This window comes from Microbacterium sp. (genome assembly GCF_047602155.1).
Classification (GTDB): Bacteria; Actinomycetota; Actinomycetes; order Actinomycetales; family Microbacteriaceae; genus Microbacterium.
In genome coordinates this window covers 2112058-2168584 of record NZ_JASGHZ010000001.1, presented here as the reverse complement: position 1 = coordinate 2168584, position 56527 = coordinate 2112058, and the positions used below count along the sequence as shown (strand labels likewise).

General features: G+C 71.4%; 52 protein-coding genes and 1 pseudogene (2 of these 53 running past the window's edge). 14 read left to right on the top strand and 39 right to left on the bottom strand.

The features are described from left to right. A protein-coding gene (locus QM720_RS09785) for a methylenetetrahydrofolate reductase (protein ID WP_415126030.1) crosses the window boundary here: on the bottom strand, positions 1-774 show its 5' portion. It extends 165 nt beyond the left edge of the window; the window shows 774 of its 939 coding nt (coding positions 1-774); its start codon is at positions 772-774; its stop codon lies beyond the left edge, outside the window. A gap of 213 nt (positions 775-987) precedes the next feature. Here QM720_RS09785 and QM720_RS09780 point away from each other — a divergent pair, with 213 nt between their 5' ends. Next, entirely contained in the window at positions 988-2898 is a 1911-nt protein-coding gene (locus tag QM720_RS09780; protein WP_415126028.1) for a prolyl oligopeptidase family serine peptidase, read from the top strand. Positions 2899-3081: 183 nt separating this feature from the next. On the opposite strand, the gene hflX is transcribed toward QM720_RS09780, so the two are convergent. Further along, the gene (hflX, locus tag QM720_RS09775) at positions 3082-4605 is read right to left on the bottom strand and encodes a GTPase HflX (protein ID WP_415126026.1); all 1524 of its coding nucleotides are present in this window, start codon (positions 4603-4605) and stop codon (positions 3082-3084) included. A 70-nt stretch (positions 4606-4675) separates the two neighbouring features. Here hflX and QM720_RS09770 point away from each other — a divergent pair, with 70 nt between their 5' ends. Beyond that, positions 4676-5323 (top strand): class I SAM-dependent methyltransferase, encoded by a 648-nt coding sequence (locus QM720_RS09770; protein WP_415126024.1) that lies wholly within the window; start codon positions 4676-4678, stop codon positions 5321-5323. 122 nt (positions 5324-5445) lie between these two features. On the opposite strand, the gene dapF is transcribed toward QM720_RS09770, so the two are convergent. The 15 genes from dapF to QM720_RS09695 form a co-directional block, all read right to left on the bottom strand. After that, positions 5446-6303 carry a diaminopimelate epimerase gene (gene dapF / locus QM720_RS09765; RefSeq protein ID WP_415126022.1) on the bottom strand — a complete coding sequence of 286 codons (858 nt, stop codon included), beginning with the start codon at positions 6301-6303 and terminating at the stop codon, positions 5446-5448. Between the two features lie 109 nt (positions 6304-6412). Continuing rightward, positions 6413-7354 carry a tRNA (adenosine(37)-N6)-dimethylallyltransferase MiaA gene (miaA, locus tag QM720_RS09760; RefSeq protein WP_415126020.1) on the bottom strand — a complete coding sequence of 314 codons (942 nt, stop codon included), beginning with the start codon at positions 7352-7354 and terminating at the stop codon, positions 6413-6415. Between the two features lie 80 nt (positions 7355-7434). Further along, entirely contained in the window at positions 7435-8991 is a 1557-nt protein-coding gene (gene miaB, locus QM720_RS09755; protein WP_415126018.1) for a tRNA (N6-isopentenyl adenosine(37)-C2)-methylthiotransferase MiaB, read from the bottom strand. Between the two features lie 187 nt (positions 8992-9178). Then, positions 9179-10066 (bottom strand): regulatory protein RecX, encoded by an 888-nt coding sequence (locus tag QM720_RS09750; protein WP_415126016.1) that lies wholly within the window; start codon positions 10064-10066, stop codon positions 9179-9181. A gap of 29 nt (positions 10067-10095) precedes the next feature. After that, a complete protein-coding gene (gene recA / locus QM720_RS09745; RefSeq protein WP_415126014.1) occupies positions 10096-11154 on the bottom strand; it encodes a recombinase RecA in 1059 nt (352 codons plus the stop codon). Between the two features lie 637 nt (positions 11155-11791). Next, entirely contained in the window at positions 11792-12016 is a 225-nt protein-coding gene (locus tag QM720_RS09740) for a DUF3046 domain-containing protein (protein ID WP_415126012.1), read from the bottom strand. A gap of 1 nt (position 12017) precedes the next feature. Continuing rightward, positions 12018-12356 (bottom strand): helix-turn-helix domain-containing protein, encoded by a 339-nt coding sequence (locus QM720_RS09735; protein WP_415126010.1) that lies wholly within the window; start codon positions 12354-12356, stop codon positions 12018-12020. A gap of 146 nt (positions 12357-12502) precedes the next feature. Continuing rightward, positions 12503-13045, bottom strand: a complete 543-nt coding sequence (locus QM720_RS09730; protein WP_415126008.1) for a CinA family protein — start codon at positions 13043-13045, stop codon at positions 12503-12505. Continuing rightward, entirely contained in the window at positions 13042-13620 is a 579-nt protein-coding gene (gene pgsA / locus QM720_RS09725) for a CDP-diacylglycerol--glycerol-3-phosphate 3-phosphatidyltransferase (protein WP_415126006.1), read from the bottom strand. Before pgsA ends, QM720_RS09730 begins: the two co-directional genes overlap by 4 nt. Before the next feature lie 126 nt (positions 13621-13746). After that, positions 13747-16425 (bottom strand): DNA translocase FtsK, encoded by a 2679-nt coding sequence (locus QM720_RS09720; RefSeq protein WP_415126004.1) that lies wholly within the window; start codon positions 16423-16425, stop codon positions 13747-13749. A gap of 228 nt (positions 16426-16653) precedes the next feature. Then, positions 16654-17088 (bottom strand): GNAT family N-acetyltransferase, encoded by a 435-nt coding sequence (locus QM720_RS09715; RefSeq protein ID WP_415127884.1) that lies wholly within the window; start codon positions 17086-17088, stop codon positions 16654-16656. 83 nt (positions 17089-17171) lie between these two features. Further along, the gene (locus QM720_RS09710) at positions 17172-18848 is read right to left on the bottom strand and encodes a ribonuclease J (protein ID WP_415126002.1); all 1677 of its coding nucleotides are present in this window, start codon (positions 18846-18848) and stop codon (positions 17172-17174) included. After that, positions 18848-19825: a 4-hydroxy-tetrahydrodipicolinate synthase gene (dapA, locus tag QM720_RS09705; protein ID WP_415126000.1), complete on the bottom strand. Its 978-nt coding sequence runs from the start codon at positions 19823-19825 to the stop codon at positions 18848-18850. Before dapA ends, QM720_RS09710 begins: the two co-directional genes overlap by 1 nt. A gap of 37 nt (positions 19826-19862) precedes the next feature. Further along, positions 19863-20399, bottom strand: coding sequence for a dihydrofolate reductase (locus tag QM720_RS09700; RefSeq protein ID WP_415125998.1), 537 nt, complete (start codon positions 20397-20399; stop codon positions 19863-19865). Between the two features lie 8 nt (positions 20400-20407). Next, positions 20408-21256, bottom strand: coding sequence for a thymidylate synthase (locus QM720_RS09695; protein WP_415125996.1), 849 nt, complete (start codon positions 21254-21256; stop codon positions 20408-20410). Positions 21257-21307: 51 nt separating this feature from the next. On the opposite strand from QM720_RS09695, the gene QM720_RS09690 reads away from it, so the two are divergent. The 4 genes from QM720_RS09690 to QM720_RS09675 all read left to right on the top strand — a co-directional run bounded on the left by QM720_RS09690 (position 21308) and on the right by QM720_RS09675 (position 23771). After that, the gene (locus tag QM720_RS09690) at positions 21308-21745 is read left to right on the top strand and encodes a TlpA family protein disulfide reductase (protein WP_415125994.1); all 438 of its coding nucleotides are present in this window, start codon (positions 21308-21310) and stop codon (positions 21743-21745) included. Next, positions 21732-22343 (top strand): DUF4395 domain-containing protein, encoded by a 612-nt coding sequence (locus QM720_RS09685; RefSeq protein ID WP_415125992.1) that lies wholly within the window; start codon positions 21732-21734, stop codon positions 22341-22343. Before QM720_RS09690 ends, QM720_RS09685 begins: the two co-directional genes overlap by 14 nt. An 80-nt stretch (positions 22344-22423) precedes the next feature. After that, the gene (locus QM720_RS09680) at positions 22424-22849 is read left to right on the top strand and encodes an OsmC family peroxiredoxin (protein WP_415125990.1); all 426 of its coding nucleotides are present in this window, start codon (positions 22424-22426) and stop codon (positions 22847-22849) included. Continuing rightward, positions 22842-23771: a TIGR01777 family oxidoreductase gene (locus tag QM720_RS09675; protein ID WP_415125988.1), complete on the top strand. Its 930-nt coding sequence runs from the start codon at positions 22842-22844 to the stop codon at positions 23769-23771. Before QM720_RS09680 ends, QM720_RS09675 begins: the two co-directional genes overlap by 8 nt. Here QM720_RS09675 and QM720_RS09670 read toward each other — a convergent pair. Both QM720_RS09670 and QM720_RS09665 read right to left on the bottom strand, forming a co-directional pair. Continuing rightward, complete coding sequence (locus QM720_RS09670) at positions 23760-24209, bottom strand: hypothetical protein (protein WP_415125986.1); 450 nt, start codon at positions 24207-24209, stop codon at positions 23760-23762. The genes QM720_RS09675 and QM720_RS09670 overlap by 12 nt on opposite strands. Then, complete coding sequence (locus tag QM720_RS09665) at positions 24206-25033, bottom strand: 4-hydroxy-tetrahydrodipicolinate reductase (RefSeq protein WP_415125984.1); 828 nt, start codon at positions 25031-25033, stop codon at positions 24206-24208. Before QM720_RS09665 ends, QM720_RS09670 begins: the two co-directional genes overlap by 4 nt. Positions 25034-25235: 202 nt before the next feature. Here QM720_RS09665 and QM720_RS09660 point away from each other — a divergent pair, with 202 nt between their 5' ends. Continuing rightward, positions 25236-25718 carry a GNAT family N-acetyltransferase gene (locus QM720_RS09660; RefSeq protein WP_415125982.1) on the top strand — a complete coding sequence of 161 codons (483 nt, stop codon included), beginning with the start codon at positions 25236-25238 and terminating at the stop codon, positions 25716-25718. Here the strand turns inward: QM720_RS09660 and QM720_RS09655 are convergent. The 8 genes and pseudogenes from QM720_RS09655 to QM720_RS09620 form a co-directional block, all read right to left on the bottom strand. Continuing rightward, the gene (locus QM720_RS09655; RefSeq protein WP_415125980.1) at positions 25715-26947 is read right to left on the bottom strand and encodes an ABC transporter permease; all 1233 of its coding nucleotides are present in this window, start codon (positions 26945-26947) and stop codon (positions 25715-25717) included. The two genes, QM720_RS09660 and QM720_RS09655, sit on opposite strands and share 4 nt — an antisense overlap. A gap of 71 nt (positions 26948-27018) precedes the next feature. Then, on the bottom strand, positions 27019-27690 hold the full coding sequence (locus QM720_RS09650; protein ID WP_415125978.1) for an ABC transporter ATP-binding protein: 672 nt from the start codon (positions 27688-27690) through the stop codon (positions 27019-27021). Continuing rightward, positions 27687-29309, bottom strand: a complete 1623-nt coding sequence (locus tag QM720_RS09645; protein WP_415125976.1) for a hypothetical protein — start codon at positions 29307-29309, stop codon at positions 27687-27689. Before QM720_RS09645 ends, QM720_RS09650 begins: the two co-directional genes overlap by 4 nt. Beyond that, positions 29310-30284, bottom strand: a complete 975-nt coding sequence (locus QM720_RS09640; protein ID WP_415125974.1) for a hypothetical protein — start codon at positions 30282-30284, stop codon at positions 29310-29312. 164 nt (positions 30285-30448) lie between these two features. Beyond that, the gene (locus QM720_RS09635; RefSeq protein WP_415125972.1) at positions 30449-31048 is read right to left on the bottom strand and encodes a histidine phosphatase family protein; all 600 of its coding nucleotides are present in this window, start codon (positions 31046-31048) and stop codon (positions 30449-30451) included. Positions 31049-31100: 52 nt separating this feature from the next. Further along, a complete protein-coding gene (locus tag QM720_RS09630; protein WP_415125970.1) occupies positions 31101-32126 on the bottom strand; it encodes an aldo/keto reductase in 1026 nt (341 codons plus the stop codon). 219 nt (positions 32127-32345) lie between these two features. Beyond that, positions 32346-34627, bottom strand: a pseudogene (locus QM720_RS09625) (polyribonucleotide nucleotidyltransferase). 463 nt (positions 34628-35090) lie between these two features. Beyond that, on the bottom strand, positions 35091-36260 hold the full coding sequence (locus QM720_RS09620) for an LLM class flavin-dependent oxidoreductase (protein WP_415127882.1): 1170 nt from the start codon (positions 36258-36260) through the stop codon (positions 35091-35093). A 141-nt stretch (positions 36261-36401) separates the two neighbouring features. Here QM720_RS09620 and QM720_RS09615 point away from each other — a divergent pair, with 141 nt between their 5' ends. Then, positions 36402-37529 carry an acyltransferase family protein gene (locus QM720_RS09615; RefSeq protein ID WP_415125968.1) on the top strand — a complete coding sequence of 376 codons (1128 nt, stop codon included), beginning with the start codon at positions 36402-36404 and terminating at the stop codon, positions 37527-37529. 54 nt (positions 37530-37583) lie between these two features. On the opposite strand, the gene QM720_RS09610 is transcribed toward QM720_RS09615, so the two are convergent. Beyond that, a complete protein-coding gene (locus QM720_RS09610) occupies positions 37584-39749 on the bottom strand; it encodes an alpha-galactosidase (protein WP_415125966.1) in 2166 nt (721 codons plus the stop codon). A 121-nt stretch (positions 39750-39870) separates the two neighbouring features. Between QM720_RS09610 and QM720_RS09605 the strand changes: the two genes are divergently transcribed. Together QM720_RS09605 and QM720_RS09600 are read left to right on the top strand one after the other, a co-directional pair. After that, positions 39871-40908 carry a LacI family DNA-binding transcriptional regulator gene (locus QM720_RS09605; protein ID WP_415125964.1) on the top strand — a complete coding sequence of 346 codons (1038 nt, stop codon included), beginning with the start codon at positions 39871-39873 and terminating at the stop codon, positions 40906-40908. Positions 40909-40959: 51 nt separating this feature from the next. Beyond that, positions 40960-41982 (top strand): isopenicillin N synthase family dioxygenase, encoded by a 1023-nt coding sequence (locus tag QM720_RS09600; protein ID WP_415125962.1) that lies wholly within the window; start codon positions 40960-40962, stop codon positions 41980-41982. A 234-nt stretch (positions 41983-42216) separates the two neighbouring features. On the opposite strand, the gene rpsO is transcribed toward QM720_RS09600, so the two are convergent. Continuing rightward, positions 42217-42486 carry a 30S ribosomal protein S15 gene (gene rpsO, locus QM720_RS09595; protein ID WP_415125960.1) on the bottom strand — a complete coding sequence of 90 codons (270 nt, stop codon included), beginning with the start codon at positions 42484-42486 and terminating at the stop codon, positions 42217-42219. Positions 42487-42632: 146 nt separating this feature from the next. On the opposite strand from rpsO, the gene QM720_RS09590 reads away from it, so the two are divergent. Continuing rightward, positions 42633-42854, top strand: coding sequence for a DUF167 domain-containing protein (locus QM720_RS09590; RefSeq protein WP_415125958.1), 222 nt, complete (start codon positions 42633-42635; stop codon positions 42852-42854). Beyond that, entirely contained in the window at positions 42854-44161 is a 1308-nt protein-coding gene (locus QM720_RS09585) for an MFS transporter (protein ID WP_415125956.1), read from the top strand. Before QM720_RS09590 ends, QM720_RS09585 begins: the two co-directional genes overlap by 1 nt. Before the next feature lie 27 nt (positions 44162-44188). Here the strand turns inward: QM720_RS09585 and QM720_RS09580 are convergent, their stop codons facing one another. Together QM720_RS09580 and QM720_RS09575 are read right to left on the bottom strand one after the other, a co-directional pair. Next, the gene (locus QM720_RS09580) at positions 44189-44749 is read right to left on the bottom strand and encodes a YceI family protein (protein WP_415125954.1); all 561 of its coding nucleotides are present in this window, start codon (positions 44747-44749) and stop codon (positions 44189-44191) included. A gap of 146 nt (positions 44750-44895) precedes the next feature. Further along, positions 44896-45264 (bottom strand): FKBP-type peptidyl-prolyl cis-trans isomerase, encoded by a 369-nt coding sequence (locus QM720_RS09575; RefSeq protein ID WP_415125952.1) that lies wholly within the window; start codon positions 45262-45264, stop codon positions 44896-44898. A 174-nt stretch (positions 45265-45438) separates the two neighbouring features. On the opposite strand from QM720_RS09575, the gene QM720_RS09570 reads away from it, so the two are divergent. Continuing rightward, on the top strand, positions 45439-46302 hold the full coding sequence (locus QM720_RS09570; RefSeq protein WP_415125950.1) for a fumarylacetoacetate hydrolase family protein: 864 nt from the start codon (positions 45439-45441) through the stop codon (positions 46300-46302). A gap of 74 nt (positions 46303-46376) precedes the next feature. On the opposite strand, the gene QM720_RS09565 is transcribed toward QM720_RS09570, so the two are convergent. The 5 genes from QM720_RS09565 to QM720_RS09545 form a co-directional block, all read right to left on the bottom strand. Beyond that, a complete protein-coding gene (locus tag QM720_RS09565) occupies positions 46377-46850 on the bottom strand; it encodes a DUF4190 domain-containing protein (protein WP_415125948.1) in 474 nt (157 codons plus the stop codon). Positions 46851-46978: 128 nt separating this feature from the next. Further along, a complete protein-coding gene (locus QM720_RS09560) occupies positions 46979-48421 on the bottom strand; it encodes an aspartate ammonia-lyase (protein WP_415125946.1) in 1443 nt (480 codons plus the stop codon). 123 nt (positions 48422-48544) lie between these two features. Further along, positions 48545-49441, bottom strand: a complete 897-nt coding sequence (locus QM720_RS09555) for a phosphodiesterase (RefSeq protein ID WP_415125944.1) — start codon at positions 49439-49441, stop codon at positions 48545-48547. Positions 49442-49488: 47 nt separating this feature from the next. Continuing rightward, positions 49489-49824 (bottom strand): peptidase, encoded by a 336-nt coding sequence (locus QM720_RS09550; protein WP_415127880.1) that lies wholly within the window; start codon positions 49822-49824, stop codon positions 49489-49491. Continuing rightward, positions 49824-51149 carry an inorganic phosphate transporter gene (locus QM720_RS09545; RefSeq protein WP_415125942.1) on the bottom strand — a complete coding sequence of 442 codons (1326 nt, stop codon included), beginning with the start codon at positions 51147-51149 and terminating at the stop codon, positions 49824-49826. Before QM720_RS09545 ends, QM720_RS09550 begins: the two co-directional genes overlap by 1 nt. A 216-nt stretch (positions 51150-51365) precedes the next feature. On the opposite strand from QM720_RS09545, the gene QM720_RS09540 reads away from it, so the two are divergent. Further along, positions 51366-53462: a S9 family peptidase gene (locus QM720_RS09540; RefSeq protein ID WP_415125940.1), complete on the top strand. Its 2097-nt coding sequence runs from the start codon at positions 51366-51368 to the stop codon at positions 53460-53462. A 216-nt stretch (positions 53463-53678) separates the two neighbouring features. Here the strand turns inward: QM720_RS09540 and QM720_RS09535 are convergent, their stop codons facing one another. From QM720_RS09535 to QM720_RS09525, 3 genes are all read right to left on the bottom strand, one after another. Next, positions 53679-54521 (bottom strand): DUF559 domain-containing protein, encoded by an 843-nt coding sequence (locus QM720_RS09535; protein ID WP_415125938.1) that lies wholly within the window; start codon positions 54519-54521, stop codon positions 53679-53681. Between the two features lie 313 nt (positions 54522-54834). Next, the gene (locus tag QM720_RS09530) at positions 54835-55863 is read right to left on the bottom strand and encodes a 6-phosphofructokinase (protein ID WP_415125936.1); all 1029 of its coding nucleotides are present in this window, start codon (positions 55861-55863) and stop codon (positions 54835-54837) included. 27 nt (positions 55864-55890) lie between these two features. Then, positions 55891-56527, bottom strand: partial view of a DEAD/DEAH box helicase gene (locus tag QM720_RS09525; protein ID WP_415125934.1) — the 3' portion only. 1526 nt of this gene lie beyond the right edge of the window; 637 of the gene's 2163 nt are visible here — the last part of the coding sequence; its start codon lies off the right edge, out of view; it ends in the stop codon at positions 55891-55893.

The following is a 56527-nucleotide window of genomic DNA, read 5'->3' as shown; positions in this document are numbered from 1 at the left end:
GGTGGCGGCATCCGCCGCCGCGTCGAGGGCGGCCCCCAGTGCGGCCGGGCGCGCATCGCAGGTCAGTTCCAGGACGCGCCGCAACCGCGCGGGCGAGGTGATCGGCATGATGCCGGGGAGGATCGGGATGCGCACGCCCTCGGCGCGGGCGCGCGCGACGAAGCCGAGGTACTCGTCGGCGTCGAAGAACAGCTGCGTGATCGCCGACGTGGCACCGGCGGCCTGCTTGGCCAGCAGCGCGTCGATGTCTTCGAAGCGGTGCCGCGACCGCGGATGCCCGTTCGGGAATGCGGCGACCGAGATCTCCACGCGCTCGCCCGCGGTCACGCTCGCGGCGCCGGGAACCCCGGGGATCTCGCGCTCGCGGTAGGGCGAGCGCTCGGCCTGCACCCGCCCGATCAGCTGCACGAGCTGCGCCGCCGACTCCAGGTCGCCGAGGAACACGTCGTCCTCGGCGACACCGGCCGGAGGGTCGCCCCGCAGCGCCAGGAAACGCCGGATGCCGGCGTCGAGGAACTCGCGGATGACGGCGGTCGCGTCGGCGTAGGTGCTGCCGACGCACGTGAGGTGGGCCACCGGCGGCACCGACGTCTCACGCAGGATGTGCGTCAGCACCGCGAGCGACCGGTCGGTCGTCGAGCCGCCGGCCCCGAAGGTCACCGAGATGAACCGCGGGCCGGCATCCGCCAGCACGCGGATCGTCTCGTACAGCGCGGGCAGACCCTCGGCAGTGCGCGGCGGATAGATCTCGAACGAGAACGGGATGGCAGACATCGGGGCTTTCGGGTCAGGACGATCAGGGCCGGTTCGGCCGCGAACGCGCACGAGGCGTGGCTTCGTGCGCATCGCGGGCGGGTGCCGGGCTCGGCTGTCGCTCCTGCCCGGGAGCACCCCGGGCGTCGATGTGTCCAGTGTAGGCCGCGGCGCCGGCGGCCGCGCACCGTGTGACAATCTGTGACGCAGCCTCACGCGGCTAGCGTGGAGGGTATGGTCGACGTTCTGCCGTACGGTTCCTGGCCGTCCCCGCTGTCCGCTTCGTGGGCCTCGGCGGCCGCGCCCCGCTTCGAGGGGGCCGCGTTCGTCGGCGACGAGATCTGGTGGGGCGAGTCGGTGCCCACCGAGGGCGGGCGCACGGCGGTGCGTCGGCTCGTCGAGGACGGCATCGACACCGTCCTGCCCGCACCGTGGAATGCCCGCTCACGCGTCCACGAGTACGGCGGCGGCTCCTGGGCCGCGGACGGGGACGGGCGCCTGTTCTTCGTGGAGAAGACCGACCAGCGCGTGTGGCTGCGGGCACCGGGCGCCGCGCCGCGGCCCCTGACGCCCGCCGATCCGAACACGGCGTTCGGCGGGCTGCGCTGGCAGCACGGCGTGCTTCTGGCGGTGCGCGAGCGGCAGGTGCCCGCTCACGCGGCCCGACGCGACCTCGTGCGGATCGACGTCGACGGCGACGGCTCGGATGCGTCGGTGACGCCCCTCGTCGGCGGCAGCGACTTCGTCGCGCAGCCCGCGCTGTCGCCGTCCGGAGCCCGGCTCGCCTGGGTCGCGTGGAATCACCCCGACATGCCGTGGGATCGCACCGAGCTCCGCATCGGCGAGCTCGTGGACGGCCGCGTCGCGTCGTGGCGCACGGTGTCCTCCGGGCAGACCGCGGCGCTGCAGCCGGAGTGGGTGGGCGACGACCTGTTGTACGTCGACGACCCGACCGGACGGTGGAACCTGTGGCGAGCGGGCGCCGACACGCCGGCCGTGCTGGTCCGCCCCGCCGATGCCGACACCGGCGGACCGCTGTGGGTGCTCGGCCCCCGCTGGTATGCGCCGCTGCCGGGCGGCCGCGTCGCCGCGGTGCGCACGAACGGCTGCGACGAGCTGGTCGTGATGGATGCCGGCGGCACGGCGACGCGGCTCGACGTGCCGCCCACGGCCCGCATGCTCGTCGAAGACGCCGACGGCGACCGCCTGCTGATCAGCGGCGCGGCGCGCGGCGCGAACGGCGTCTGGCTCGTCGAGGTCGACTCGGGCGCGGTGAGGCAGGTCGCGGGAGGCACAGGCACCACCGCCGACACCACCACCGACTGGTTCCCGGTCGGCCGCCCGGTGACGTTCACCGGCATCCACGGCGAGGTGCACGCCTTCGACTTCCCGCCCACGAACCCCGAGGTCGCCGGACCCGGCGACGAACTGCCGCCGTACGTCGTCTTCGTGCACGGCGGGCCGACCGCTCACGTCGGCGGCGTCGCCGACGCCAAGACGGCGTTCTTCACGAGTCGCGGCATCGGCGTGCTCGACGTCAACTACGGCGGCTCGACCGGCTACGGACGCGCCTACCGCGAGCGGCTGCGGGGGCAATGGGGCGTCGTGGACGTCGACGATGTGGCCACAGCGGCATCCGGGCTCGCCGCGGAAGGCCGCGCGGATGCCGGCCGCCTCGCGATCGAGGGCGGCTCGGCCGGCGGCTGGACGGTGCTCGCGGCGCTCGCCACGACCGACGTCTTCGCGGCCGGCATCTCACGCTACGGCGTCGCCGACGCCCGGGCGCTCGCCGCCGACACGCACGACTTCGAGTCGCGGTATCTCGACGGGCTCATCGGGCCGCTGCCCGAGGCCGAGCCGGCCTACCTCGACCGCTCACCGCTGAGCCGCATCGACGGCTTCACCGTTCCGGTTCTGCTGCTGCAGGGGTCGGACGATGCCGTCGTGCCGCCCGCACAGTCCGAGGCCATCCGCGACGCACTGCGCGCGGCGGGCGTGCCGCACGCGTATGTCCTGTACGAGGGCGAGGGCCACGGCTTCCGCCGTGCCGAGACGATCGTCCACGCGCTGGAGAGCGAACTCGCGTTCCTCGGGCGGGTGTTCGGCTTCGAGACCCCCGGCATCCCGCCGATCGCGCTCGGCTGACGCGTGGCCTCCGGCACCGACCGTCGCACGCGCACCCGTTCATCCGACGCACACCGGGTCTTCCACGGCGAATAGCCACGACATGCGCCGGACCAACGCGGCCGCCGCTCGCTCATCCGGCGCACACCGGGTCTTCCGCGGCGGATAGGCGCGTTATGCGCCGGATGAAGCGCCGGGGCCGCGTCAGCGGGCGAACGGGGCGAGCTCGGCGGCGAGGCGCTCGGAGACGTGGGCGTGCAGCGCCGTGCCGCCCTCCTCGTGGGCCGTCGAGACGATGTGCCCGCTCTCGTGCACGGCGTTGACGAGATCGCCGCGGTCGTAGGGCACCAGCGCCCGCACTTCGACCGCCGGCAGCGGCAGCGCCGCCTCGATCGCCGCACGCAGCGCCTCGATGCCCTCACCGGTGCGCGACGAGACGAACAGGGCCGACGGCTCCAGCCCGCGCAGCAGCAGCCGCGCATCGTCGTCGACGAGGTCGGCCTTGTTGAACACGACGAGCTCGCGCGCGGCGCCGGAGCCCATGCCCACCTCGGCGATGACCTCGCGCACCGTCGCCAGCTGCGCCGCCGGATCGGGGTGCGAACCGTCGACGACGTGCACGAGCACGTCGGCGTCGCCGACCTCCTCCAGCGTCGAGCGGAACGCCTCGACGAGCTGGTGCGGCAGGTTGCGCACGAACCCGACCGTGTCGGTCAGCGTGTAGACGCGGCCGTCGGCGGCCTCGGCGCGGCGAACGGTGGCATCCAGGGTCGCGAACAGCGCGTTCTCCACGAGCACCCCGGCGCTCGTGAGCCGGTTCAGCAGCGACGACTTGCCGGCGTTGGTGTACCCGGCGATCGCGACCGACGGGATGGCGTTGCGCTTGCGCTCGCCGCGCTTGGCCTCGCGGGCGGGCGCGAAGTCGCGCAGCTGCTTGCGCAGCTGCGCCATGCGGGTGCGGATGCGGCGGCGGTCGAGTTCGATCTTCGTCTCACCCGGCCCGCGCGAGCCCATGCCCGCGCCGCCCGCGCCGACCTGGCCACCGGCCTGCCGGCTCATCGACTCGCCCCAGCCGCGCAGGCGCGGCAGCAGATATTCCAGCTGCGCGAGCTCGACCTGGGCCTTGCCCTCGCGGCTCTTCGCATGCTGACTGAAGATGTCGAGGATGACGGTCGTGCGGTCGATGACCTTGACCTTGACGACGTCCTCCAGCGCACGGCGCTGGCTCGGGGCCAGTTCGGTGTCGGCGATGACGGTGTCGGCGCCGACGGCCGCGACCAGGTCGCGCAGCTCGGCGGCCTTGCCGCGCCCGATGTACGTCGCCGGATCCGGATGCGGACGCCGCTGCAGCACGCCGTCGAGCACGACGGCGCCCGCCGTCTCGGCGAGCGCGGCCAGTTCGCGCAGCGAGTTCTCGGCATCCTCCTGCGCACCCTGCGGATACACGCCGACGAGCACGACGTTCTCCAGCCGCAGCTGGCGGTACTCGACCTCGGTGACGTCTTCGAGTTCGGTCGACAGGCCGGGCACGCGGCGCAGGGCCGCCCGCTCTTCGCGGTCCCACTGGTCGCCGTCGTCGGCGTACGACACCGTGGACTCGTCCTGCAGCGCCTGCGCGGCGCCGAACACCTGCACGCCGGCCGACGGCGTCTGCGCGCGCGAAAGCACCCGGTCGACGGGGTCGAGCGGCGTCTCGGCGGTGCCGTCGGGGCGGGTCGTGTCGGTCATGCGGTCCTTTCGAGGTCAGCCTTGCAGTCTAGCCTCCCGCGAGGGCGGGTGGCTCCGGTACGCTCGCAGAGTGGGGAGCGACCATTACTTCAGTGCGTCCCCGTCCAGTGCCGAGAATCTCCGCCGTATCTCCGTGTCTCTCGCGGGAAGAGCGGGCGAGGTCACGACCGCGGGCGGAGTCTTCAGCCCCGATCACGTCGATGCGGGCACGGCGGTGCTGCTCGCCAACACCCCGCCCCCGCCGCCGGGCGGCAACCTCCTCGACCTCGGATGCGGATGGGGTCCGATCGCGCTGAGCCTGGCGCTCCAGTCGCCGCGGGCGACGATCTGGGCCGTCGACGTCAATGAGCGCGCGCTCGACCTCGTCCGCCGCAACGCGGCCGAGTGGGGCCTGGACAACGTCAGGGCGGTGCTGCCGGACGAGGTTCCGGACGACGTCGTGTTCCGCGGCATCCGGTCGAATCCGCCGATCCGGGTCGGCAAGCACGAGCTGCACGGACTGCTGGAGCGCTGGATTCCGCGCCTGGACGAACGCGGCGACGCCTGGCTCGTCGTGCAGCGCAACCTCGGCTCCGACTCGCTGCAGCGTTGGCTTGCCGCGACCTTCGAGAGCGGCTACACCGTCACCCGAGCGGCCACCGGCCGCGGATTCCGGGTGCTCAAGGTGCGCCGCCACGGCGCGGGCACCGGCGGCACCGGACCCGTCCCGGTCCCCTGAGCCGCACGCCCGGTGCCGGCATCCTTGTTCGGTCGCGGCATCCTGCGGGTCGGCGACCTGCGCACCCGCACTTCGCCGCGACCGAACCATCGGCCCAGCCGAGCGTGCTTCCGAGGCCGTCGTCAGGCCAGGGCGACCTCGCCGGTGTACACGAGCGTCGCGGGGCCCGACAGCAGTACGTGCGCGCCGCCCTCCCCCGCGACCATGCGCACGCCGAGCGTGCCGCCGGGAACCTCGACCGTCCACCGGTCGGGCGCTGCGGAGCCCGCCCAGTGCCGCACCGCGAGGGCGGATGCCGCCACCCCCGTCCCGCACGACAGCGTCTCGCCGACCCCGCGCTCGAACACCCGCATCCGGATCGCACCGACGCCGTCCTGCACCAGCGGGTCGGCGGGCACGACGAACTCGATGTTCGCGCCGGCGGGCGGCGCGGGATGCAGCTGGGGCTGCACCGTGAGATCGAGCGCCTCCAGCTCGGCGACGCTCGACAGCCCCACGACGACGTGCGGGTTGCCGACGTCGACGTGCTGCCCGGGGCGCGGCACGTCGAGCCCGCGGGCACGCACCACGACGTCGGCGTCGTCGACGACGAACCGGCCGAGGTCGACTTCGAAGCCGAGGTCGCTGCGGGTGAGCGTCTTCACTCCATCACGGGTGCCGATGCGCAGCGGCGCGTCGATCGTCGCGCGCGCGGTCTCGACGAGGTACTTCGCGAACACGCGGATGCCGTTGCCGCACATCTCCGCCGCCGAACCGTCGGCGTTGCGGTAATCCATGAACCACTCGGCATCCATCGCGGCGCCCGCGCCGATCGCGCGAGAGCGCACGACACGAAGGATGCCGTCGCCCCCGATCCCGAACCGGCGGTCGCACAGGGCGGCCACCTGGTCGCAGCTGAGGTCGAGCGCGCCATCGTCGTCGGGGATCAGGACGAAGTCGTTGCCGGTCCCGTGGCCCTTGGTGAACGCGATCGTCGGCATCGGCCCAGTCTACGGGCGGCGCCCCGACCACGCGCGAAACCTCCCGAATGCACGCGACACGCCGGGCGACGTGTGCATGTGCGCGGTTTCGTGAGCGAGGGACGCGGGCTCAGCGGTGAGCCGCCACGAGCGCGGCCGCATCCACGTCGGGGGCGACGCACTGCACGCCCGGATAGCGGCGGAACCACGACACCTGGCGGCGCGCGTAGCGGCGCGTGAGCGCCTGCGTCTGCGCGATCGCCTCTGCCTCGGTGAGCTCGCCGTCGAGCTGCGCGAGTGCCTGCGCATAGCCGATGGCCCGCCGCGCCGTGACGCCCTCCTCGAGTCGGCGCTCGCGCAGCGCGCGCACCTCGTCGAGCAGGCCATGCCGCCACATCTGCTCCACCCGGCGGTCGAGGCGCTCCACGAGTTCGGCCCGGTCGAGGTGCACGCCGATGATCGTCGTGGGCTCGTGCCACAGCACGGGCTCGGCGGGCAGCGCGGCACCGTGCGTGTCCTCGCCCTGCAGCACGACCTCCAGCGCCCGGACGATGCGCCGCCCGTTGCGCGGATCGACGCGGTCGGCGGTCGCGGGGTCGAGCTCGCGCAGCCTCGCCAGCAGCATGCCGGGGCCTTCGCGTGCGAGCTCCGCTTCGAGCTCCGCACGCAGGGCGTCGTCGTGCGGCGGAAACCGGAAGTCGAACAGCACGCTCGACACGTACAGCCCCGACCCGCCGACGAGGATCGCGTCGCGCCCGCCCGCGAAGATTGCCGCGATCGCCGCCCGGGCGTCGGTCTGATACGCCGCGACGGCGGCCTCGTCGGTCACCTCGAGCACATCGAACAGATGGTGCGGGATGCCGCGGCGCTCCGCGACGCTCAGCTTGGCGGTGCCGATGTCCATGCCGCGATACAGCTGCATCGCGTCGGCGTTGACGATCTCGGCGCCGCGACCGCCGGCATCCAGCGCCGCGGCGAGCCGCAACGAGAGGTCGGTCTTGCCGGTTCCGGTCGCCCCGACCACCGCCCACAGCCGCTGCGCGCCATGGTCTCGCGCTGTCGTTTCTGGCACGCGCTGCTCAACTTTCGACAGCGCGTGCCGATTTCGACAGCGCGAAGCGCGCGGACGGCGCGAGACGCGACGCCACGGGCCTACTCGCCGATGCGCAGGGTGGGGATGCCGAGGCCCACGGCCCGGCGCCCGTCCGCCGTCACCGCAACCACCGGCGCGGGCACGCCGCACGACTCGGCCTGCGTGCGGTCCCACGCGTCGCCGGCGCGGGTGCGGCGGATGCGCAGCGCAGCGCCGTCGGCGCTGTCGGCGAGCAGGTGGAAGGGCGCCGCGTGCGTGATCTCGACCGACACGACATCGCCGGGCCGGGGCGTCGCGGAACCGGCCGGCAGCTCGAAGTGCACGAGGCGGTTGTCTTCGGCGCGCCCGGTGAGGCGGTGGGTGGCGGCATCCTTCTTGCCCTCGCCGGTGGAGACGAGCACCTCGACCGTGCGGCCGACCTGCGCCTGGTTCTCCTCCAGGGAGATGCGCTCCTGCAGGGCGACGAGGCGCTCGTAGCGCTCCTGCACGACCGCCTTCGGCACCTGACCCTCCATCGTCGCGGCGGGCGTGCCCTCGCGGATCGAGTACTGGAACGTGAACGCCGACGCGAACCGCGCCTGCTCGACGACGCGCAGGGTGTCCTCGAAGTCGTCGTCGGTCTCGCCGGGGAAGCCGACGATGATGTCGGTCGAGATGGCGGCGTGCGGGATGCGCTCGCGCACGCGATCGAGGATGCCGAGGAACCTCTCGCTCCGGTACGACCGCCGCATCGCCTTCAGCACCCGGTCCGAGCCCGACTGCAGCGGCATGTGCAGCTGCGGCATGACCTGCGGCGTATCGGCCATCGCCTCGATGACGTCGTCGGTGAAGGCGGCCGGATGCGGCGACGTGAACCGGATGCGCTCCAGGCCCGGAATCTCCCCCGCCGCCCGCAGCAGCTTGCCGAACGCCTGCCGGTCGCCGAACTCGACGCCGTAGCTGTTGACGTTCTGCCCGAGCAGGGTGACCTCGAGCGCGCCGTCGTCGACGAGCAGCCGGATCTCGTTCAGGATGTCGCCGGGCCGGCGATCCTTCTCCTTGCCGCGCAGCGAGGGGACGATGCAGAACGTGCACGTGTTGTTGCAGCCGACCGAGATCGACACCCACCCGCTGTACACCGAGTCGCGCTTGGTCGGCAGCGTCGAGGGGAACACCTCCAGCGACTCGAGGATCTCCAGCTCGGCGTCGCCGTTGTGGCGCGCCCGTTCGAGCATGCCCGGCAGCGAGCCCATATTGTGCGTGCCGAACACGACGTCGACCCACGGAGCCTTCTGCTGCACGACGTCCTTGTCCATCTGGGCGAGGCAGCCGCCGACGGCGATCTGCATGCCCTCGTGCTTGTCCTTGCGGCTCTTCAGATGCCCGAGCGTGCCGTAGAGCTTGCCGGCGGCGTTGTCGCGCACGGCGCACGTGTTGATGACGACGACGTCGGCATCGGTGCCCGCCTCGGCGCGGACGTAGCCGGCGCTCTCCAGCGAGCCGGACAGCCGCTCGGAGTCGTGCACGTTCATCTGACAGCCGAACGTGCGCACCTCGTATGTGCGCGCCCGGCCGTCGGCGGTGAGCGCGGCGGGCGACGGCGCGATCAACGTGGGGGCGTTGGACAGCGAAGACATGATGCGTTCATTCTACGAGCCCGTGCCCGGGCGCGGTCCCTGCCGGCACCGCCCTGTGCCGCCCTGTGCCGCCCCGGGGCGGCACGTCGCCACCAGCCAGCCGGGCCTCGTCCGCGACGATGAGGTGATCGAACGTCGGCAACCTGCTCCCTGTTCGGCTCCGATGGCCTGACGATGCAGCCGGTACTCACTCGAACCGCACGCCGCGCGCGGGCGGGCGGTCGAGCTCGTCGAGCGCCTGCCGCGCCGCGCTGAGCGCCGTCGCGGCGTAGCCCCGGCGCGCCAGCTGCCCGGACAGCCGCCGCAACGCCGCGTCGCGGTCGAGCCCGCGCATCGATCGCGCCTTCTGCCGGGCGAACTCCAGCGCGCGCTCGGCGTCGTCGTCGGGCAGCTCGGCCAACGCCGCATCGATGACCTCGCGCGGGATGCCGCGCTGCGCCAGTGACTGCGCCAGCGCCCGCCGCCCCTGCCCCTTACGGGTCGTGCCGGAGTGGATCAGCTGCTCGGCGAGCCGGGCATCGTCGAGGTAGCCGTGACCGAGCGCTACGGCGACGATGCTCTCGACCGCCTCGGGCGAAAGCCGCTGCTCGCGCAGGAAGGCACGGGCTTCACGCTCCGACAGCGATCGGGTGCGCAGGCGCTTGAGCAGGGCCTGTTCGGCGGATGCCGCGACCTCCGCCTCGTCGGCGGTCAGCGGCTCCGTTCCCGGGGCATCGTCGAGCCACGTCGCGTGCCATTGCTGCGTTTCGTCTCGGCGCTGCGCGCCTCGCTCAACGTCCGGAAAGACCGCTGCCCGTGGGGCGCCCAGGGGCACCGCGGTGTATGCCGTGCCGCGCGGGGCTCCCGGGGATGCCACGTCGGCTACGTCTTCGAGGCCGCCGCCGATGCGGCCTCGCGGGGCGTGCGGCGACGCCTCGGCCCGCGGGGCGCCGGGCGACGCCTCGGCCCGCGGGGCGCCGGGCGACGCCGCGGCGCGCGGCGTGGCTCGCCGGGCGCCCGGAGCGGCCGGCGATTCGCCACCGAACAGCGGGATCACGGGGGCGAGTCCCTCCCCGCCCCCGCCGAACTCAGACATCAGACGGTCTCAGGCATCGGGCCGCGACATCAGGCCGGGACGCGCGCGGCCAGATCGTCGGCGGGAACGGCGACGGCATCGACGAGCTTCGGCTGGCCGACGCCGAGCTTCTGCTTGATCTTCGTCTCGATCTCGGCGGCGATGTCGTCGTTGCGGATCAGGAACGTGCGGGCGTTCTCCTTGCCCTGACCCAGCTGCTCGCCGTCGTAGGTGTACCACGAGCCCGACTTCTTGACGATCCCGTGGTCGACGCCGAAGTCGATGAGCGATCCCTCGCGCGAGATGCCGGTGCCGTACAGAATGTCGAACTCGGCCTGCTTGAACGGCGGCGCCATCTTGTTCTTGACGACCTTGACGCGGGTGCGGTTGCCGACGGCATCCGTCCCGTCTTTCAGGGTCTCGATCCGACGGATGTCCAGGCGCACCGACGCGTAGAACTTCAGCGCCTTGCCGCCGGCGGTGGTCTCGGGCGAGCCGAAGAAGACGCCGATCTTCTCGCGCAGCTGGTTGATGAAGATCATCGTCGTGTTGGTCTGGTTGAGGCCACCGGTGAGCTTGCGGAGGGCCTGCGACATGAGGCGCGCCTGCAGACCCACGTGCGAGTCGCCCATCTCGCCCTCGATCTCGGCCTTGGGCACGAGAGCCGCGACCGAGTCGATGACGACGAGATCGATCGCGCCCGAGCGCACGAGCATGTCGGCGATCTCGAGCGCCTGCTCACCCGTGTCGGGCTGCGAGACGAGCAGCTGGTCGATGTCGACGCCGAGCTTCTGCGCGTAGTCGGGGTCGAGGGCGTGCTCCGCATCGATGAACGCGGCGATGCCGCCGGCGCGCTGCACGTTGGCGATGGCGTGCAGGGTCAGCGTGGTCTTGCCCGACGACTCCGGCCCGTAGATCTCGATGATGCGGCCCCGCGGCAGCCCGCCCACGCCGAGGGCGACGTCGAGGGCGATGGAGCCGGTGGGGATGACCTCGACCGGCGCGCGTTCGTCGCTGCCCAGTCGCATGACCGAGCCCTTCCCGAACTGGCGGTCGATCTGGGCGAGGGCCGATTCGAGAGCCTTCTCGCGGTCGGCGGGTGCGGGCATGTCCTGCTCCTTCGTTCAGCGCGGCGATGCCGCGGGGTTCCGTCGCCTGTAGGCTGTCGCGCCCCGGCCCCGAACGGGGACGGATGCTGCGACAAGGCGGAGGTGTCGTTCGACGCTGTTCACGATAGAGAGGGCCTCCGACATCGGTCGGCGGATTCCGCACATCTGTGGACAGTCATCGAAATTCACCTGCTGTGCAGGAGCCTATGCGAATCGAACACACATTCGACTAAGACACGCCGCGCGGCGGCATCCCTCATACAGTCGATCTAGCGAGCACGTCCCCGCACAGACCTGGCAGCATCCGGGCCCACAACCGGCCAAGACCCCGAATCCCGCCCACTTCGCACACCACCGTCGTGCACACCTGGCAGCATCCGGGCCCACCGGCTGAAATCACCCCAATACTTGCCCACTTCACACAGGATGCCGACACCGCACCGCACACACCTGGCAGCATCCGGGCCCACCGACTGAAATCACCCCGATACGTGCCCACTTCCCACAGGATGCCGACACTGCACCGCACGGACCTGGCAGCATCCGGGCCCACAACCGGCCAAGACCCCGAATCCCGCCCACTCCGCACACCACCGCCGTGCCCGCCCAGCCCGCAGACCCGCGCCGCGGCCGCGGTTCACCGCCGGTGCGGCTCGATGAACCCCACACCGTGGCGACGGCTCTCCGGGACGTCGGTCTCGGCGCACAGCGCGAGCCACACGTCGCGGGCGGGCACACCGGCATCCAGCGCCTGCGCGGCCGTCCGATGACCGAGCGACGACAGGCTCAGGTCGACGATGAGCGACGCTCCCCGCGCGCCGAACTCCGCGTCGACCGCGCGGTCGAACTCGCTGCGTCGCACGTCAGCGCAGAGACAGCTCGGACTGGATGTCGCCGAGCGCGGCGAGGTCGTCGGGGACCACGGCGACGAGGTCGTCCGGAACGACGTCGGGGAAGACCTGCAGACCCTCGAGCACCGAAATGCGGTCGCTGACCTCGCGCATGATGGTCGAGATCGGCACGTCGAGCGCGTCGGCGACGGATGCGAGGATCTCGCTCGACGCCTCCTTCTGGCCCCGCTCGACCTCGCTGAGGTAGCCCAGCGCGACGCTCGCACGGCCCGCGACCTGACGGAGGGTGCGTCCCTTCTGCAGGCGGAAGTCGCGCAGGACTTCGCCGATCTCTTGACGAACCAGGATCATGTCGGAACCCCTCCTCACTGGCAGTAGTTGCGTATCCCCGGGTGGACAACAGTACCCGATGTGAGACCCACGATAGTCCTCAGGCCTGGGGAATCATTGGGAATCGCTCAGACGTAACCCGCGTGTCACACGCGGTATTCCCGGCGTCACAGCGCGTCGAGCGCGAGCCGGATCGCGAGGGCCACCGACTCGGCCCGGATGTCCGCGCGGTCACCGGACAGCTCCAGCGATTCGACCCGCGAACCCAGCGGCGTGGAGACGGCGATGTGAACGGTGCCGACCGGCTGCCCGTCCTCCGAGACCGGTCCCGCGATGCCGGTCGTCGCGATCCCGACATCGGTCGGCACGCCGTCACGGCCCAGCGCGCGACGCACGCCTTCGGCCATCTGCCCCGCGACGCGCGGGTGCACCGGTCCGTGCGCGGCCAGCAGCGTCTCGTCCACCCCCAGCAGACTCGCCTTCAGATCGGTCGCGTAGGCGACGATGCCACCGCGCAGCGCCTGCGAGGCGCCCGGGACGGCGACGAGGGATGCCACGACCAGTCCCCCGGTGAGCGACTCGGCGACGGCGACCGTCCACCCCAGCTCGACCAGCCGGTCGACGAGCTGCTCGGCCTCGGTCCGCCGCCCTTCGCGGCCGGTCGAGACGAGGGTGTTCTCCAGGTCTTCGGGGAGGTCCGGATAGCTCATGACGTCCTCCCGGTCGCCGAGCTCGTCGCGGCGCGCACCGCCGTGACGACGTAGTCGATGCCGCTGGTCACCGTCAGGAGCACCGCGATCCACATCGCGACGGTGTCGACGCCGTGGATCCAGTCCCCCACGACGGTCCACAGCGGCAGCAGGGCGAGCGAGAGCGCGACGGCCTGCGCGACGGTCTTGAGCTTGCCCATCCAGGCCGCGGCGACGACATGGTCGGTCGCGACGATCAGCCGGTGCACCGTGATGCCGACCTCGCGCACGAGCACGAGGATCGTGACCCCCCACGGCAGCTCGCCGAGGATCGACAGCCCGACGAACGCGCAGCCGGTGAGCGCCTTGTCGGCGATGGGGTCGAGGAGTTTGCCGAGGTCGGTGACGATGTCGTGCCTGCGCGCGAGATACCCGTCGATGCCGTCAGTCGCGATCGCGACGATGAACAGGACCGCGGCCCACCAGCGCAACGGCCCGTCGGCGCCGCCGTCGGCGAGCAGCATCCAGACGAACACCGGCGCGCACAGGATGCGCACGATCGTGATCGCGTTGGGAAGCTGTCGGGGGATGGCCACGTGCCGAGCCTATCCGTCCCGCGCGGGTCGGCACACACGCGAGACCGCCCGCGTGCCCGGCACGACCTCGCCTACGCCGAAGCCGACACCTCGGTCGAGGGCAAGCTCGTGGAGTGAGCGCGGGCGTCAGTCGCGGCCGGTGAGCCCCCACGCGTCTTCCGAGCCCGCGTCGCCGTCGACGACCTCGTAGCCGTCGTACTGCGAGTCCACGGCATCCGTCCCGTACTGATCGCCGGGCGCCGCGGGCGGGTCGTCGCCGCGCAGGCGCGCGAGCACCTCGGGCAGCTGCTCGGGCGTGACGAGCACGTCCCGCGCCTTCGACCCTTCGGAGGGGCCGACGATCTCGCGCGACTCCAACAGGTCCATGAGGCGCCCGGCCTTGGCGAAGCCGACGCGGAGCTTGCGCTGCAGCATCGACGTCGAGCCGAACTGGGTCGAGATGATCTGCTCGGCGGCGGCCAGCAGCAGTTCGAGGTCGTCACCGATGTCGGCGTCGATCTCCTTGCGCTCGGCCACAGCCGCGACGTCGGCGCGGTACTCGGGCCGCGCCTGGTTCTTGACGTGGCTGACGACCTTCTCGATCTCGCTCTCGGCGACCCACGCGCCCTGCACGCGCAGCGCCTTCGAGGCGCCCATCGGCAGGAACAGGCCGTCGCCCTGGCCGATCAGGCGGTCGGCGCCGGGCTGATCGAGGATGACGCGCGAGTCGGTCACGCTCGTCACCGCGAAGGCCAGGCGCGAGGGCACGTTGGCCTTGATGAGGCCGGTGACGACATCGACCGAGGGGCGCTGCGTCGCGAGCACCAGATGGATGCCGGCGGCCCGAGCGAGCTGCGTGATGCGCACGATCGAGTCTTCGACGTCACGCGGGGCGACCATCATGAGGTCGGCGAGCTCGTCGACGACGACGAGCAGATAGGGGTAGGGCTTCAGCACCCGCTCGCTGCCGACCGGCAGCTGGATCTGCCCCGCGACGACGGCGCGGTTGAAGTCGTCGACGTGCCGGAAGCCGAACGACGCGAGGTCGTCGTACCGCATGTCCATCTCCTTCACGACCCACTGCAGCGCCTCGGCGGCCTTCTTCGGGTTCGTGATGATGGGGGTGATGAGGTGCGGCACGCCCGCGTAGCTCGTCAGCTCGACGCGCTTCGGGTCGATGAGCACCATGCGCACCTCCGACGGCTTGGCGCGCATCAGCAGCGAGGTGATCATGGAGTTCACGAAGCTCGACTTGCCCGACCCGGTCGAGCCCGCGACGAGCAGGTGCGGCATCTTGGCGAGGTTCGCGATGACATACCCGCCGCCGACGTCCTTGCCGACGCCGATCGTCATGGGGTGGGTCTGGCTCGTCGCCGCCTGCGAGCGCAGCACGTCGCCGAGGGTCACGATCTCGCGGTCGGTGTTGGGGATCTCCACACCGATCGCGCTCTTGCCCGGGATCGGCGCGAGGATGCGGACCTCGTTGGATGCCACGGCATAGGCGATGTTGTTGGTCAGCGCCGTGATGCGCTCGACCTTGACGCCGGGGCCGAGGGCGATCTCGTACTGCGTGACCGTCGGGCCGCGCGAGAAGCCGGTGACGCGGGCGTCGACGGAGAACTGCTGAAAGACGCCCATGATCGCCGCGACGACCCGGTCGTTCGCCTCGGAGCGTTCCTTGTGCGGCGAGCCCTGCGCCAGGGCGCTCACCGACGGCAGGCGGTACGGCGGTGCGGGCGGGCGGCCGTCGTGGTCGTCGCCGAGCGCCGAGATGCCCGGCAGCAGGCCGTCGTCGAGCACGATCTCGCCGCTGTCCTCGCGGATGCCGGTGTCGGCGCGCCCGGCGCCGCGCGCCGCCTTCTTCGCGTTCGCGATGACGGCCGGGTCGATGATCTCGGTCGGGGCGTCCGGAAGCGGCGGCGCGGCGGGCACGACCTGATCGAACCCACCCGCGTCGCTCTGGTCGAGCAGCGCCGTGAGGTCGTCCGGACCGAGGTGCCCGTCGGCATCCTCTTCGCGCCCCGACTTGTTGCGGCGCCACCACGGCAGGCCCTTGTCGTCGGGCTCGTCGGCGCCGAAGGCGACGGTCGGCGCCGTGGCGGCGGCATCCGTCGCCTGTTCGGGGCGCTCGGCGCCGAACATCCAGGCGTACAGGTCGCCCAGGCGCCGTCCGATGCGGTTCGGCGGGGTCTTGGTGAGGATGAGGACGCTGAGGATCGTCAGCAGCCCCAGCACGACGTAGGCGCCCACCTCGGTCAGGAAGCACAGCGGCTCGCCGATCACCCAGCCGAACAGACCGCCGGCGTCGCTGAGGGCGAGCGGACCCGCCTTGGGCTGCGGGCGGCCTCCCGCGACGTGGCAGAAGCCCGCGATCGCGAGCGTGAACATGCCGAAGCCGATGCCGATGCGCCCGTTATCGTGCACCGACGGCGGATGCCGGAACAGCCACCCGGCCAGCAGCAGCAACAGCACGGGCATGATGAACGCGGTGCGCCCGAGGAGGAAGCCGACCGTGTAGGCGCTGATGCGGGTGCCGGTGTCGGTGCCGATGAGGAACCACTCCACGACCGCGCCGGCGATCGCCAGCAGCACGAGGAAGAAGGGGAAGCCATCGCGGCGCTGGTCCTTCTCCAGGGTCTCGGGTCCGAAGGCGCGGAACATGCCTCCGGTGCCGTGGGCCAGGCCCATCCACATCCGCGCGACGACCGGCGGCTTCTCGACGTCGTCGACGTAGCGGCGCGGGGCGGGGGCGGGTTTCGCGGCGCGCGACGAGGAGCCCTTCGCGGACGCGCGGGCGTTCGTGGGCGTGCTCGTGGAACGTGGCATTGCTCCACGGTAGGCCGCGACACCCCGACTTCCGCGGATTGACGCGGCTTTTCGGCCGTCCGGGCCGCCACATCCCGCGGGCGGGGTCGCCGGAGCGCCGGGTGGGGTGCCGGGATCTGAGGATGTGACGAATTCTGAGGATGCCTCGGGGCAGAATCCTCCTCAATACGCCACATCTCCTCAGATTCCGACGTCGCGTGGGATGGATGCCGGCGAGCCGCGGGCGCGTCAGCGCAACCGCTTGACCATGGTGTCGCGGCCGAAGCCGGCGTGCGTCACGGCGAAGCCCTCGCTGCGGTACAGCGTCTGGGCGAAGTTGCCACGCTCGACCGACAGGCTCAAGCGTGCAAGACCCTGCGCGCGGGCGTGCTCGCACAGCGCCTGCAGCAGCGCGCGTCCAACGCCGTGCGCACGCCAGATCGGGCGCACGCCGATGATGAGCTCGGGAACACCCGTCCCGACGTAGCCGAAACCCGGTTCCGAGCGCGGCAGCGTGCGGTACCAGGCCGCGCCGATCGGCGCGCCGTGCGTGTCGACGGCGACGAAGCCGGCGTCGCCCGACCGCATCCACCCGGCGACATAGCGGGCGTGGAACGGGTGGGACAGCACCTCGTGCCGCGGCCGGATGCCGCCCGCCCGCCAGTTCGCCGCCTCGACGACCATGTCGCCGAGGAACGCGCCGTCCGACTGCTCGGCCGGGCGGAGGTGGAACGCAGCGGGCACGTCGCGATGCTAGCGGAGGATTGTTACGCCTCGATGACGAGGGGAACGATCATGGGCCGGCGGCGCAGCGACTGGTTCACCCAGCGCCCGATCGTGCGGCGCACGATCTGCGACAGCGCATGCGCGTCGCGCACTCCGGCCTGCGCGGCCTCGGCGAGCGCGGCGGCGATCTTCGGCTTGACGGCCTCGAACACGGCGTCGTCCTCGGCGAACCCGCGGGCGTGGATCTCGGGCCCCGTGATGATGCGGCCGGTGGCGGCGTCGACCACGACGATGACCGAGATGAAGCCCTCCTCGCCGAGGATGCGGCGGTCTTTGAGGTCGGCATCCGTGATCTCGCCGACGGTCGACCCGTCGACGTACACGAACCCGAGGTCGAGCTGGCCGACGACCCGTGCGACGCCGTCCTTGAGGTCGACGACGGTGCCGTTCTCGCCGATGATCGTGTTCTCCGGCGGGATGCCGGTGTCCTGCGCGAGCCGGGCATTCGCGATGAGGTGCCGGTACTCGCCGTGCACCGGCATGACGTTGCGCGGCTCGAGGATGTTGTAGCAGTAGAGCAGCTCGCCGGCAGCGGCGTGGCCGGAGACGTGCACCTTGGCGTTGCCCTTGTGCACGACGTTCGCACCGAGCTTGGTGAGCCCGTCGATGACCCGGTAGACGGCGTTCTCGTTGCCCGGGATGAGGCTCGACGCGAGGATCACGGTGTCACCCGGGCCCGGCTCGATCGCGTGGTCGAGGTTCGCCATGCGAGAGAGCACCGCCATCGGCTCGCCCTGCGAACCGGTCGACATGTAGACGATCTTGTCGTCGGGCAGGTCCTGCGCCCTCTTGTAGTCGATCAGCACGCCGTCGGGCACGCGCAGGTAGCCGAGTTCCTCGGCGATCGTCATGTTGCGCACCATCGACCGGCCGAGGAACGCGACACGGCGCCCGTGGGCGGCGGCCGCGTCGATCACCTGCTGCACGCGGTGCACATGACTCGAGAAGCTCGCCACGATGACGCGGCGCGGCGCCTTCGCGATGACCTGGTCGAGCACGGGACCGATCGCCCGCTCCGCCGGCGTGAAGCCCGGCACGTCGGCGTTGGTCGAGTCGACGAGGAACAGGTCGACGCCCTCCTCGCCCAGCCGGGCGAAGGCGCGCAGGTCGGTGATGCGGCCATCGAGCGGCAGCTGGTCCATCTTGAAGTCGCCGGTGGCCAGCAGCAGGCTCCCGGGCGTGCGGATGGCGACGGCGAGCGCGTCGGGGATGGAGTGGTTGACCGCGATGAACTCCAGGTCGAACGGACCCACCCGCTCCTGCTGACCCTCCGTCACCGTGAGGGAGTACGGCCGGATGCGGTGCTCCTTGAGCTTCGCCTCGACGAGCGCGAGGGTCAGCTGGGATCCGATCAGCGGGATGTCGCCCTTGAGCCTGAGCAGGTAGGGCACGGCGCCGATGTGGTCTTCGTGGCCGTGCGTGAGCACGAGGCCGACGACGTCGTCGAGGCGGTCGCGAATGGGCTCGAAGTCGGGCAGGATGAGGTCGACGCCGGGCTGGTGCTCTTCCGGGAAGAGCACACCGCAGTCGACGATCAGCAGCTTGCCGTCGTACTCGAAGACGGTCATGTTGCGGCCGACTTCGCCGAGGCCGCCGAGCGGGATCACCCGCACGGCACCCGGCTCGAGGGCGGGCGGGTCGTACACGTTCGACGCCATCAGCGGGTCGTGCCGTGGACCTTGGGCAGCGCGCCGCCGGCGGCGGCGTTGCGGTCGGGCCGGAAGTTCGAGAAGTCGGCGCCTTCGACGCCCTTCACGAGCGCGAGCTCGTCTTCGATGAGCGCGGCCTCCCACTCCTCCGGGCCGACGAGCGGCAGGCGCACGCGCGGGCTGCCGATGCGGCCGAGCCCGTGCAGGATGTACTTCGCGCTCACCGTGCCGGGCACGTGCGTCATGACGGCGCGCACGAGCGGCTCGAGGCGCTGGTGCGCCGCGGTCGCCGCGGCGAGGTCGCCACGGTTGACGGCATCCACGATCACCCGGTAGGGAGCGGCCGTGATGTTGGCGGTCACGCCGATGAGGCCCGCGGCGCCGATCGCGAGGTGCGGCAGCACGTTCGCGTCGTCGCCGGAGAAGTACATCAGGTCGGTCTGGTTGAGTACCCGGCTGACCTCGCTGAAGTCGCCCTTGGCGTCTTTGATGGCGAGGATGTTGGGGTGTTTCGCGAGGCGCAGGATCGTCTCGTACTTGATCGGCACGCCGGTGCGGCCGGGGATGTCGTAGAGGATCACCGGCAGGTCGGTCGCGTCGGCGACGAGCCGGAAGTGCGTGAGGATGCCGGCCTGCGTCGGCTTGTTGTAGTACGGCGTGACGATCATGATGCCGTCGGCGCCGGCCTTCTCGCTCGCCTTGTACAGTTCGATGGCGTGCGCGGTCTCGTTCGAGCCGCCGCCCGTGATGATCTTCGCACGGCCCGCCGCGACGTCCTTGCCGACCTCGACGAGGCGCAGCTTCTCGGCGTCGGTGAGCGTGCTCGTCTCGCCCGTCGTGCCGGTGACGACGATGCCGTCGGCGCCGGCCGTGATGACGTCGTCGATGTGCTTCTCGACGGCGGGCCAGTCCACCTCGCCGTCGGCCGTCATCGGAGTGACCAGCGCGACCAGGACCTGTCCGAAGGGGTTGCCCGTGTGCGTCATGGCTCCAGGCTATCGCCTCGGCCCGCCGCCGCCGGTCTCACCCGTCTCCCCCGACAGCGCCGGCGGGGACGAGGGTGAGGAAGCGATAGCGGATGCCGGTGCGCGAGGTGTGCCAGCCCGCCGCGTCGGCCGGGTCGGCCGCGGCCGGGTCCAGGGCGACGACCGTCCAGCCGTCGCGCGGCGGGGCGTGGGTGTCGCCGGCGACGTCGAGGTCGAGCTCCGTGACCTCCAGCACGTCGGCGCGGGCGATGGCCTCGCGGTAGAGCTGTCCGCCGCCGATGACCCACGCCTCCGGCGCATCGGCGACCAGCGCGAGGGCGTCGTCCAGCGACGCCGCCCGCTCCGCACCCGGTGCGGCCCAGTCGCTCTGCCGCGTGACGACGATGTTGCGCCGCCCGGGCAGGGGACGGAAGCGGTCGGGGAACGACTCCCACGTGCGCCGGCCCATGATCACGGGATGCCCCGTCGTGATGGCACGGAAGTGCGCCAGATCCTCGGGCACATGCCACGGCATGCCGCCGGCGGCGCCGATGACGCCGCCGCGCGCCTCGGCCCAGATCAGCCCGACGCGCATCGCAGGACTCATACTGCGACGGCCGCGCGGATCGCGGGATGGTGCTGGTAGTCCGACACGACGATGTCCTCGAACGTGTAGTCGAAGATCGAATCGGGCCTGCGCGCGAACGACAGCGTCGGGTACGGGTACGGGTCGCGTGAGAGCTGCTCGCGCACCTGCTCGAAGTGGTTGTCGTAGACGTGGCAGTCGCCGCCGGTCCAGACGAAATCGCCGGGCTCGAGCCCGGTCTGCTGCGCGATCATGAGCGTCAGCAGCGCGTACGAGGCGATGTTGAACGGCACGCCCAGGAACATGTCGGCGCTGCGCTGATACAGCTGGCAGGACAGCTTGCCGTCGGCGACGTAGAACTGGAACAGGGCATGACAGGGCGCGAGCGCCATGCGCGGGATGTCGGCCGGGTTCCACGCCGACACGATGAGCCGGCGCGAGTCGGGATCGGCTCGAATCTGCTCGACGACCTGGCTGATCTGGTCGATCTGCTCCCCCGACGGCGCCCCCCACGAGCGCCACTGCACGCCGTACACGGGGCCCAGCTCGCCGTCGGCGTCGGCCCATTCGTCCCAGATCGTCACGCCGTGCTCCTGCAGCCATCGCACGTTCGACTCGCCGCGCAGGAACCACAGCAGCTCGTACACGACCGACTTCAGGTGCACGCGCTTGGTCGTGATCAGGGGGAACCCCTGCGACAGGTCGAACCGGATCTGCCGGCCGAACACGCTCGTCGTGCCGGTGCCCGTGCGGTCGTCCTTGTGCACGCCCTCGGCGAGCACCTCGCGCAGCAGATCCTCGTACGGAGTGGGGATGGTCGTCACGACTGCCACCCTACCCGCGCGCCGAGGGACACGGGCCGTCATATCCGCGGCATCCCGCCCGTGGCGGCGGCGCGCGCGATATCGTGGACGATTGTGAATCTGACGGATGCCGCTCTCCTGCTCGCCGCGCTGCTCGCGGTGACGGTCGGCATCGGCGCGTACCTGCGCTGGCTGCAGAACCGGCCGCGCCGGTATCACCCCTCAGAGGTCGTCGAGCCGCTGCGGCTCGGTGCGACCGAACTGGGCACCGAGGCGACGCTGCTGCAGTTCAGCACCGAGCTGTGCGCCCGCTGCCCCGGCATGCATCGCACCCTGACCGCGATCGCGGACGCGCGGCCCGGGGTCGTGCACCTCGATGTCGATCTGACGCACCGCCCCGACATCGCTCAGCACTTCCACGTGCTGCAGACCCCGACGACGTTCATCCTCGACCGCGACGGCGTCATCCAGACCCGCTTCGGCGGCACGCCCAGCCGCGACGTCATCGAGCTCGAGCTCGCCCGCATCACCTCGGAGGATGCCCGTGTCTGATGCCCCACGGTCTGACGCCCCACCCACCACACTGCGCGGCATCGACCCGCGCGGTCCGCGCGTGGCCGCCGGCATCACCGCCGTGCTGCTGCTCGCCGCCGCCTTCCTCGGGCTCACCGGCGTCTCGGTCGCCCGCTACGGCGCGTCGTTCGGCTGGTTCGCCGACGAGCCGCTGCCGGGTTCGGTTTTCGCTTCGCTGGCAGGTTCGTGGCTGCTGCCCTCGCTCACGATCGCCGAGCGGGCCGCCGACCCGGGATTCCTGCTGCTGCTCGTCGTCGCATTCCTGTTCCTGTGGGGCGTGCTCTCGCCGCGCACGGCGCCGTGGGGCGCGCTGTACCGGTCGGTCGTGCAGCCGCGCCTCGCCCCGCCGAAAGAGCTCGAAGACCCCCGTCCGCCGCGCTTCGCGCAGGGGGTGGGCCTGTTCGTGACCGGGCTCGGCCTCGTGCTGCACCTGCTGGGCGTGCCGCTGGCGCTGCCGATCGCGGCGGGGATGGCGTTCATCGCCGCGTTCCTCAACGCTGTGTTCGGCCTGTGCCTGGGGTGCCAGCTGTACCTCGTGCTGCAGCGTGCCGGCCTCGTGGGCCGCGCGACAGCCTGACGCCCTCCCGCTGCGCCGCCGCGCCGTCTAGGCTCGACACCGGGCGCGAGCGCGCCGCCAGCCGAACGAGGAGGACCGTCATGAGCGTCACGAGCGAAGCCAGCACCGCGTGGAAGGGGAGCCTCGCGGAGGGCTCCGGCGAGGTCGCGTTCGAAAGCTCCAACCAGGGACCGTTCCCGGTCGACTGGAAGGCGCGCAGCGAGGGCTCCACGTCGGTGACGACGCCCGAAGAGCTGCTCGCGGCGGCCCACTCGGCGTGCTTCAGCATGGCGCTCTCGCACGCGCTGACCGGCAACGGCACGCCTCCCGAGAGCATCGAGACGACGGCATCCGTCACCTTCATCCCGGGCACGGGCATCACGGGATCGCACCTGAATGTCAACGCGGTCGTCCCCGGCCTGTCGGCGGAGGAGTTCGCGACCCTCGCCGAGGGTGCCAAAGCGGGCTGCCCGGTGTCGGCGGCGCTCGCGGGCATCGAGATCACGCTCGAGGCGACGCTTGCCTGAAGCCCGCCCGGGTTCACAGCCGGGTCATGTCGTCGTCGCGGGCGCGTCGGGGCTGATCGGCCGGGCGCTGGTGGCATCGCTGCGCGCCGACGGCATCCCCGTCGTGCGGCTCGTACGCCGCGAGGCGCGGGATGCCGATGAGGTCGGCTGGGATCCGGTGCGCACCCGCCTCGACCCCGAGGTGCTGGCGGGAGCGCGCGCCGTCGTGGGGTTGAACGGCGCGACGCTCGGCCGGTTCCCGTGGACGAAGCGCTACCGGCACGACCTCGTCTGGTCGCGCATCGCGCCGACGCAGGCTCTCGCCGCGGCGGTGCGCGCGCTGGGCGACGACGCACCGCAGTTCGTGTCGGCATCCGCCGTGGGCTACTACCCCTCGCGGCGCGGCGCGGTCTTCACCGAGCAGTCGGCGCGCGGCGACGGGTTTCTCGCCGACCTGTGCGGCGAATGGGAGCACGCGGCACGGCAGGGCGCCGGCGACCGGGCGCGCGTCGCACTGCTGCGCACGGCGCCGGTCGTGCACGCCGACGGCGTGCTGAAACCGCTGCTGACGCTCACGCGGCTCGGGGTGTCGGGCCCGATCGGCGGCGGCAGACAGGCGTGGCCGTGGATCTCGCTCGACGACGAGGTGCGGGCGATCCGGCACATCGTCGACCGGGGCCTCACCGGCCCGGTGAACCTCACCGGGCCGCAGCGCGCGACCGCGAACGACCTCGGCTTCGCGCTCGCGGTGCGGATGAACCGCCCCTACCTCGTGCCCGCCCCGGCGTGGGCGCTGCGGGCCGCGCTCGGGCCGGATGGCGCCGACGGGCTGCTCACGAACGACGCGCACGTCGTGCCCGAGGTGCTCACGGCATCCGGGTTCGCGTTCGCGCACCCGACCGTGGAAGACGCCGTCGCGGCCGCCGTGCCCTCAGCGGACTGAGCCGGCCTTCTCCAGCGCGATCGCCGTGCGCACCGCCTGGCGCGCCCGCGTGCGGTCGCCGGCGCCGTCGTAGGCCATGCCGAGGCGGAACCAGGCCCGCCAGTCGTCCGGGTGCTCCTCGACGTCGGTGCGATAGGCCGGGAACAGCGCGTCGGCCTGTGCGCGGTCGGGGCGGCCGCTCTGGCGCACGTCGAGCTCTTCGTCGGGGATGGCACCCTCGGCCTCGAGGAGCTTCGCGAGCCGCTGCGCCGAGATCCCGAATGCCAGTTCGCGCCACAGCGCCCACGCCGCGACGACGGGGAGCACGACCAGCGCTGCGCCCATCGCCACCCCGACCGGCTCGCCCGAGACGAGAAGCAGCCACGCGCGCTGCGCGACGAGGCCGATGTACAGGGCGAGCAGCACCGCCATGACGACGGCGCCGACGCGTGCGTTCATGCGCCGGTGGCGCGGGCGACCTGGCCCGACACGCCGCCCTCGTCGACGGGTGCTTCCGCGGGCGAGGACGCATCCGCGCCGACCTCCGGGCCGAGGCCCAGGTCGATGAGCGCGTCGAGGCCGACGATCACGCCGCGCACGTCGCGAGCGACCGCCAGGCCGACGCGGATGCCGGCGGCATACGCGAGCGCCGGATCGATCGTGTCGTGGACGATCGTGAGCGACTCCCCCGATCCCGACAGGATCGTCTCCTGCCGCGCGACGACCCCGGGCCGGCGCAGCGAGTGGATCGGGATGCTCGCGACCTGCTGGCCGCGGGCGCGCTGGTCGGCGTGCGGCGCGTCGACGGGGCCGACCTCCGAGCGGGCCTGAGCGATGAGCTCGGCCGTGCGTACGGCGGTGCCGCTGGGCGAGTCGACCTTGGTCTCGCGGTGCGTCTCGACGATCTCGATCGACGGGAAGTGCGTCGCCGCGGCGGCCGCCAGCGCGGAGGCGATGACAGAACCCAGCGAGAAGTTCGGGATGAACACCGCGCCGGTGCCGGCGGCATCCACCAGCGGACGCACCAGCGCGATGCGCTCGGCCGACCAGCCCGAGGTGCCCACGAGGACGTTGATGCGCCGCTCGATCGCGGCGCGCACGACGTCGATCGAGACGCCCGGCGTCGAGGCGTCCACGACGAGGTCGGCGCCGTCGAGCTCGCTGAGGTCGCTCGACGAGCCGAGCACGGCGACCACCTCGAAATCGGCGGAGGCCTCGATCACCCCGGCGATGATCCTGCCGAGCTTGCCCGTGCCGCCCACGAGGGCCACTCTCGTCGTCATACCTCAAGCCTAGATGCGGCGCCTGGGTGTCACCCGTCGAGTACCGTGGTCGCGGCACCACGTGCCAATCACAGGGCGGATCGACCATTCCGACGCGGATGAGCAGTCCAGGTGCCGTTTCACCCTGCGTTTGGCACACCCCCGGCGCCTGAGTCGAGTCGGGTGCCGCCCGCTCGGTATGCGCAGGCCTACGCTGGCAGGCATGGTCCGACTCGAACCCGTCGCCGCCGACGCCCCACGCGCGCGGGCGCTGCTGACCGAGTACTTCGCGATGCGGGGCGAGGCGTTCCCGGCCGGGCAGGCCTACACGCCCGTGTTCCCCGCGCCGCCGGTGTTCGACCCGCCGGCGGGCGTGCTCCTCGTCGTCGTGGACGACGAGGGCACCGAGCCGGCCGACGTGGGATGCGGCGGCATCCGACGGATCGACGACTCCCCGGCCGGCATCCGGTACGAGGTGAAGCACCTCTACCTGCAGCCGCGCGCCCGCGGTCGCGGCTGGGGACGGCTGCTGCTGAGCGAGCTCGAAGCCCGGGCCCGCGCGTGGGATGCCGCCGAGCTCGTGCTCGACACCCACCACACCCTCGATGCGGCCGGCGCCCTCTACGCGCGCAGCGGCTTCGTCCCGGTCGCCCGCTACAACGACAACCCCAACGCCACCGTGTGGCTGCGCAAGGCTCTGGGCTAGCGGCCGCCGCGCAGGGCGGTGACCGGCTCGATCCGGGCGGCGCGGCGTGCCGGGAAACCGCCGGCGATCAAGCCCACGACGGCGCCCAGCGCCGCGCCCGCCACCGCGATCCACGGGTCGACGACGGGCGTCCACTGCTGCGCGACGCTCACCCCGACGACGGCGAGCACGGCGACGGCCGACCCGATCAGGCCGCCCAGCAGCCCGATGACGATCGACTCGATGACGAACTGGCCCGCGATCTGCCGGCCCGAGGCGCCGAGCGCCCGCCGCAGGCCGATCTCGGGGATGCGCTCGATGACGTTCAACATCGTGACGTTGGCGATGCCCAGCGCGCCGGCCAGCAGCACGATGCCGCCGAGGATCAGGAAGACGACGTTGACGTCGGCCTGCACGTTCTGCCCCAGCGACGACCCCGCGCGGGGAGCGCTGACGTCGAGACCGGACGGATCGTCGGGCCGCAGCGCGAGCGGCGCCTGCTCGGCGACCTGCGGCCCCGTGCCGGGCTGAATCCGCACCTGCAGGTCGCTGGGAGCGGCGAGCGCGCGGTCGTGCCGCGCGGTGCTCAGCGGCATGACTACGGCATCGAGCAGGTCGCTGCGCGCCTGCAGGTCGTTGTAGATGCCGATGACGGAATACGGCACATCACCGATGAAGATCGCGGGCTGGCCGCCGACGCGGTTGATCCCGAGCCGTTCGGCGGCACGCTCACCGAGCACCACGACGCGATCGGCGCGCGCCTCGTGACCGGAGTCGTACATGCGGCCGGAGATGAGGGTCGCGCCGAGCACGTCGAGCAGCTCCGGGGTCGCCGCGAGGAGTGTCGGCGGGGCCGTCGCCGGCGCGGACGGGTCGTTGACCGGCACGGCGGTCACGGTGTCGGACCCGAGCGCGAGCTCGGCGGTCAAGGCGGCCGCCTCGACGCCGACGAGCCGCTCGACCCGCTCGACCGAGTCCCACGGCAGTCGCGAGGTGGCGGCGCTGCCGCCCCGGGTCTGCGCCTGCTGCGGCTTGACGACCACCTGGGTGGAGGATGCCGCGTCGAACTGCAGCGCGATCTGGTGCGCCGCGGTCTGCGCGAACCCGACCGTGGCGACCAGCGCGCCGATGCCGAGCACCGTGCCCACGATCGTCATGAACAGGCGCCCGGGCCGCGAGCCGATGTCGGCGGTGGCCTCGACGAGCAGATCCTGGAAGGTGAACCGGTCGGCCCGCGGCACGGGGGGCACAAGCGCCGACGTCTCGGACGCCCCCCGTCGCCCCCGGCGTCGCAGCCGCGGCAGGCGCCACCGCCGTGCCATCACGCCACCTCGCTGAGCCGGCCGTCGGCGATGCGCACCGACCGCCCGGCGCGGGCGGCGACCACGGGATCATGCGTGATGACGACGAGCGTCAGACCGTCGGCGCGCAGCTCGTCGAACAGCGCCATCACCTCGTCGGAGGTGGCGGCGTCGAGGTTGCCGGTCGGCTCGTCGGCCAGCAGCACGCTCGGCCGGCTGACGACGGCGCGGGCCACCGCGACCCGCTGGCGCTCCCCGCCGGAGAGCGTCGCGGGCAGGAACTCGGTACGGTGGGCGAGCCCGACCTGGTCGAGCGTGCGCCGCGCGCGCTGCTCACGCTCGGCGCGCGGAACGCCGCTGTAGAGCATGGGCATGAGCACGTTGTCGAGCACGGTGCGGCGCGGCATGAGGTGGAACGACTGGAAGACGAATCCAATGCGCCGCGCGCGCACGGCCGCGCGCTCGTCCTCGCCGAGGCTCCCCACCAGCATGCCGTCGATGCGGTACTCCCCGACCGTCGGGCGATCGAGCAGGCCGAGGATGTTCAGCATCGTCGACTTTCCCGATCCGCTCGGGCCGACGATCGACACGTAGTCGCCGGCATCCACCGTGAAGTTCACGCCTTTCAGCGCCTGCACCTCGGGCGGCCCCGGGAACGACCGCGTGACATCGCGCAGTTCGAGCAGACTCACCCGCCGACCACCACGAGGTCGCCGGCGTCGAGGTCGCCGTCGAGCGGGCTGATCTCGACCTGTCCGCCCGCGGCCAGCCCGGTCTCGACGACCACGAGCCGCGTCTTCGCGTCGGCTCCCTCGCGCGGGTCGGAATCGACGACCTCGACCCGCGCCTCACCGCCGGGGCCGGCCGTCAGCGCCACCACCGGGACGAACAGCACGTCTCCGGAGGTCGCCTCGACGGGGATCGTCACCCGGACGTTGCTCCCCTGCAGCTGCTGTTTCTGTTCCGTCGTCAGCTCCGCGGGCTCCAGCGTCACCGTCCACCGATCGGAACTGGTCTTGCCCGCGGTCAATGCGCTGATCGTCGCGGTGTGCTCATCGCCGTCGGGCAGATCGAACACGGCGGTGTCGCCGACCTTCAGAAGGGTGGCATCGGCCGGTGCGACGGAGCCGGTGAGGGTGATGGTCGCCCCCGACACCGTCATCGCCGCGCCCTGGAGCACCTGGCCGCGGGTGACGTTGACGGCATCGACGCGGCGCGGCAGATCGGTGAGGTAGAGCACCTCGCCGGCGGGGAGCGTCGGCAGGGCGTCCTGCCGGGCCTGAGCGAGGGCGCGCTCGGCGTCGGCGAGCTGCTGGCGCGCGGCATCGACCGCGGCGCGCTGCGACGACGTGTCGGGCGCGGTGTCGAGCTGTGCGCGACGGAGCCTGGCGAGCCCGAGCGCATCTTCCAGATCGGCGACGGCGGCGTTGAACTCGGCGACGGTCTCGCCCTCCCGCGGACCCTGCGTGCGGCGCACGTCGAGCGTCCGCTGGGCGCTCGCGATGGCGTTGTCGGCCTCGCGAATCGCGACCGGGTCGGAGCCCGCGCTGGCCTGCGTCAGCTCGGCGCCTGCGGCGGCGAGCGACTGCTGCGCCCCGCGCACGCCCGCCTCCGCGGCCTGCACGCTCTCTGCCGTGCTCGCCGGCGCCGCCGGGGCCGCGTAGCCCACCTGCGCGTACAGCGCGGTCACCGCATTCGCCGCCTGCGCGTCGAAGACGTCGGATGCCGGATCCCCGGCGTCGATCCCGACCGCGCGCATCGCCTCCTTGAACTGGACCACGTCGGGGCCGCTCATCCCGACCGCGAGGCTGCGGTACGACGGCAGCTGACCGGGGAGCACGATGACCGGCCGCCCCGCGACGGCGAGTGCGACCGACAGCGGGCCGAACGTCGCCCCGACCTCGGGCACGTTGCCGGTGACCACGGCCGGCCCGGACAGGCCCGACGTGTCGATCGTGACCTCCACGGCATCGGCGTAGCCGACCTCGCCGCGGATCGTGACATCGTTGCTGAGCGTGCCGAACTCCACCGGCACCGTCACCAGGCCCGCCTCGGGCGGCTCGCCGGAGGCGGCGGCATCGGCCGGCGACAGCACGAACTTGCCGACGAGGAGCCCCGCGACCAGGCTCAGGACGGCGACCGCCGCCACGATCCACAGCGACCTGTTGCTGCGGAAGACGCGGCCCCACCCCTGGACCCGCGCGAGGTCGACGGCCTCGTCGCCGGGCGCGGCGGCATCCGTCGCCGCGGGCTCGACGGCATCCCCGGAGACGAGGTGGGCGAAATCGTCCCCGTCGTCACTGCGCGCCATTCAGCGGCCCTGCTCCGCCGCAGCCTTGAACGCCTCCAGCTCGGCCTTGTGGTCCTCGATGAACTGCTCTTCGAGGGTACGCTGCACCTTCGCCTGCTGCGCACGGAAGTCGGTCTTCTCGCGGCAGTCGAGGTCTGCCAGTGCCAGGTCGACCTCGGTCTCGGCGAGCTCGGCGAGCTCCGGGTCGTCCTCGACCCACTCGGTCTGGTTCTCGTAGTACGCGTTGAGCTCGTCGGAGATGGAGGTCTGCGCGTCCTCCTGCTTCGCGAAGCCGGGGTAGCCGGCGTCAGCCATGCAGTCGGCCCACTCCTTGTTAAGGGCCGACAGCTCGGGCGCGTTGCCGGCGTCGGTGTACAGCTGGCTGATCGCCTCCATCAGCGGCACGAACTGCTCATCGCTCCACGGGCTGTCACCGTCGACCTCGTGCGAGGCCTTGCCGCTGCAGCCCGCCGTCTCCCAGTTCCACTCGTAGCTGCCGTCCTCGTTCAGCTCTTCTTCGGTCGGGCCGGCACCGTACAGGTCGGCGTAGTAAGCGGTCTGCTCCGACTCGGACAGGCTCATGACGTAGTCCTGATTGGGGTCGGTGTACTCCTCGGTGCCTTCCGTCTCCGTCTCCTCCTGCCCCGGCCAGTTGATCATGCCGTAGCCGTACTGGGCCACCCATTCCCGGTCGTCGGGCTGCCACTCCTCGCCGCTGCTGACGGTGACGGTGTTGTCGACGTTCGGCACGTATTCCCAGCCGAGGTCCGACATGCACGCGGCGGTGATCTCCTCACGCTTCGTGTTCTGCTCGGACCAATACGCCTGCTGCTCCTCCTCGCTGAGGTCGCCGCCCCAGGCGGCGGACAGGTAGGCGTTCAGGGGCGAGTCCTCCTCCGCCGAGCTCTGCGGCGACGATTCACCGCTGCACGCGGTGAGCGGGAGGGCGAGGACGGATGCCGCGGCAAGGGCGATGGCGATGCGGTAACGATTCATGATTCTCCGTAGACGATCGGATTTCCAGCCTGGCGTATCCATAGCGCGCACACATCCTCCGGAAGGCTGATGTGCGGACGCCTTCACTGAAGATGTGTCCGCTGGCGCCGGATCCTTACCGCCAGAGACGCGATCGTTACCGGATCGAGATGCGCGGGCGGGGCTCACACCGGCAGCGACTCGGGCAGCCCCGTGCGTAGCTCCATCGGCAGGTGGGCGAGGTCGTTGTGCGCCACGAGCGTCCACGGCCGTCCCGGACGCTGCCCCAGCACGGTGAGCCCGCAGTGCGCCTGGCTGATCGTCATCCACCGCCACTCCGGAGCATCCAGCACCTCGCGCACGAACCAGGCGATGACGAAATTGTGGGTGATCAGCAGCTCGTGGGTGTCGCCCTTGCGCACCAGGAACTCGGCCACGGCGTCGTCGAGCTGCGCGCGACCGGCCTCGATCTCGGCGGCGGTGTACGACCCGAAGAACGGCTCGTAGACGGCCGGCGTGTCGGGCAGCATCCCGGTGGGGATGCAGTCGAACAGCAGCGCCGACGGCTCCGGCGTCACCGACGGCAGGCGCTCGGCGACGGCGCGGGCGGTCTCGGCGGCGCGTTCCAGCGGCGAATGCCACACGGCGTCCAGCGGCACGCCCGACAGCCGATCGGCCAGCCGCGCCGCCTGGCGCCGGCCGCGGGGCGAGAGCGGGCCGTCTTCGAGCCCGTGCTCGGCGTCGAGGTGCTCGCCATGGCGCACGAGGTAGAGATAGTGCGTCATGTCGTCTCGCCGTCGCTCGCGGGTGGGGGGTCTTTCCACCCTACGTCAGCGGTTACTGCGCCGCGCGGGCGATTTCGGCGAGGTGCGCACGGCTCAGCCGGGCGCCGATGCCCTGCACGATCTCGTCGACGTGGCCGACGGCGTACACGTTGACGATCGGCGCGACGACGGCGCGCTGCGCCAGCAGCCAGGCGATCGCGACGGCGGCGGTCGGGATCGACAGTTCGGCGCCGATGCGGTCGAGCGCACGCAGGGTCCGCGTGCCGCGACGGTTCATGGATGCCGCGAGCTGGACGCCGCGCACCGACGCGGCGACCCCGGAGCGGTTGCGGAAGGCACCGGCGAGGTAGCCGTGCTCGAGCGCCTGCGACGGGGTCGCGGCGATGCCCTGCGCCCCGGCGACGAGGCGCAGGTCTCCATCGAACGCCTCACGGCGCAGCACGTTGTAGGGCACGTCGAGCACCGTCAGGCGCGGGTATCCGGCGGAGGCGAGGATGCGCGCCTCGACCAGCTGCGTCGCCGTGTGCCCGTACGAGCCCAGAGCGCGCACCTTGCCCGACTCGACCAGCCACTCGGCGGTGGCGAGGGTGTCTTCCAGCGCCGTCGTCGTGTCGGCCGTCGCGTCGAGGTACAGGACGTCGATGCGGTCGGTCTGCAGCCGGGTCAGCGACGACTCGACGGCGCGGATGAGGTTCACGGGGCCGAGGCCCGGGTGGTCGGGACTCGTGCCGATGCGCACCCCGAGCACCGTGTCGTCGCGCACGCCGCGCGCGCGCAGCCACTGCCCGATGATGTGCTCGCTGCGACCCGCCGCGTAGCCGTCGGAGGTGGCGATCGCGTTGCCGCCGCGCAGGAAGTAGGCGTCGAGGATCGCGTGGGCGGCGGCGAGATCGACGTGCCAGCCGAACTCGCCCCCGCCGAGGATGAACGGGAACACGCGCAGGCCGGTCTCGCCGAGTGCGACCCGCACGGCGGCGCCGAGCGGCATCCCTTGAACGGGGATCGGCTCGGAGGGGTGGGCGGACCGCCACTCGGCGCGCGTGGTCGCCGGCGCTGTGTCTGCGTCGGTGAAAGCCATGCGTCACCCCCGTTACGTAGTACCGAGGGTAGGGCAGCGCCGGAAACACGTGGCCGATTGAGGCGGCCCGGCGGTAAACATTCCATAACGCTTTGGCCACGGCATCCCTCGGGACCGGATTTTGTCCCCCATCTGGGGGACAATGCCGCGAAATGACGGATGCCCGTCCCCTCCGAGACGGGAGAGGGACGGGCATCCGTTTCGCTTCGACCGAGCGGGTCAGCCCTCCGCGGGCGCGTCGCCGGGGCCTTCGCTGGCGGCAGCGGAGCCCTCCTGGTCGGCGGCCTCTTCGAGCACCGGCTCGAGCGACAGCTTGCCGCGGTCGTCGATCTTGGTGATGCGCACGAGCAGCTTCTGGCCGACCGAGAGCACGTCGCCGACGTCCTCCACGCGCTTGCCGCCGGCGAGCTTGCGGACCTCGCTGACGTGCAGCAGGCCGTCCTTGCCGGGCAGGAGCGAGACGAACGCGCCGAACGTCGCGATCTTCACCACGGTGCCGAGGAACTGCTCGCCGACCTCCGGGTTGGTGGGGTTGGCGATCGCGTTCACCTGGGCGCGGGCGGCCTCGGCCGACGGGCCGTCGACGGCGCCGATGTACACCGTGCCGTCCTCCTCGATGGAGATGTCGGCGCCGGTCTCGTCCTGGATCGCGTTGATCGTCTTGCCCTTGGGGCCGATGAGCTCGCCGATCTTGTCGACCGGGATCTGCACGCTGATGACGCGGGGGGCGGTCGGAGCCATCTCGTCCGGGCCGTCGATGGCGGCGTTCAGGACGTTCAGGATCGTGAGGCGCGCCTCCTTGGCCTGCGTGAGCGCGGCCGAGAGCACCGACGACGGGATGCCGTCGAGCTTCGTGTCGAGCTGGATCGCCGTGACGAACTCGCTCGTGCCCGCGACCTTGAAGTCCATGTCGCCGAGGGCGTCCTCGGCGCCGAGGATGTCGGTCAGCGCCGCGTAGCGGGTCTGGCCGTCGACCTCGTCAGACACGAGGCCCATCGCGATGCCGGCGACGGGGGCGCGCAGCGGCACGCCCGCGTTCAGCAGCGACAGCGTCGACGCGCAGACCGAGCCCATCGAGGTCGAGCCGTTGGAGCCCAGCGCCTCGGAGACCTGGCGGATCGCGTACGGGAACTCCTCGCGGCCCGGCAGCACCGGCACGAGGGCGCGCTCGGCGAGGAAGCCGTGCCCGATCTCGCGACGCTTCGGCGAGCCGACGCGGCCGGTCTCACCGGTCGAGTACGGCGGGAAGTTGTAGTGGTGCAGGTAGCGCTTGTGCGTCACCGGCGACAGCGAGTCGATCTGCTGCTCCATCTTGAGCATGTTCAGCGTCGTGACACCCAGGATCTGGGTCTCGCCGCGCTGGAAGATCGCCGAACCGTGCACGCGCGGGATGACCTGGACCTCGGCATCCAGCGGACGGATGTCGGCGAGCCCGCGGCCGTCGATGCGGACACCCTCGGTGAGGATGCGGCCGCGGACGATCTTCTTCGTCACCGACTTGTAGGCGGCGGAGAACTCGGCGGCAGCCGAGGCCGGCAGCTCCCCCGCCTCGACGGCGGCGGTCAGGTCGGCCTTGACGCGGTCCTTGACGGCGTCGTCGGCGTTCTGGCGCTCGATCTTGTCGGCGATCTGGTACACGCCGACGAGGTCGTCGTACGAGCGGCCGGCGACGAAGTCGTAGACCTCCTGGCTGTACGCCGGGAAGACCGGGTACGGCTGGATCTCCTTGGCCGCCGTGTTCGCGACGACGTTCTGCGCGGCGCACAGTTCCTTGATGAAGGGCTTGGCGGCCTCGAGACCCTCGGCCACGACCTCTTCGGAGGGCTTGACGGCGCCGGAGCGGATGAGGTTCCAGCTGCCCTCGGTCGCCTCGGCCTCGACCATCATGATCGCGACGTCGCCGTCGGGCAGCACGCGGCCGGCGACGGTGAGGTCGAACACGGCCTCTTCCAGCTGCGTCACGTTCGGGAACGCGATCCACTGGTCGGCGTGCTCGCCGTGGCCCGGGATGAGCGCGAGGCGCACACCGGCGATGGGGCCGAGAACGGCAGACCCGAGATCTGCGTCGACAGCGACGCGGCGTTGATCGCGAGCGCGTCGTAGAACTCGCCCGGGGCGATGCTCAGGACGGTGACGACGATCTGCACCTCGTTGCGCAGGCCCTCGACGAACGACGGGCGCAGCGGGCGGTCGATGAGACGGCAGACGAGGATCGCCTCGGTCGAGGGGCGGCCCTCGCGGCGGAAGAACGAGCCGGGGATCTTGCCCGCGGCGTACGAGCGCTCTTCGACGTCGACGGTCAGCGGGAAGAAGTCGAAGCCCTCACGAGGGTGCTTGCCGGCGCTCGTGGCCGACAGGAGCATCGTCTCCTCGTCGAGGTAGGCGGCGACCGAACCCTGCGCCTGCTGCGCGAGGCGTCCGGTCTCGAAGCGGATGGTGCGGGTGCCGAAGCGTCCGTTGTCGAGGACGGCTTCGGCGGCGGTGATTTCAGGACCTTCCAAGAGGTCTCTCCTTCTTTGTTTAGACTCGCACGCGCGTTTCGCGCACGAGATCGTGCGAAGGAGCAGGAACAGGCAGATCCAGACGCGCGACGACACCGCGGTGCGGTGTCTTGCGAGGGTCAGCGCTGGTCACCAGTCGAAGATCACTATCCGAGATAGGAACCCACCACAGGGGACCAGCTTCCTGCCGGCCTGCTCCAGTCGCCGCGGAAGATCCACGGCAACCTGCACAAGCCTACCAGCCGGCCGCCAGGGGAGGCTGAGCGCGCCCCGCATCGCGGTGCCCGCCCGCCTGTCGCCCGCCGACGGGGCCGCTGCCTCCGCCGCGCCGGTGCGCTCGGTGGCGTCGCGGTCGCGCGTGGTGCGTGCCAAACGCAGGGTCAACCGCACCGAAACCGGCCCGGAGCGCACCGCGACGTCGTCTCACCCTGCGTTTGGCACGCGGACGGGGCGCAACCGGCGGCTACTGCCCCGGAACCGCAACGTCCTGGTACGGCGCGGGGCCGGCGAGGTTGTCGCCGCGGTTGGCCCGGGGGGTCGCCTGCCGGGCCGGGCCGTCGCCGTAGGCGGCGTTCACGCGGCCCGCGTGCGTGGGCGCGTCGGGCACCGATGGGGGCCGGTTCTGCGCGAGCTCCGTGCGCAGCACCGGCACCACCTCGCCCCCGAGGAAGTCGAGCTGCTCGAGCACCGTCTTCAGCGGGAGCCCCGCGTGATCCATGAGGAACAGCTGGCGCTGGTAGTCGCCGAAGAGGTCGCGCATGCCGGCATAGCGGTCGATCACCTGCTGCGGCGAGCCGACGGTCAGCGGCGTCAGCTCGCTGAAGTCCTCGAGCGAGGGCCCGTGGCCGTAGACCGGGGCGTTGTCGAAGTAGGGCCGGAACTGCGCGACGGCATCCTGCGAGGTGCGCGCCATGAACGCCTGACCGCCGAGGCCCACAATCGCCGTCTCGGGCGCGCCGTGGCCGTAGTGCTCCCAGCGCTGGCGGTACAGCGCGATGAGGCGCTGGTAGTGCTCGGCGGGCCAGAAGATGTTGTTCGCGAAGAACCCATCGCCGTAGTAGGCGGCCTGCTCCGCGATCTCGGGGGTGCGGATCGAGCCGTGCCAGACGAACGGCGGGACGCCGTCGAGGGGCCGAGGCGTGGCGGTGAAGCCCTGCAGGGGCGTGCGGAACGTGCCCTCCCAGTCGACGACGTCCTCGCGCCACAGCTTGTGCAGGAGCGCGTAGTTCTCGATCGCGAGCGGCAGTCCCTGGCGGATGTCCTTGCCGAACCACGGATACACCGGGCCGGTGTTGCCGCGGCCGAGCATGAGGTCCATGCGTCCGCCCGACAGGTGCTGCAGCATCGCGTAGTCTTCGGCGACCTTGACCGGGTCGTTCGTCGTGATGAGCGTCGTCGAGGTCGACACGATGATCCGGCTCGTCTGCGCGGCGAGGTAGGCGAGCGTCGTGGTGGGCGAGCTCGACCAGAACGGCGGATTGTGGTGCTCGCCGAGGGCGAAGACGTCGAGTCCGACCTCTTCGGCGTGCCGTGCGATCGTCAGGGTCGCCTGGATGCGCTCGGCCTCACTCGGCGTGTGCCCGGTCGTCGGATCCTGCGTGATGTCGCTGACCGACATGATGCCGAACTGCATCTGCGGGGCGGTGGTCTCGCTCACTTCTCTGCTCTCCTCCGGATGCCACGGCATCCAATGTATTCATTTGAATGTATCTCATGAAACGCGGCCAGCCCCAGGTTATTCCCGGCAAATGTCGCGAGTAGGGTGACTGGCGACATGAGCGATCCGGCACACCCCCGCACCGGCACGACGGCGACCCGCCGCGTGCCCCTGTGGGACAACGCGCGCTTCGCGTGCATCGTGCTGGTCGTGCTCGGCCACGCGATGCAGCGCCTCACGTACGACAGCGACATCGCACTCGGGCTCTACCTGTTGATCTACGCCTTCCACATGCCGGCGTTCGCGATCATCTCGGGGTACTTCTCGAAGTCGGACTCGCCCGGCCACCGCCAGATGGCGCGGATCCTCACCGACATCGTCGCGCCGTACATCGTCTTCGAGGGACTGTGGACCCTGACGAAGTGGCTCGTCGAAGGCGCCGCCAACCCCAACCCGACCCAGCCGTCGTGGACGCTGTGGTTCCTGATCGCGCTGGCGATCTTCCGCCTCGTGCTGCCGTACCTCGCGCTGCTGCGCTGGCCGCTGTTGTGGACGGTCGTCATCTCCATCTCGGCCGGCTACTGGACCAACATCGACTCGACGCTCTCGCTGTCGCGCACGCTCGGGCTGCTGCCGTTCTTCACGCTCGGCTGGTGGCTCGCCGACCGCGACATCGTGCGGCGGTTCGATCTCATCCGTCGCGGCCGGCTGTGGGTGCGTGTCGGCGCGGTGGCGCTGTTCGCCGTCACGGGCTTCGCCGCGTGGTACTTCGCCGATCTCTGGCGCACGGCGGGCCTGCGCCAGTGGCTGTTCTACGACGCGAGCTATCAGGACCTCGGCGGCCCCTGGTGGTCCGGGGCCGTGCGCCTCGCGCTCATGATCGTCGCCCTCGTGCTCAGCGTGGCCTTCTTCGCGCTCGTCCCGCGCAGCGGATACTGGTGGACCCACTTCGGGCAGTTCACGATGTACGTCTACCTGCTGCACTCGTTCGTGCTGTACCCGTTCCGCGAAACGGGACTGCTCCGCAGCGCCGAGCCGACCTGGCTGTGGCTGCCGGCCGTGATCGTGGCATCCGTGCTCATCGCGCTCGCCCTCGCCACCAAGCCCGTACGCACCGCGTTCCGCCCGCTCATCGAGCCGCGGCCCGCGTGGCTGTTCGCCGACTCCACTCTCGCCGGTCGCGAGGGCCGCCGCAGCGACCCCACCGGTTCGCGCCGCCCCCGCGACGCCCCGCGCGCCTGGTGAGGGGAGACCGGCATCCTTCGCGCGCCTCCGTGCGCGGCGCGTGGGGAACCGGTCTTACGCGGAGAGCTCGACGACCGTCGCCTGCTGCGGATTCTGCACGGGCGGGCGGATGCCGGCCACGGCCAGCTGCCGACCGGTGAGCACGGTGTCGTGGTGCGCCCAGCGCAGCGGCGACTGCGCGGGCTGGTGCACGATGCCCCCGGGCGTGACATTGCGCACCCGGTAGGCGCGGTCGGGGTCGAGACCGGGCAGGCGGATGCGCCCGCTCGGCGACGCGGGCAGCGTCTGCAGCTGGGTGAGGGTGAAGAAGGCCGCGGTGCGATCGGGCGAGACGACACCCCGCACGTCGAGGCCCGCGTCGGCGACATCGACGTTCACGAGGCGCCCGGTCGCCACCAGCGGGCGCACGCGCCGCGCGAGGGCGACCCACTGCGCGATGGCGCTGCGCTCGTCGGAGGTCAGCGTCGTGACGTCCCACTCGATGCCGAAGTGGCCGAACAGCGCCACGGCTCCGCTGAGCGCCAGCGACACGGTGCGCCCCGACGAGTGCACCGTGGGCGTCGTGAGGTGCATGCCGATCATCTCCGGCGGGACGACGAGCGCCGTGTAGCGCTGGTTGGCGAGGCGCTCGTTCGGGTCGAGGCTGTCGCTGGCCCAGATGCGGTCGGTCCGCTCCAGGATGCCGAGGTCGACGCGGGCGCCGCCGGACGCGCAGCTTTCGATCTCGAGCCCCGGATGCCGGTCCTTGAGCTCGTCGATCAGCCGGTACACGGCCTGCGTGTGCGCGTGGACCCGTGACGAGCCTCCCGGCCCCGATCCGGCGTCGACCAGGTCGCGGTTGTGATCCCACTTGAGATACGCGATCGGATACTCGTGCAGCAGTGCGTGCAGTCGCTGCGCGATGTGCGCGTAGGCCTCGCCCCGCGACAGGTCGAGCACCTGCTGCTGGCGCGCGGAGGGCGGCAGCTCCTCGCGCCCGCGCAGGATCCAATCGGGGTGCGCCCGGGCGAGTTCGCTGTCGGGATTGATCATCTCGGGCTCGACCCAGAGGCCGAACTCCATGCCCAGCGCGGTGACCCGATCGGCGAGCGGATGAAGGCCGGCGGGCCACAGCTCGCGGTCGACCTCCCAGTCGCCGAGGCCGGCGGTGTCGTCACGCCGCCCCCGGAACCAGCCGTCGTCGAGCACGAATCGCTCGACCCCGATGTCGCTGGCGGTCGCGGCAAGGTCGAGGAGCTTAGGCAGCGAGTGGTCGAAGTACACCGCCTCCCACGTGTTGATCGTGATCGGACGGGGGCGACGCGGGTGCTGCGGGCGCGCGCGCCACTCTTCGTGGAATCGCGCGGCGAGCTGGTCGAGCCCGTCGCCCCACGAACCGAACAGCCACGGGCTCGCGTACTCCTCGCCCGGCCCGAGCACCAGCTCGCCGAGCGCGAGCAGTTCGCCGCCGGCCAGGAACGCCTCCCCCGTGGTGACGCGTTCGGCGAGCACGCGCTGATTGCCGCTCCAGGCGACGTGGATGCCGTGGACCAGGCCGCCCTCGAACCCGAACCCGGCCCGTCCCGCGGCCAGCAGCACCGTGGCATCGGCGCCCGGGCGCCCGCGCCGGCTCTCCCGCAGGTGCGTCCCGAAGGTGAATTCGTGTCGCTGCGGCGAGCGCTCGCGCAGGTGACGCCCGGTCGTGTCGAGCAGCTGCGTGGCATCCCACGGAACCGGCAGCGACGGCAGGAGCGCCGAGACGGCGAACGGCGCGTCGTGCTCGTTGCGCACGACGAGGCGGTGCCGCAGCAGCCCGCACGCGCCGATCGCGAACTCGGCCCGCAGGCCGACGCCGGCCTGCTCGTCGAGGAGGGCGATGGTCGCCGAGGATGCCGAGCTGTCGATGGCCGCGACGGAGAACCGCAGGCTCACGGCGGCGCCGCCGCGTCCGCCCTCGATGGCCGGTGTCCCGAGCCAGCCGTCGGCGGCGGTCGCGGCGATCGACAGGCGAGCGGTCTCGTCGAGTCCGCCCGAGACTCGCTGGGGCAGGGCCGCGATCGCGAGCGACGCCAGCTGCGCGGCATCGGCCGGTCCCAGGTCCGGCCCCCAGTGCACGAGGGCGGGGGCGCCCGGCGAGGACGCATCGATGACGAGGCTCGTGCCGCCTCGGCGCAGGTGCAGCACGGGGCGATCCGGCACCGGGCCGTGCTCTCGGGGGCGACTGCTCGTGGAATCAGACATAGATCGATGGTTACACGAGTAACAGCATTCGGGCAACGACCGGTTCCGTCGACGTGCGATCCCGGGCCGGCGCGCGGTCCGGCGCCGGACCGCGGGCCGGCCACTCGCCTAGGATGATCCCGTGGACCGCGCTCCCCGTTCCGGCAGGCCCGCCGCCAAACGCAGCGACGTGGCCCAGCTCGCAGGGGTGAGCACGGCCGTCGTCAGCTACGTCGTCAACGGCACCAAGAACGTCTCGCCCGAGACGACCGCGCGCGTGCGCGAGGCGATCGACCTGCTGGGATACCGGCCCAATCGGACCGCGCGCGCACTGCGCCTCGGGGCGAGCGAAATGCTCGGCATGGTGCTGCCGGATGCGACGAACCCGTACTTCGCGATGCTCGCGCGCGCCGTCGAAGAGGCGACCGCCGAGCGCGGGCTCACCGTGCTGACGGCGAACGCGAACGGCTCCCTCGAGACCGAGAACCGCCGCCTCGAGCACCTGGTCGATCGCGGGGTCGACGGCGTCGTGCTGTGCAGCACCGTCCTCGACCCCGATCTGCGCCCGCTCGTCGGGGCCGGCATCCCCACGGTCCTGCTCAATCACTGGGCCGACGTCGCCGGCGTCAGCACCGTCGGGGTCGACCTCTGGGAGGGCGCTCGACTCGCCGTCGAACACCTGGCCGGTCACGGCCTCGACCGCATCGGCCTGGTGATCGGCACGAACGTCGGGCACGTCCTCGACCCGCGCGAGGCGAGCTGGCGGCACACCGTCGCCCGGCTGGGACGGGGCGAGGGGCCGATCGTGCGCGAGCCGTTCACGCCGTGGGGAGGCTACGCGGCCGGCACGAAGCTGGTGACGGGCGGCGACCTGCCCCCGGCGCTGTTCGTCAGCTCCGATCGCCAGGCCCTCGGACTGCTGCGGGCGCTGCACGAGGCCGGCATCCGAGTGCCCGAAGACGTCGCGATCGTCTCGCTCGACGGCTCCGACGACGCCGCCTTCAGCTGGCCGCCGCTGTCGACGGTGGCGGCGCCCGTCGAGGAGATGGCGCGCGTCGCCGTCGCCGCGCTCATCGAGGGCGCAGGGGCGACCGCGCGACATGTGCTCCTGCCGACGCTCGTGTGCCGCGCCTCGTGCGGCTGCACGCCCGCACGCCGCGCGACGGCCGCCGCGCGGTAATCCTGCGCAACACTGCACGACACAGACCCGGCATCCGCCTAATCTCGACGCATGTCGCACGCACGCCTCGATGTGAACCTGCCCGTCCTCGACCTGTCGCAACTCGACGCCGGCCCGCAGGCCGCGGCCGCGTTTCGCGACGACCTGCGCCGCGCGACGCACGAGGTCGGCTTCTTCTATCTCACCGGCACGGGTGTCACGCCCGAGCTCGAGGCGCGGCTGCATCGCACCGCGCGGGCCTTCTTCGACCTGCCCGAGAACGACAAGCTCGCGATCGAGAACGTCAAGAGCCCGCACTTCCGCGGCTACACGCGCATCGGCGGCGAGCGCACGCAGGGCAAGGTCGACTGGCGCGAGCAGATCGACATCGGGCCGGAGCGGCCGGTCGTGACGGATGCCGGGGCACCCGACTTCGCCCGGCTCACCGGACCGAACCTGTGGCCGGAGGCGCTGCCCGAGTTGCGCGAGGTCGTCGACGAGTGGCAGGACCATCTCGCCGGCGTCGCCCGCACGCTGCTGCGGGCGTGGGCGCTCGCGCTGGGGGCGGCGGAGAGCTACTTCGACGAGCACTTCGGCGAGCCGTCGACGCTGCTGAAGATCGTCCGCTACCCCGGCTCCGCCGACCCCGAGCCGCAGCAGGGCGTCGGCGCGCACAAGGACTCGGGCGTGCTGACGCTGCTGTGGGTCGAGCCCGGCAAGGGCGGCCTGCAGGTGCAGCGGGACGGCGAGTGGGTGGATGCTCCCCCGGTTCCCGGCGCGTTCGTCGTCAACATCGGCGAGATGCTGGAGTACGCCACCGGCGGCTACCTCATCGCGACCAACCACCGGGTGGTCTCGCCGCGGTACCCCGACGACCGCATCTCGGTGCCGTACTTCTTCAACCCGGCCCTCGACTCGCGCCTGCCGCTGATCGACCTGCCCGCCGAGCTGGCCGCCCAGGCCCGCGGCGTGACACAGGATCCCACCAACCCGATCCACGCCCGCTACGGCGAGAACGCGCTGAAATCACGCCTGCGCGCGCACCCCGACGTCGCCGAGATCTGGCACGCCGACCTGCTCGCCGGCCGCGGCTGACGGCGCCGGCATCCGTCGGCTGACGGCGCCGGCATCCGTCGGCGAAAACAGGAGATCGTTCCAGAACAGGACGCCTGCCCGGGGTTTCGTCCTGTTTTCGCACGATCTCCTGTTTTCGTGCGCGGATGCCGGTACACCGGAAGCCGCGGGCGGCATCCCCCGACGACGAAGGCCGCCCCACCGGGGGCGGCCTTCTCAAGAATGTTTTGCGCGATTGAACGCTGAGCGCGGTGCTTAGCGGCGCAGCCCGAGACGCTCGATGAGCGAGCGGTAACGGTTGATGTCGACCTCCTGCAGGTAACCCAGCAGGCGACGGCGCTGACCGACGAGCAGGAACAGGCCACGACGCGAGTGGTGGTCGTGCTTGTGCTCCTTGAGGTGCTCGGTGAGGTCCTTGATGCGCTGCGTCAGCATCGCGACCTGCACCTCGGGGGATCCGGTGTCACCGGGGTGCGTCGCGTACTCTTCGATGATCGCCTTCTTGACGTCTGCATCCAGTGCCATAGGTGATCCCCTTTCTCCTTGTTGCGCGGTGCCCGACGCCTGATGCGTGGGCTCTCTTTCTCCGCGGCCGATCCAACGGCAACCTGAAGAGTCTACCAGCCCCTCGCCCCGCCCGCCGACCCCGCGCGAACCCGTAGGCTCGACGCGTGCAGCTCTCCGTTCGCGTCAAACCCGGCAGCCGCAAGGGGCCACTCGTCGAGGAGGATGCCGAGGGTCTCGTCGTCTTCGTGCGGGAGCGTGCCGTCGACGGCGCCGCCAACGACGGGGTGATCGCGGCGCTGGCCGCCCATTTCCAGGTGCCGCCGCGCGACGTCGAGATCCTGCGCGGACATGCCTCTCGCCGCAAGCGCGTCGAGGTGGACCTGTGATGGCGCGCCTGCGCCGTGACCACTTCATCGACCTGCGGCCCCTGACGACGAGCCCGCCGTTCGCCCGCATGTGGATCGGCTCGACCCTCGCGGGCCTCGGCGGGCAGCTGACGCTCGTCGCGATCATGCTGCACATGTACGAGCTCACGACCTCCACCTTCGCGGTGTCGATGATCGCCGTCGCCGGGCTCGTCCCGATGATCTTCGCCGGGCTCTACGGCGGCATGCTGGCCGACGCCTTCGACCGCCGCCGCGTCGCGCTGATCGCGGCGACCGTCACGTTCACCTCCACGACGCTGCTCATGGCGCTCACCTGGACGGGAACCGCATCGGTCGCGTGGCTGTACGTCCTCGCGGTCGTCAACTCCGCCGCCAATTCGGTCGTGATGGCGGCGCGGTCGGCGATCGTCCCGCGCCTGATCCCCGCCGAGCTGCTGCCGGCGGCATCCGCGCTCGGCGGCATCACGTCGGGGATCATGGTGTCGGTCGGGCCTGCGGCGGCGGGCCTGCTCGTCGCGTTCACCGGCTACGGCTGGACGTACACGATCGACGTGATCATGATGTCGGCGCTGTTCCTCGGCCTGTGGACGCTGCCCCCGATCACGCCCGAGGGCGAGATCGTGCGGCCCGGGCTGCGCTCGCTCGCCGACGGCTGGCGGTTCCTGCGCCGCGCCGGAAACATCCGGCTGCAGTACATCCTCGACATCACCGCGATGACGTTCGGCCAGCCGATCGCGCTGTTCCCGGCGATCGGGGCGCTGCTGCTGGGCGGCGGGGCGATCACGACCGGCATCCTGACGGCGGCGTTCGCGGTCGGCGCGTTCTTCTCGAGCCTGTTCTCCGGCCCGGTCGGGCGGTACCGCTGGCACGGCCGCGGCATCGAGCGGGCGATCATCGTCTACGGCGCGGCGATCGTCGCGTTCGGCGGCGTACTGGCGCTCGCCGCACTGGGCGTGTTCGCGCCCGCCGTCGTGGGCGAGACCTCGGCGAACATCGCGCTGCTGCTGCTGGCCGCGCTCACGCTCGCGATCGCCGGCGGCGCCGACAACGTCAGCGCGATCTACCGCAGCACGATGATGCAGGCCGCCGTGCCCGACACGATGCGCGGCAGGCTGCAGGGCGTGTTCATCGTCGTGGTGGCCGGCGGCCCGCGCGTGGGCGCGCTCTATGCGGGCGTGCTCTCCACGTTCACGGCGCTGTGGTTCCCGCCGCTGCTGGGCGGATTCGTCATCATCGCTCTCGTCGCGCTGCTCGTGCGCCTGAATCCGCGCTTCCGCGCCTACGACGCAGCACACCCGGAGCCCTGAGGCCCCGGGTGCGCTGGCATCGCCGGATCAGGACTGCAGCGAGCCCTGCAGGTCGAGGGTGATGGTGACGTCCTTGCCGACGAGCACGCCGCCGGTCTCCAGCGCGGCGTTCCAGGTCAGGCCGAACTGCTCGCGGTCGACGACGGCGGTCGCCGTCGCGCCGGCCTTGTAGTTGCCCCACGGGTCGGTGCCGAAGCCGCCGAACTCGACGGTGAACGTCACCGGCCGGGTGACGCCGTGCATCGTGAGGTCGCCGTCGACGAGGAAGTCGCCGCCCTCGTAGCGCACGCCGGTGGAGACGAAGTCGATCGTCGGGAACTGCTCGGCGTCGAAGAAGTCGGCCGAGCGCAGGTGCGTGTCGCGACCCTCGTCCTTCGTGTCGATCGAGGCGACATCGGCGGATGCCGTCACGCTCGCCTCGAGCGGGTTCTCCGGTGCGACGATGGTCGCGCTCTTGATCGCGAACGCGCCGCGCACCTTCGAGATCATCATGTGGCGCACGCTGAACGACACCTCGCTGTGGGCGGGGTCGAGCACCCAGGTGCCGGTCTTGTAGCCGGGGATGTCGAGGGCGGTGGTTTCGGTCATGGGTTTGTCCTTCCGGGATCGGTCTCCCCGGCTTCAACGCCTCCCGCGGTGGTCTATTCCCGCGAATACAAAAAGCCGCTCGCCTGTCATGAATCGCGCCCTGAGGCGACAGTTCGTGACAGGCGAGCGGTGTCGCGGAGGGTGGCTCAGCCGACGGCGAGCAGGTCGATGATGAAAATGAGGGTCTTGCCGCCGAGGAAGTGGCCGCCAACCGGGCCGTAGGCCAGGTGCGGCGGGATGACGAGCTCGCGGCGGCCGCCGACCTTCATCCCCGGGATGCCGTCCTGCCAGCCCTGGATGAGCCCGCGCAGCGGGAACTGGATCGACTCGCCGCGACCCCATGACGAGTCGAACTCCTCGCCGGAGTCGTACTCGACGCCGGCGTAGTGGACGGTCACGGTGTCGCCGGGCTTCGCCTCGGCGCCGTCGCCCACGATGATGTCGCGGATGACGAGGTCGGCGGGGGCGGGGCACTCGGGCGCGTCGAACTCGGGCTTGGTGCGGTCGTCAGTCATGTCTCCATCCAACCATGGCGGGGTCTTGACGACGACGGCCGACCTTTGGCACCCTGGATGCAGACCAGCTCAGCGCTCGGGAGACACGCCGGCATCGCCGCGGCACCGAGCGCTGAGTTCTGTTCATGCCAGGTATCAGCAGAGCCACCCCGTGCCGCGAGATAGCCTGGATCAATGCGTTTCGCCCATATCGTGCTGCCCGAGACGGACGAACCCCAGCTCGTCGCCATCCGCGCCGACGAGGCGATCGCCGTCGCGGCGCTGTTCGACGGGGCGCCGCGCACGCTGCAGGCGCTCATCGACGGCGGCGACGACCTGCTCGATCGGGTGCGGTCGGCATCCGCCTGCGCCACCGGCGTCCCGTGGGCGGGGCTCGCCTTCGGCCCGGCGGTGCCGACTCCCCCGGTCATCCTCGCGATCGGCCTGAACTACGCCGCACACTCCAGCGAGCTGGGTCTCACGCTCGACACCGCCCCGACCGTCTTCGGGCTGTGGCCGAACTCGCTGTCCGGCCATGAGGGCACGACGACGTGGCCGCGCAGCCTCAGCGAGTCGATCGACTACGAGGCCGAGCTCGGCGTCGTCATCGGCCGCCCGGCACGGGATGTGGCGGCATCCGACGCGCTCTCGCATGTCTGGGGCTACACCGTGGTCAACGACATCACGGCGCGCGACATCCAGTTCTCCGAGGCCCAATGGTCGCGGTGCAAGTCGTTCGACGGGTTCACGCCGAACGGACCCTTCGTCGTGACGGCCGACGAGATCGACGACCCGCAGGCGCTGCACATCTGGACCGTCGTCGACGGTCGCACGGTGCAGGATGCGTCCACGGGCGGGATGATCCGCTCGGTGGCGACGCTCGTCTCCTACCTGTCACGCTCGGCGACCCTGCTGCCGGGGACGCTCATCTCCACCGGCAGCCCCGGCGGCGCGGGCTACTCGCGCGACCCGCAGATCTTCCTGCGCGACCGGTCGACGGTCACGGTCGGCATCGACGGCATCGGCGAGCTGACGACCCACTGCCGCATCCTCGGCTGAGGCGGCGCTCGAAGCCCGGCCCCGACAACGACGAAGCGCCGACGACCGAGGGCGCCGGCGCTTCGCGCACGCGGTCAGTCGCAGGTGATGGTCGCCCCGTTGTCGAGCTGCCACACGCCGGTGCCCAGCTGGTTGCAGGCCTCCTGCACCGAGTTGACGGCGACGACGGCGGTCACGATCACGCCGATGATGACGAGGGTGCCGATGACGGTGAAGATCCACCCGAGGATGATCGCGACCTTCGCCGGCGTGTTCGGCACGCCCGCCTTCTTGCTCTGCGAAGCGGCGACATAACCGAGGATGAGGCCGATCACGGACGAGAAGAACGTGACGATGAGCGCCACGATGCCGAGCGTCTTGCCCGGAACGGCGGCCGCGGGCTGGCCCGCGTAGGCGGAAGCCGCGTTGTACCCGGAAGCCTCGTTGTAGGCGGGGGCGGCCGGGGGCGCGTACGCCGGCGGAGCGACGGGCGGCTGGTAGGCGGGCGGCACGGCGGCCGCGGGGTCGACGGGCGGCTGGGGGGCAGCCGGGGTGTTGGGATCGGTCATCGTGGGCCTCTCTCTGGTGTCGTGATGACGGTCCCCTCGACCGTACCGGTACCGGCACCCCGCCCGCGAGTGCCGGGCCCGGCGCGCCCCGGCGCGAGACTCAGACCGCGGGGTCGTCGGCGAGGAGGTCACTCGGCGGCCTGCACGATCGGGATGGCGGCCGTCACGGCCTCCAGCCCCGACAGACGCGCGGGCGAGAGCTGCTTGTCGACCTCGTCACGCGACATGAGCCCGGCCTCGACGACGAGGTCGGCGACGCTGCGGTGCGTGAGCAGCGCCGTCTTGGCCAGCGCCGCCGCGGCGGCGTAGCCGATGAACGGCGTCAGCGCCGTCACGACACCCACCGACGAGCCGACCATGGCGCCGAGCCGCTCGCGGTTGGCGGTGATGCCGTCGACGCAGTTGATCCGCAGGGTCCGCATCCCGCGGCGCATCCAGGTGATCGACTGGAAGATCGAGTGCGCGATGATCGGCTCGAACGCGTTCAGCTGCAGCTGCCCGCCCTCCGCCGCCATCGTGACCGTGAGGTCGGCGCCGGCGACGGCGAAGGCGACCTGGTTGAGCGCTTCGGGGATGACGGGATTGACCTTGCCGGGCATGATCGAAGACCCCGCCTGCATCGCCGGGAGGTTGATCTCGCCGAGCCCGGCCTGCGGACCCGAGGAGAGCAGGCGCAGATCGTTGCAGATCTTCGAGAGCTTGATGGCGTTGCGCTTGAGCGACGCCGAGAACGACATGAACGAACCCGTGTCGCTCGTGGCCTCGACGAGGTCGTCGGCCGACTCCAGGTCGAGGCCGCTGATCTCGCGCAGCTGGCGCACGACCGCGGCCCGGTAGCCCGCGTGCGTCGTGATGCCGGTGCCGATCGCGGTCGCACCCATGTTGACCTCGATGAGCAGGCGCGCGTTCTCGGTGAGCCGCGTGTGGTCCTCGCCGAGAGTCGTCGCGAAGCCGTGGAACTCCTGGCCGAGCGTCATCGGCACGGCATCCTGCAGCTGCGTGCGCCCGATCTTCAGCACGTCGTGGAACTCCACCGCCTTGTTCAGGAACGAGCCGCGCAGCAGGTCGAGCTCTTCCAGCAGCGACTTCAGGTCGAGGCTGAGCCCGATCTTCACGGCGGTGGGGTACACGTCGTTGGTCGACTGCGAACGGTTGGTGTGATCGATCGGCGACAGGTAGGCGTAGTCGCCCTTCTCGCGGCCGGCGATCTCCAGCGCGATGTTGGTGATGACCTCGTTCGCGTTCATGTTCGTCGAGGTGCCGGCGCCGCCCTGGATGACGCCGACGACGAACTGATCGTGGAACTCGCCGTCGATCACGCGCTGCGCCGCGCGATCGATGAGGTCGGCGCGTCCGGCGTCGAGCACGCCGATCTCCTTGTTGGCCCGCGCCGAGGCCTGTTTGACCATCGCGAGCGCGACCACGAGGTCGGCGTACACCGAGATGGGACGACGCGAGATCGGGAAGTTCTCCAGCGCCCGTGCGGTATGGATGCCCCAGTAGGCATCGGCGGGGATCTTCATCGATCCCAGGGAGTCGGTCTCGGTGCGCGTCGTCGCGTCCAGTGCCATGGGTGTCCGTCCTCGCGGGTCGTCATCGTCGCCGGGCGTCTTCGAGCCTATCCGCTCGCCGCCGGCCCGGGACTGTACACGGCGTACAAGAGGTACGGGAGCACCGCCGCTGCGGCCAGCACGTCAGCGCTTGCGCGAGAAGCGCTCGAGTCGCTCCCGCGGGCTGAGCGCCGCCAGCTGCTCGTACCACTCGGGTGAGAAGACGTCGCCGGCATCCGCCGCGACGACCGGGACGACGGCGTGCGTGATCGTGTCGTCGTAGACGTGCACGAGGTGGAACGACTGGCCGGCATCCATGCCGTTGACGGATGCCGGCGGCCGCGCGAGGTCCATCGTGTAGCACGTGGCGGCCGCGACGCTGACCGGAACCCCGGCGAAGGTGCCCGACGTCGAGTAGTGCAGGTGCCCCGCGAGGATCCCGCGCACGTCGGTGCCCGCGATGACCGCGGCCAGCGGCGCGGCGTCGCGGAGCTCGAGGATGTCGAACAGCGGCACGTGGCTCGGCAGCGGCGGGTGGTGCAGCGCGAGCAGGGTGCCCAGCGGCGCTCGCGTGGCGAGCTGCTCGGCGAGCCAGTCGAGCTGCGCCGCGTCGAGGTCGCCGTGGTGCCAGCCCGGCACCGTCGTGTCGAGGGCGATCACCCGCAGCCCGCCGAGGTCGTGCACGCTCGTGACGGGCGCCTGGGTGGGCGCCGCATCGAACAGGCCCTCCCACAGCGCCGGACGCTCGTCGTGATTGCCGGCGACCCACACGATCGGGGCGCCCAGGCGCCGGGCGACCGGCTCGACGGCGGCGCGCAGGTCGCGGTAGGCATCCGGCTCGCCCAGGTCGGTGAGGTCGCCCGTGAAGACGATGGCGTCGGGACGGATGCCGAGGCGCTCGACGGCGGCGAGGGTCGCCCGCAGGTTCGCCGCCGTGTCGTACCGGCCGCCGAGGAGACGATTCCGTCCCAGGAGGTGGGTGTCGCTCACGTGCACGATCGTGCGCAGCGCGGGGGCGTGACGGCCGAATTGCACAGGCATGGCGTCAGCCTACGACTCCCCTCCGACGCGGGTCGGCATCCGTGCGGTCAGCGCCCGGCGACGATCAGCACGAGCCCCGCGATGACGGCGACGCCGCACAGGCCGAACGAGGCGCAGGCGCCGGCGAGCGCGAGCCGCTTCTGGCCGTCGGTGAGGGGGCTCTTCTTCGCCGCCTTGGCGGCGGCCTTCGCGGCCTTGCGGGCCTCGGCCTCGGTGATGACGGTGATGGCGTCGGTGAACTCGGCGGGGGCGACGACGGGCGCCCGGCCCGCGCGCACGAGCATCCGCAGCCCGATCGCATAGAACCCGACGACGAGCACGGCACCGGCTAGCGCGGCGGCGAACACCTGTACGAAGGCGAGCCAGTCGATCGTGATGTCCATCACCGGCCGCCCTTCTTGCCGGCCTTCGCGGCCGCCTTCTGCTCGGCGGCCTGCTTCGCCGCCGCCTTCTGCGTCGCCTTGCGCTCGGCGCGCTCCCGCGCCTCCTGCTCGGCCTTCAGGCGCGCCTGCTCGCGCGCGATCGCGCGCTGACGGCGGGTCGGCGGCGCCTTGCGCGGCACCTTGACCGCGAGCCCCGAGTCGGCGACCTCGCTCATGGCGTTCGACGAGTCGACGTGGGTGTGGCGCGACCGCAGGAACAGCCCGACGATGATCGCGACGGCCAGCACGGCGTCGATGAGCACGCCCCATCCGCCGAGCCAGACCACGAGCAGCGCCGCCAGCGCGCCCACGGCCGCCGACGCCGGCAGCGTCAGCACCCAGCCGATGGCGATGCGCCCGACCATGCCCCAGCGCACCTTCGAGCCGCGGCGCCCGAGCCCCGAGCCGATGACCGAACCCGACGCGACCTGGGTCGTCGACAGCGCGAAGCCGAGCGCGCTGGAGGCCAGGATGGTCGCCGCCGTCGAGGTCTCCGCCGAGAAGCCCTGCGCCGGCTTGACGTCGGTGAGACCCTTGCCGAGGGTGCGGATAATGCGCCACCCGCCCATGTAGGTGCCGAGCGCGATCGTGAAGGCGCACGCGAGAATCACCCAGAGGTGCGGATCGGTCTGATCCGAGCTCTGCCACCCCGCCATGATCAGGGCGAGGGTGATGACGCCCATCGTCTTCTGCGCGTCGTTCGTCCCGTGCGCCAGCGCCACGAGCGACGACGTGAAGATCTGCCCCCAGCGGAAGCCGTCGCGCCCGTCGGGCTTGCTGTCGTAGCGCCGCGTCAGGGCGTACGCGAGGCGCGTGACGACAAACGCGATGACCCCGGCCGTGAACGGCGCGATCAGCGCCGGCAGCACGACCTTGCTGAGCACCATGCCGAAGTCGATCGCCAGGACGCTCGCCCCCACCAGGGTCGCCCCGATGAGACCGCCGAACAGGGCGTGCGACGAACTCGACGGCAGCCCCAGCAGCCACGTCAGCATGTTCCAGGTGATCGCGCCGATCAGGCCCGCGAAGATGATCGGCAGAAACGCGAGCGGCTCGATCTGATCTTCGCGGATGATGCCGTGCGAGATCGTCTTCGACACCTCCGTCGACAAAAACGCGCCGACGAGGTTCAGGCCGGCGGCGAGCATGACGGCGACCTTGGGCTTGAGCGCACCGGTCGCGATCGGAGTCGCCATCGCATTGGCGGTGTCGTGGAAGCCGTTCGTGAAGTCGAAGAACAGCGCCAGCGCGATCACCAGCACGACGATGAGGGCAGCGGTTTCCACAGTTCGCTTTCGTCGGAGTACGTGTGAGGGGGCCGATGCGATCGGCGGTGCGAACGAAGAGTTCACCGTGGGTTCATGCTCCGGCAACCGGGCAGGAAAATCCTCCCACATCCCGGACGCGGCGCAGAACAGGGAGAACCATGAATCCCCTATGCGACGCAACGCCCTGTGCGACGCAATGCCTCGGCGTGCCGGTCGGTCGATTACGGTTGCCGTGTGACCGATACTCCCGTCGCCGCCGTCCGCCCGACCACCCGCATCCATCACGACGACGAGTTCGTCGACGCGTACGAGTGGCTGCGCGCGAAAGACGACGCCGAGGTCATCGCGCACCTCGAGGCGGAGAACGCGTACACGGAGGCGCGCACCGCCCACCTCGCGGGGCTGCGCGAGCGCATCTTCGGCGAGATCAAGGCGCGCACGCTCGAGACCGACCTGTCGGTGCCGACCCGCCAGGGCGCCTGGTGGTACTACGGGCGCACCGTCGAGGGCAAGCAGTACGGCATCCACTGTCGCGCCCCCCTCGCCTCCCCCGACGACTGGACGCCGCCGGCGCTGGCGCCCGGCGTCGAGGTGCCCGGCGAGTCGGTGCTCCTCGACGGCAACGTCGAGGCCGAGGGGCACGAGTTCTTCTCGCTCGGGTCGTTCGACGTGTCCTCCGACGGCACGCGCCTGCTGTACGGCGTCGACACCGAGGGCGACGAGCGCTACACCCTGCGCATCCGGGATCTCGCGACCGGCGAGAACCTGCCCGACGTCATCGCAGAGACCTCTGCCGGAGCCTGCTTCTCGCCCGACGGGAGCCACGTCGTCTACACGACCGTCGACGACGCGTGGCGGTCCGACACGGTCTGGCTGCACGAGGTCGGGACAGATGCCGCTTCCGACATACAGCTGTTCCACGAGCCCGACGAGCGGTACTGGGTCGGCGCCGGCTTCACGCGCAGCGACCGCTACCTGGTGATCGAAGTCGGCTCGTCCATCACCACAGAGGAATATCTCGTGGATGCCGGTGACCTGCGCGCACAGCCGCGGTCGATCTGGCCGCGGCGCGAAGGCGTGGAGTACTCCGCGACGCACGCCGTCGTCGACGGCGAAGACGTGCTGTACATCCTGCACAACGACGGGGCGCTGGATTTCGAGCTCGTGCGGGTGGCGGCATCCGACCCCCTCGGCCCGCGTCAGGTCGTGCTGCCGCACCTCGCCGGCCGGCGCCTGCTCGATGTCTCCGCGTTCCGCGATTGGGGTGTCGTCTCCTACCGGCGCGAGGGCCTTGCCCGCCTGGGGATCCTCTCCTACCAGACCGGCGCCGTGGACGAGCTGGCCTTCGACGAGGAGCTCTACACCGCCGGATCGGCCGGAAACCCGGAATGGGCCACCCCGCTGGTGCGCCTCGGCTACGGTTCGTTCGTCACTGCGGGCACCGTCTACGACTACGTCGTGGCGACCGGCGAGCTGCTGCTGCGCAAGCGCCAGCCCGTGCTCGGCGGCTACGACCCGGCCGACTACGCGCAGCGGCGGGAGTGGGCGACGGCACCCGACGGCACGCGCGTGCCGGTGTCGCTGGTGTGGAAGCGATCGTTCGGCGCCCCCGGGGAGGGGGTGCGGCCGGTGCACCTGTACGGGTACGGGTCGTACGAGCACTCCATCGAGCCGGGGTTCTCGGTGGCGCGGCTGTCGATGCTCGACCGCGGGGTCGTCTTCGCCATCGCGCACGTGCGCGGCGGCGGTGAACTCGGCCGGCAGTGGTACGAAGACGGCAAGCTGCAGCACAAGCGCAACACCTTCACCGACTTCGTCGCGGTCGCACAGCACCTGGTTTCGGCGGGCGTGACCTCGCCTTCCGTGCTCGTGGCGGAGGGCGGCTCGGCCGGAGGACTGCTGATGGGCGCGGTCGCCAACCTCGCGCCCGAGCTGTTCGCCGGCATCCTCGCCGACGTGCCGTTCGTCGACGCACTGACGACGATCCTCGACCCTTCGCTGCCGCTGACCGTCATCGAGTGGGATGAGTGGGGCGACCCGCTGCACGACGCATCCGTCTACGCGTATATGAAGTCGTACTCGCCGTACGAGAACGTGCGCGCCGACGTCGCCTACCCGCGCATCCTCGCGGTGACCTCGCTCAACGACACCCGGGTGTACTACGTCGAGCCCGCCAAGTGGGTCGCGCGCCTGCGCGAGGTCGGCGCCGACGCACTGCTGAAGTGCGAGATGGTCGCCGGCCACGGCGGCGTCAGCGGTCGCTACAACGCCTGGCATCAGCGAGCGTTCGAGCTCGCGTGGCTGCTCGACGTGCTCGGCCTCGCCGACTGACCCGGCCGGCGCCGTTGCGGTTGCCGTTGCGGCCGCAAATCCCCCGGCATCCGGCGTCGCGAGTCTCCGGCATCCAACCTCCGGCATCCGGCGTCACGAGTCTTCGGCATCCAACCTCCGGCATCCGGCGTCGCGAAAAACGGAGATATCGCGAAAAACGGATGCCGTGGCGCCGTCGCGTCCGTTTTTCGCGTCATTTCCGTTTTTCGCGGCGGGTCACGCGACGTGCATGAGCTGCGCGAGCGCCATGCGGACGGTCGCGATGACCTCATCGGGGCAGAAGAGGATCTGGTAGTAGTCGAAGCGCAGCACGATGTACCCGCGCAGGGCGAGCCGCGCGTCGGCGCGCAGGTCGCGGCGACGATCGGCGGCCTGGTGGTGCGCGAACCCGTCGATCTGGATGGCGAGCAGATCGCCGATGAGCCCGTCCACCGGATGCCCGTCGATCCACGCCTGCTGGCGCACGGCGACGCCGATCGAGCGCATCAGCTCGACGAACCGCGTCTCCAGCCCCGAATCCGACAGCTGCGACGCGACCGCGGCCAGGCGCCGGGCCACCGGTGAGCGCCACGCCACGCGGGCGAGTTCGGCGGCATCCGCCTGCCCCTTGCGGATCGCCGACTCCCACACGCACAGGGCGTCGACGAAGGGCACACAGCGCGCCGCGTGGGCGAGCGTGTTGAGCATCGGATCGACCAGCTCCCGGCGCCCGGCCGGCACCGGCCCCTCGGCCCAGTGCAGCACGACACCGTCGCGACGCTGCCGCGACCACGTGGACGGAACCGACAGGTGCAGCTCGCGCTGCTCGGCCGGTGGCACCCACAGCCCGGCCCGCTCCGCCGCCGAGACGCACGTGAGGCGCCCGCCGACCTCGGCGGCGCGCCGCAGCGCGAGGTCGCACTGCGGCGAGGCCAGCCACGACCGCCCGACGCGCTCCACGGTGCCACTCGCGACGGCCACGCGCAGCGCCCGGTCGCCGAAGCCCACATCGCGGAGGGTGGTGCTGTGCGCGATGCCGCCCCGCGAGCGGATCTCTTGCGCGATATCTCCTGTTCGCATGCGCGACAGTCTGGCCCGTACCGATGGCCACCGGGCGCCGTCATCGGCGATCTGTGGACAGATTCCGGAATTCGTCCCCTGGGGAGGAGGTTATGGGCGCCGTTCGGCCGCCGCGAAAAACGGAGGAATCGCGAAAAACGGACGCCTCAGGCCGACGGCATCCGTTTTTCGCGACATATCCGTTTTTCGCGACAGGGATGGGAGGTGTGGCCGACGGCGATGGATGCCGGCGGATGCCGGTGGCCGCGGCGAGGCCGCGGCTCAACTGACGCGGCGGGCCGCGGCTGAGTCGACGCAGCGGGGCGGCTGGGGCTCAGCCGAACAGCGCGGCGGCCTCTTCGTAGCGGTAGAGCGGCACGGTGTTGAGCTCGCCGAGAGCGTCGGCGAACGGCACGCGCACGATGTCGGTGCCCTGCAGCGACACCATCTGACCCCAGGCGCCCTCGTACACGGCGTCGGCGGCGTGCAGGCCCAGGCGCGTCGCGAGCACCCGGTCGAACGCCGACGGAGAGCCGCCGCGCTGGATGTGGCCGAGCACGGTGGCGCGGGTCTCGATGCCGGTCAGGCGCTCGATCTCGGGCGCGAGCACCTCGCCGATGCCCCCCAGGCGCGGACGGTTGAACGCATCCAGGCCCTTGTCGCTGTACGCCTGGTCCTGGCCCTTCAGCGTGAAGCCCTCCGAGACGACGATCAGGGGCGCGCGGCCGCGGTCGTGGGCCTTGGTCACCTGGGCGACGATCTCGTCGATCGACATGGGCACCTCGGGGATGCAGATGACGTGCGCGCCGGCGGCGATGCCCGAGTGCAGGGCGATCCAGCCGACGTGGCGTCCCATGACCTCGGCGAGCATGCAGCGCTGGTGCGAGTCGCCGGTGGTGCGCAGGCGATCCATCGCCTCGGTGGCGATGTTGACGGCGGTGTCGAAACCGAACGAGTAGTCGGTCGCCCGCAGGTCGTTGTCGATCGTCTTCGGCACGCCCATGACGTTGATGCCGTCGGCGTGCAGCCGGTTGGCCGCCGCCAGGGTGCCCTCGCCGCCGATCGCGATGATGCCGTCGATGCGGTGCCCGTAGAGCGTCTTGGCGATGTTCTCGGCGCCGCCGCGCGGACCCTCATAGGGGTTCGTGCGCGAGGTGCCGAGGATCGTGCCGCCGGTCTTGGCCAGACCCTTCACCTCGTGCCGCGTCAGCGGGAAGAAGTCGCCGTCGACGACACCGCGCCAGCCGTCGCGGATGCCGACGAACTCGATGTCGTAGTTCATCGTGCCCTTCAGGACCGCGCCGCGGATGACCGCGTTCAGGCCGGGGCAGTCGCCGCCGGAGGTGAGGATGCCGATCTTCATGATTCGACCCTAGCGCTCCGGCAACGATCACACGCCGCCCAGCGCCTGCCGCAGCAGGTGCATGAGCGCCGACAGCTGCACCGAGTCGCTGGATGCCGGATCGAGCTGTTCGCCGTCGAGCGCACGCGCCGCCAGACCCTGCTTCGAGTCGATGAGCTCGGCGATCTTCGTGTCGATCGTGTGCGCCGCGATGATGCGCCACGCCGTGACCGGCTCGTCCTGCCCGATGCGGTGCACGCGGTCGATGGCCTGCGTCTGCTCGGCCGCCGTCCACGACAGCTCCGCGAGCACGACGTTGGAGGCCGCCTGCATGTTCAGTCCCACGCCGGCCGCCGTCAGCGAGCACACCGCGATCGCCACGTCGGGGTCGCCGTTGAACGCGTCGATGGCCTGCTGGCGCGCCGGGGTCGACTGGTCGCCGCGGATCGAGATGGTGCGCAGGCCCGCAGCCGCGAAGTGGGCTTCGGCGGCATCCATCACATCGATGTGCTTGGCGAAGAAGACGACCTTGCCGACCGAGCGCTGCAGCTGCACGGCGTAGTCGGCGGCGAGGAGGCTCTTTGCCTGGCCGATCTTGCGCACCATCGTGAAGACGTTGTCGGCACCGGCGCCGGCCGCCTTCGACTCCTCCAGCTCGCCGTGGGCGACCAGACGCACGATGTCC

Excerpts from the sequence above, each read along its gene's own strand:
- QM720_RS09610 (WP_415125966.1), bottom strand. The coding sequence starts at position 39,749 with ATGTCTGATTCCACGAGCAGTCGCCCCCGAGAGCACGGCCCGGTGCCG.
- QM720_RS09620 (WP_415127882.1), bottom strand. The coding sequence starts at position 36,260 with ATGCAGTTCGGCATCATGTCGGTCAGCGACATCACGCAGGATCCGACG.
- QM720_RS09735 (WP_415126010.1), bottom strand. The coding sequence starts at position 12,356 with ATGATCCTGGTTCGTCAAGAGATCGGCGAAGTCCTGCGCGACTTCCGC.
- QM720_RS09555 (WP_415125944.1), bottom strand. The coding sequence starts at position 49,441 with ATGCCTGTGCAATTCGGCCGTCACGCCCCCGCGCTGCGCACGATCGTG.
- QM720_RS09715 (WP_415127884.1), bottom strand. The coding sequence starts at position 17,088 with ATGGTCGTCGAGGCGGCGAACTGGCGGGCGGGCGGCATCCGGCCGCGG.
- QM720_RS09560 (WP_415125946.1), bottom strand. The coding sequence starts at position 48,421 with ATGGCACTGGACGCGACGACGCGCACCGAGACCGACTCCCTGGGATCG.
- QM720_RS09660 (WP_415125982.1), top strand. The coding sequence starts at position 25,236 with ATGGTCCGACTCGAACCCGTCGCCGCCGACGCCCCACGCGCGCGGGCG.
- QM720_RS09630 (WP_415125970.1), bottom strand. The coding sequence starts at position 32,126 with ATGGCTTTCACCGACGCAGACACAGCGCCGGCGACCACGCGCGCCGAG.
- QM720_RS09695 (WP_415125996.1), bottom strand. The coding sequence starts at position 21,256 with ATGACGGCCCGTGTCCCTCGGCGCGCGGGTAGGGTGGCAGTCGTGACG.
- QM720_RS09670 (WP_415125986.1), bottom strand. The coding sequence starts at position 24,209 with ATGAACGCACGCGTCGGCGCCGTCGTCATGGCGGTGCTGCTCGCCCTG.
- QM720_RS09615 (WP_415125968.1), top strand. The coding sequence starts at position 36,402 with ATGAGCGATCCGGCACACCCCCGCACCGGCACGACGGCGACCCGCCGC.
- QM720_RS09640 (WP_415125974.1), bottom strand. The coding sequence starts at position 30,284 with ATGAATCGTTACCGCATCGCCATCGCCCTTGCCGCGGCATCCGTCCTC.
- QM720_RS09565 (WP_415125948.1), bottom strand. The coding sequence starts at position 46,850 with ATGACCGATCCCAACACCCCGGCTGCCCCCCAGCCGCCCGTCGACCCC.
- QM720_RS09780 (WP_415126028.1), top strand. The coding sequence starts at position 988 with ATGGTCGACGTTCTGCCGTACGGTTCCTGGCCGTCCCCGCTGTCCGCT.
- QM720_RS09680 (WP_415125990.1), top strand. The coding sequence starts at position 22,424 with ATGAGCGTCACGAGCGAAGCCAGCACCGCGTGGAAGGGGAGCCTCGCG.
- QM720_RS09645 (WP_415125976.1), bottom strand. The coding sequence starts at position 29,309 with ATGGCGCGCAGTGACGACGGGGACGATTTCGCCCACCTCGTCTCCGGG.
- rpsO (WP_415125960.1), bottom strand. The coding sequence starts at position 42,486 with ATGGCACTGGATGCAGACGTCAAGAAGGCGATCATCGAAGAGTACGCG.
- recA (WP_415126014.1), bottom strand. The coding sequence starts at position 11,154 with ATGCCCGCACCCGCCGACCGCGAGAAGGCTCTCGAATCGGCCCTCGCC.
- QM720_RS09700 (WP_415125998.1), bottom strand. The coding sequence starts at position 20,399 with ATGCGCGTCGGGCTGATCTGGGCCGAGGCGCGCGGCGGCGTCATCGGC.
- QM720_RS09585 (WP_415125956.1), top strand. The coding sequence starts at position 42,854 with ATGGCGCGCCTGCGCCGTGACCACTTCATCGACCTGCGGCCCCTGACG.
- QM720_RS09720 (WP_415126004.1), bottom strand. The coding sequence starts at position 16,425 with ATGCCACGTTCCACGAGCACGCCCACGAACGCCCGCGCGTCCGCGAAG.
- QM720_RS09750 (WP_415126016.1), bottom strand. The coding sequence starts at position 10,066 with ATGTCTGAGTTCGGCGGGGGCGGGGAGGGACTCGCCCCCGTGATCCCG.
- QM720_RS09570 (WP_415125950.1), top strand. The coding sequence starts at position 45,439 with ATGCGTTTCGCCCATATCGTGCTGCCCGAGACGGACGAACCCCAGCTC.
- hflX (WP_415126026.1), bottom strand. The coding sequence starts at position 4,605 with ATGACCGACACGACCCGCCCCGACGGCACCGCCGAGACGCCGCTCGAC.
- QM720_RS09575 (WP_415125952.1), bottom strand. The coding sequence starts at position 45,264 with ATGACTGACGACCGCACCAAGCCCGAGTTCGACGCGCCCGAGTGCCCC.
- QM720_RS09665 (WP_415125984.1), bottom strand. The coding sequence starts at position 25,033 with ATGACGACGAGAGTGGCCCTCGTGGGCGGCACGGGCAAGCTCGGCAGG.
- dapA (WP_415126000.1), bottom strand. The coding sequence starts at position 19,825 with ATGACGCACACGGGCAACCCCTTCGGACAGGTCCTGGTCGCGCTGGTC.
- QM720_RS09530 (WP_415125936.1), bottom strand. The coding sequence starts at position 55,863 with ATGAAGATCGGCATCCTCACCTCCGGCGGCGACTGCCCCGGCCTGAAC.
- dapF (WP_415126022.1), bottom strand. The coding sequence starts at position 6,303 with ATGCCGACGATCGCGTTCACCAAGGGCCACGGGACCGGCAACGACTTC.
- QM720_RS09580 (WP_415125954.1), bottom strand. The coding sequence starts at position 44,749 with ATGACCGAAACCACCGCCCTCGACATCCCCGGCTACAAGACCGGCACC.
- QM720_RS09730 (WP_415126008.1), bottom strand. The coding sequence starts at position 13,045 with ATGAGCTATCCGGACCTCCCCGAAGACCTGGAGAACACCCTCGTCTCG.
- QM720_RS09535 (WP_415125938.1), bottom strand. The coding sequence starts at position 54,521 with ATGCGAACAGGAGATATCGCGCAAGAGATCCGCTCGCGGGGCGGCATC.
- QM720_RS09635 (WP_415125972.1), bottom strand. The coding sequence starts at position 31,048 with ATGACGCACTATCTCTACCTCGTGCGCCATGGCGAGCACCTCGACGCC.
- QM720_RS09550 (WP_415127880.1), bottom strand. The coding sequence starts at position 49,824 with ATGGACATCACGATCGACTGGCTCGCCTTCGTACAGGTGTTCGCCGCC.
- QM720_RS09685 (WP_415125992.1), top strand. The coding sequence starts at position 21,732 with ATGCCCGTGTCTGATGCCCCACGGTCTGACGCCCCACCCACCACACTG.
- QM720_RS09600 (WP_415125962.1), top strand. The coding sequence starts at position 40,960 with ATGTCGCACGCACGCCTCGATGTGAACCTGCCCGTCCTCGACCTGTCG.
- QM720_RS09710 (WP_415126002.1), bottom strand. The coding sequence starts at position 18,848 with ATGGCGTCGAACGTGTACGACCCGCCCGCCCTCGAGCCGGGTGCCGTG.
- miaB (WP_415126018.1), bottom strand. The coding sequence starts at position 8,991 with ATGTCTTCGCTGTCCAACGCCCCCACGTTGATCGCGCCGTCGCCCGCC.